Here is a 56,990-nt window from a genome sequence, read left to right as displayed (position 1 = left end):
GCGGCGGCCTCCTCCCCGCGCCCGACGAAGGCGGCGTGACCGCCTGCCCGGCCACCTCCTGAATCGTGCCTCCCGCCGACCAAGTCCGGCTCGGCACACCCCTCGCAGGTGCGATCCTTCGGGCACCCCCGGTCCCCGCAGCGCCTCCGAGGGGATCGCGCCCCGCGGACCGGTCAGCCCCAGGTCCCCGAATACGCCCGGCGATAGGCGTTCCGTTCCTGTTCCGACCGGATGTAGCGGGTGGCCACCAGGGCGATCAGACTGCCCGCGATGACCAGGAGACCCGGCCCGACGTTCCGTGGGTCGGTGAGCCGCGACAGGAACCCGTCCGCCGTCCCGGTGGTGCCCACCTCCTGGACCGCGCCCGGAGCCGCGGCGCCCGGAGCCGCCGACCCGGGCGCGATCGCCGCACCCTGTGGCGCCGGGACGGAGGGTGCGGGAGCGGTGGAGGTGCCGGCGCCCGCACCGTTCGACGCCTGTCCCTGCCCCGTCAGCTGGACCCCGAGTGCGGCCATCGCCTTCGTCACCGGCTGGAAGAAGGTCGTACCGCCCGCCTGGCAGTCCCCGCTGCCGCCCGAGGTCACCCCGAGCGCAATACCCTCGGAGAACAACGGGCCGCCGCTGTCGCCCGGTTCGGCGCACACCGTGGTCTGGATGAGACCGGTGACCGAGCCCTCCGGATAGTTGACCGTAGCGTTCAGCGCGGTGACCTCGCCGTCGTGCAGACCGCTGGTGCTGCCGCTGCGGAAGACCTTCTCACCCACCACCGGGTCGCCGGCGGCCGTGATCCGCACCCCGCGCCCGCCCCCGATGGCCACGAAGTTCACCCCGGGCGTCGCCTGCCCGTTCTCGTACCGGATGAGGGAGAAGTCGCCGTCGCCGGGGAACTGGGAGCTGACGGTCCGGCCCAGCTGCGTCCGGCCCGTGTTGTCGGAGAACCACAGCGTGCCCCCCGGCCCGCAGTGACCCGCGGTCAGGATGAACTCGCTCTGTCCGTTGGTCACGTTGAAGCCCGCGGAACAGCGACCGCTGGTCGAGAAGATCGGCAGGGCGCCGTTCACCCGGGTGGTGAACCGCCCCTGGGTGCGCTCCATCCGCACGAAGTCCCCGATGCCGTGGGCGAGTTTCGTCATCCGCGACCAGTCGGAGGCGGAGACCGTGCGATCGGCCTGCACCACGACCTGGTTGGTCCGGTAGTCCACGGACCAGGCGGTGCCCGCCACCCTGGGGGCGGAACCCAGCTCCTTCGTGGCCGACTTGAGCTGGTCCATACTGTGCCGCACCATCCTGGCCCGGGCTCCGGCGGCCGTCACCGCGTCCGCCGCGGTTCTGTCGGTCACGGCGACCACGGGCTTTCCGTCGTCGGCGACCCAGCTGCCCGCCGTCCGCGAGGTGCCGAGCCGGGACACCAGTTGAGAGCCCGTCTGCGAGGCGGTCATGGCGGACGTGCCGGTGCTGTAGGGGGTCTGCGCGCCGGACGGTTCACTCGCCAGGGCCTGGGTGACCATCAGACCGCCCAGGAGCAGTCCGCCGGCGGCCGCGATGCGTGCCCCCCGCCGGACGATCCGTCGTCGTGCATGCCTCATCCATGGCTCCCGAACCCGAACAGCACGGCGTCGTCACCGTGGGGCACTGCGGTCGTCGAGCGCCCTCACTCCATACGTGCGCGCGTGTCCGGGCGTTCACCGACACGTCGCGGAAGTCACACCGTCGGCGGAAGCGATTTCCCGGGCAGCAGCCCGGTGCCTGCCGGGGTGCTACGGGCGACGCAGCGAGGCACCGCTGCGTTCGTCGCCCCACAAGGAGTCCCCGTCCACGTACGGGCGCAACAGGGCGGTCAGCGCCGGGTCGCCGCGCCCGTTCAGCTCGTCGGAGGCGATCTTGCGCGCGCTTCCGGCGAGGAAGTCGGCGAGCTGCACCCGCGGACCGTACTCCCACGCTGCCGGCTCACCGTCTCGCCCCCTGCCGTCGTACCGCATGAGGATCATCCCGCACACGGCGCACGCCGAACCGTCCCACGCGGCGGGTGAACTCCGGCGAACCTCCGGGCTACTTGGAAGTAATCGTCTACCCGTCAGTAACTGTTCCGTGGTCTGATGTCCATCATTGGACGTGAACATGTCGAGCGCGGCCGTGGCGGAGGAGTCACCGCCGCACGGACGCGATGTGGACGCGAGGGAAGGACGGGCATGACAAGACGTGGTGCGGTGCGCCGGTTCGGCGCGGTGTCGGCGGTCGTGGCACTGGGCATCGGCGGCACGGTGAGCGCCGCGGGGACCGCCTCCGCGGCTCCCGCGGCAGCGGCCGTGAGCGTGACGGCGGCGCAGAACTCCGGCGTCGACTACGCCACCTGGCAGGCGGATGTGAAAACGGTCATCGACCAGGCGCTGCCGTACGTCCGGCAGCGCACCGCGAACGCGACCGGGCAGAAGCTCGCGATCGTCTTCGACATCGACAACACCACGCTCGAGACGTATTTCCACCCCTGGTACGAGCTGCCCACCCCGGCGGTCGAGCCGTCGCTGGAACTGGCGAGGTACGCCAAGTCCCGGGGCGTCTCCGTCTTCTTCGTCACCGCGCGCCCCGGCATCATCGAGTCCGAGACCAAGTGGAACCTCACGACGGTCGGGTATCCGGTCGACGGCCTCTTCGTGCGGGATCTGCGGGACCTGTTCGGCGAGGTGAGCACGTACAAGACGAGCAAGCGGGCGGAGATCGAGGCGCAGGGCTACACGATCATCGCCAACGTCGGCAACAACGACTCCGACCTGGTCGGCGGCCACGCCGAGCGCACGTTCAAACTGCCCGACTACAACGGCACGTTGTCCTGACGGTCGTTTCCGGTCGGGTGGGCGCCGGTACACCGTACCGGCGCCCACCCGTGTGAGGTGCCCGCCTGCGGGCCCGGGCGTGGAACGGATCGGCTCCGACGCGCTGCTCGCCGGGCGGGCGTCGCCTCCGGGCCCATCGGTTCGATCGCCGGTCCGGGTTCCCTGTTCAGGCCGCCCGCGGCGTTCGGCACGCCGGCGTTCGAGGTGCCGGCCGTGCTGTCCGCGAACGACCCGCTGCCGGTGACCGGCGCCGTGAAGAAGACGTTGACCTCATGACTTTTGCCTCATGTCCTTAGGTAGGCGCACAATCCCTTCGGGCCTACGAAGGAGGAGGCGATGGCGCGCGCAGGGCTGACCACGGAACGGCTCGTCCGGGCCGGGGCCGAACTGGCCGACGAGGTCGGCTTCGACCATGTCACCGTCTCCGCGCTCGCCAGGCGGTTCGATGTCAAGGTGGCGAGCCTGTACTCGCATCTGAAGAGCTCCCAGGAGCTCAGGACGCGTATCGCCCTGCTGGCCCTGGAAGAACTCGCCGACCGGGCCGCCGAGGCCCTGGCCGGGCGGGCCGGCAGGGACGCCCTGCTGGCCTTCGCGAACGTCTACCGCGACTACGCCCGCGAACACCCCGGCCGGTACACGGCGGCGCGGTTCCGGCTCGATCCTCGGACGGCGGCCGTCAGCGCCGGAGGCAGGCACGCCCGGTTCACCCGCGCGATCCTGCGCGGCTACGACCTGACGGAACCGGACCAGACGCACGCCGTCCGGCTGCTGGGCAGTGTCCTCCACGGCTACGTCAGTCTGGAGGCGGCCGGCGGCTTCGGTCACAGCGCTCCCGACTCCCAGGAGTCCTGGTCATGGATCCTGGACCGCCTCGACGCCCTCCTGCGCGACCGGCCCGCACACGCGGACACCGGAACCCCGTGATCACACCCACCGGATCACCACCCCCGCACCGCCGGCGAGACCGGGCACGAGCTTCCACTGCGCGTCCGTGTACGGGGCGAAGGGGTACTGGTCGAACGCCGCGGCGCTTCAGTGAGAGTGATGACCCTGGTGTGCCGCGGTGCGCTGCCCGTGCTCGGGCGCCCCGCCCATCATCCGCAGCATGGCCCGGCCGCCGGTACGCAGGAAGCGTACGAGCAGGATTGCGGCCAGCAGCAGGAAGGCGATGTTGAGCCAGGTGGTGTAGTTCCAGCTGACGCCCTCCTCGGGGATCCGTGCGCGGGTCTGGTCGGGGATCAGGCCGAGGCCGTCGAAGAGGAACTCGACGACGTATCCGGCGACCACCATCGCCGCGTAGAAGGTGGCGAGGAGGAACGCGGCGGTGCGCGCGCCGTAGTACTTCCGGTAGATGTTCAGGATCGGCAGGATCAGCAGGTCCGCGTAGATGAAGGCGATCACACCGCCGAAGCTGATGCCGCCCTTCCACAGCACCACCGCCAGCGGCACGTTCCCGATCGAGCACACGAACGTCGCGATCGCCACGAGCGGTCCGACCAGCGGTCCGACCACCTTGGCCGCCTCCGGGTGGTCGGCCACGAAGAACACGCGCCAGAACTCCTCCGGCACCCACGCGGCGATCGCCCCCGCGATCAGCAGTCCGGCCACCAGGTCGCGCAGGATCGCAGCCCACTCCATGACGAAGATGTGCGACACGGACGTGAAACCCGCCCGCGACATCAGCCGGCGCAGGAAGCCGCCCTCGCCCCCCACCGACATGTCCATCGCCGCGTGCCCCTCCATCGACCCCGTCAGTCCCCGCTCGGCCTGCTCCCGGGCCGAGCGCAGCAGCCGCTCCCGCAGCAGGACACGGAACAGCACGGCGAGCACCACGATCATCACCGGGCCGCCCACGAACTCCGCGACGGTGAACTGCCAGCCCATCAACAGCGCCAGGATCACACCCAGTTCGATGACGAGGTTGGTCGAGGCGATCTCGAACGCCATTGCCGCCGTGAAGTCGGCACCCTTGCGGAACAGTGACCGTGCGAGCGCCACGGCGGCGTACGAGCACGAGGAGGAGGCCGCGCCGAACCCGGAGGCCAGGGCGAGCGTACGCGGCCGGGCGTCACCCAGCAGCCGCACGACCGTCGAGCGGCGCACCACCGCCTGCACCACGGCGGACAGGGCGAAGCCGAGAATCAGCGCCCAGGTGATCTCCCAGGTCATCGACCCGGTGATGGCCAGCGCGTGGACGATCGCGTCCCACATGCGGTGCCCTCCTCCCATTTGAACCGACACCGGACTATACCCCTAGGGGGTATGTTGTGCGAGCACTGAGCTCAGCACGGGCCGCCCGGCGGCCCGCGTCGTCCCGGTGACCGTGGTTCCCGGTGAACCGGCCGGCATGCCCGCACGTATCTCTCCCCGGGAGACGGCGAGAGACCGCGGGCACGGAAGGAGAGCGGTGTGTCGACACCGACCGGGCAGGGCCGGCCACTGCGCCGGGTGCTGGAACCCACCTACGTCGTGCGCCGCCGCCGCACCGAGGCGCTGGCCGAACTGGTCAGAGAACTGCAGGAGGGAAAGGACCGCCCTGCACAGCCCGGCCCCGAGGCGACCGCCGTCCAGGTGGCGCCGGCGACCGACGGGGACGCGACGGAGGAACTGCCTGCCGTACCGCCTGCGCGGGGCGGGCGGGATCGGCCCGTCGACGACGGACTCACCCCGCGCCGCGCGGCGATCACGGTCGGCGTGACCGCGGCCGCCCTCATCGGCTTCGGCGCCGCACTCCTCCTGCCCGGCCCGCAGGGCCGCGGCACCGAGCAGCACGCGGCGGCCCCGCCACCCCGGTCGCCCGCCACCAGCGCCCCCGCCCGGCGGAGCGGCAGCGACCCCGACGGGCCCGGAACCCTGCGCGAGGGCGACAGCGGACCGCAGGTGACCGAACTGCAGAAACGCCTGCTGCGCATTCCCGACGTCTACGACCACGGCTCCACCGACGGCCGGTACGACGCCACGCTCGCCGCCGCCGTCGCCCGCTTCCAGCTCTGGTACGGCATCCGCGGCGACGAGATGGGCGTCTACGGCAACGACACCCGCCGGGACCTCGAGTCCCGCACCACGCTGTAGCGCGGTGCGGCAGCGGGCACGGGTCCGCGTACGGCGGCCGCTCACCCTCATCCGTACGCACCCGTGCCCGTCCAGCGGTACGGGCGTGTCGCGCACCCCTCGCGCGACACGCCCGTCACCGTCCAAGCGGCCGGCTACCGCTTCAGCAGCCGTACCGCCAGCCCCTCCGCCGTGTAGACGGGGACGGCCCGGTAGGTGTCCGGCACAACGTCGACGCGCCCGAACCGACCGCGCAGGGACCCGGTGGCGAGCACCGGGACGGTGGCGCCCGCCGCCGGCGGCCGGTCCTCGTCCAGGCGCAGCGTCAGCACGCTGTCGCGGTCGAGGACCACGCGCCGCTCGACCGTCAGCGCCGCCCTGTGCCCCGCGCGCAGCGCGACGTCGAGGGCCGCCCCGGCCGCCTGCGTGTAGGAGCCGCGCACCCTTGCGGCGCCGGCCACCTCCAGCGTTCCGCCCGTCACCCGCACATCACCGTGGCCCAGCGCGCTCCGCGAGGCGGCGACCAGGGTGCCGTCCTCGACCACTGTTGCGCCCGTGTACCGGTTCTCCCCGGTCAGGGTCAGGCTCCCGGTGCCGCGCTTGGTCAGGCCGCCGCAGCCGTCGATGTCGTTGCGCCAGCTGTCGTGCGCGGCGAAACCGCCCTCGGCCGCGTTCATCGTCACGCGCACGTCCGCGTCGAAGGAGCCGTAACCGTCCGCCGCCGCGAACAGGTTCAGCCGCCCCCACTGCTCGAAGCCGTCCAGCAGGACATAGCCGGAGGGCAGCGCGGTCGTGCGCAGCACCTCACGGCGTTGCACCGCGTCCAGGTACGGCAGTCGCGTCTCCAGCAGCACCTCGGCACCCTTGGGCACGGTCAGGTCGGTGTGGCGCCCGTGACGGGTCAGTACGTACGTCAGCCGGGGCCCGACCGCACGGGCGTTGGCGTCCCGGTCGGCGTACGGGTCGGTGTCCGTGCCCGCCGAATGCGCGTAGGCGTAGAGCGTGTCGGCCGTCGCGCCGGTCTTCTCCCGGTAGTAGGCGAGCGCCTGAGCACGGGCCGCTGCCTTGAGGCCGGCGTTGGCGGGGTCGGCGAGCGTGGCGGCGGCCAGGGCGGTGGCCATGACGCGCCCGCCGATCACGTCGACGGTGGAGTGCATGCCGGCCGTGATCCGGGTGTGGCTCAGCTCCAGGGCCCGGGTCACCAGTTCCTGGAACCGCTCCGGGACGGCGTACGCGTAGGCCAGCCCCGCCAGGTGGAAGGCGTTGGTGTGGCCACTGGGGAACCCGCCGTCGTCGGTCGGGGACGTGCTGCGCTGGCGCAGCAGCTGCGGTGCGACCACGACGTCGGACTCGTAGACCGGGTAGCCGAGCGCGTCGGTCCGCCCGGTGTCGACGACCTCGCTGTCCTCGTTCATGCGCCACGGACGTGGGTACTGGTAGGCGTACTTGGCCGGGTTGCCGGAGGCGTACGGGCCCCGCAGGGTGTCCACCAGCTCGGCCACCTTGCCGAGCGCGGAGTCGTGGGAACCGGCGCCGAGCGCGGAGCCCGCCGGGGCGCCGGCGGGCACCGCGTCGTCGATCTTGGCCGGCGGCGTGCCGTCGGGCGCGCTCGTGATCGACGTGACGGCCTTGGCGCCCTTCTTGTACAGGTCGGCCAGCGGGCCCAGGCCGGCGATCATCGCGTAGCTCTGGTGCTGCCGGTCGTAGAGGAACGCCTCCTTGGCCTGCGCGTCGGTGCGGGTGGAGGTGACGCGGGCGCAGTAGCGCATGTTGGCCCGCAGCACCTCGGGCATCAGCGGCGTGCCGGAGTTCCAGGCGCCGCCCGTCTTCCACGTCTCGGCCATACCGCCCAGGATCCGGACGACCGCGTTGGTCTCGGGGGTGAGGTTCGTCGGGACGTTCGTCCTGTAGTCGTCCACGAACGCGGCGGGACCGGTCGCGGCCTTCGCGTCCGCGGCTGCCTGCCACGTGGCGAAGGTGGGCGCGGCCAGCAGCCCCGCCGTGGCACCCAGCGAGGTCTTGAGGAAGCCTCGCCGGTTGACGGACGAGGTGCCGTGGTGCCCGGGGAGTGACGGCATGCGTTGAGCCTCTCTTCAGTTCTCCGGCCGTGCGGCCGTGGTGGGAGGGGGCGTGCGATCGCGTGCGACTCGTGGACGGCTCGTGAAGGCATCCAGGTCAACTGATGCGTACGAGCGAAGATCTACGGTCGGGCGGTGTCCCGTCGGTGCGAGTTCGGCGACCGGGACGTGTCCGGTGCATGAAGGGGGGCGGGTCGGTCAGGCTGAGCCGGCACGGTGACCGGCCATGCTGTCGTAGAAGGGCGTACCGGGAGACAGGTCCGAGGGTTTCACCGGGCGGTCGGTCGCCGCGGACGCGTAGATGGCGGCCACCAGCGAGAGGGTCCTCCGGGACTCGGCGAGCGGCACAGGCGGCGGAGTGCCGTCGCGAAGGCTGGACAGCACCCGCGCGAACTGGGCCCAGTGCCCGCTTCGGGAGTTCAGCGCGGCCGGGTCCTGCCCGGCGCCGGTCATGCCGGCCTTCCACGCGGCGAGCACGTCCTCGTGCCCGGGTACCGGTGTCACACGCCAGTCCTCGTCCCGGTATCCGTACAGGTGCGACACCTCGACGGTGGCGTACTCGAAGTCGTAACGCAGGTACGACTCCTGCCGCGGGGAGAGGGCGCTGTTCACCACGGAGGCCACGGCGCCGCCGGCGAACGTCACATGTGCCAGCGAGACGTCCTCGGTTTCCGTACGGCGCGCCTGCGTCCTGGTGACGGCCCGCACCTCCGTCCAGTCACCGAGCAGATCCAGCATCATGTCCATCTGGTGGATGCCGAGCCCCATCGTCGGTCCGCCGCCCTCGGTGTCCCACCGGCCGCGCCAGGGCACGTCGAAGTACGCCTGGTCGCGGAACCAGGTGGTGTGACAGACCGCCAGCAACGGGCGGCCCAGCAGTCCCGAGCGGGCCAGGGCCTTGAGTTCGGCCTGGCCCTGACCGAACCGGTGCTGGAACACCGTCGCGAACCACGGTGGGCCGCTCACGGCGGCGGCGATCTCGTCGAACTCCCGCAGCGACAGCGCGGGTGGCTTCTCCACCAGCACGCTGGCCCCGGAGCGCAGGCAGGCCAGGGCCTGGTCGCGGTGGAGGCCGGGTGGAGTGCACAGGTACACCAGGTCGGGCCGGGACCGGGCCAGCAGCTCGTCGATGTCCTCGTAGCCGGCCGAGGTCCGGTGCTCGGTCAGGAAGGTGTTCAGCCGTGTCCGGTCGGTGTCGGCCGCGGCCACGATTTCCGCGGGGACGGGGCCCGGGGCCGTGAGCGTGGCCGCGTGGTCCATGGCGACGTCACCGGTGCCCACGACCGCTATGCGTATCACTTCGTCCATGGCTCACGCTCCGTCCTGGTTCGGCTGGTGGGGGGAAGGCAGGGACGCCGCGCTGCCGGCGGCGTGCCTGCCCACTGGCGCCCAGGCGCTTCACACCGGCGCATCAAGCGAGGTAGGTCGCGGAACGAGCGTGTTCGATCGTCAGTGCGCTCACCCCGGTGATCGCCGCGTCGAAGCCGAGCTCGCTCACCGCGATCCGCGGTACCCAGGGGATCCGGCCGACGAGGCGCCTGGTCAGTTGCTCGGCGGACTCCTCGCTGTACTGTGCGAACGCGCCGGCCAGCACGATGACCTGGGGCGAGAGCACGACCGAGAGAGCGACGAGGGCGAGGGCGATCGAGTCGAAGAACTCGTCGCGGGCCCGCGCGGCCTCGCTGTCGCCCGCCCGGCAGCAGGCCATCATCGCGCGGAACGCGGGACCGATGCGCCTGCCGTGCAGGCCCTCCCGCGCGGCGAACGGAAGCACCTGTGCCGCCAGACTCGACTCGACATCGCCCTGTTCCGGGAAATACCGGGCGAACGACGCGGTGGAGTTCAGCAGGAAGCCGATCTCCCCCGCGGCCGACCGGTGCCCCCGGTAGAGATGTCCCTCGTTGATGATCCCCGCGCTGAGCCTGGCGCCGAGCACGAGGGCGACGGCACTGTGCGCGCCCGCGAGGGCACCGCTCGTCCACTCGCCGTAGGCCGTCGCGTTGGCGTCGTTCTCGACATGGATCGGAAGACCGCACCGAGCCGAGACGATGTCGGCGAGCGGCACTTCCCGCCAGTCGAGTTCGACGGCCCTGGACACCACCCCTGAGTGCACGATGCCGGGAACCGTGATGCCGATGGCGACGATCGGCGCTGTCACCCCCGTCTGCGGGGAGGTCAGCCGGTCGACGAGGTGGAGCAGCCCGTTCAAACGGACCGAACCTGCTTCTCCACCGTCGAGATCGAAGGTCTGGCTCTCCTCGTACAGCGTGGTTCCGCCCAGGTTCACCACGCGTCCTCGTGCCGTGTACTCGGTGACATCCACAGCGACGATGGCGCGGGCCGACGACGCGAAACGCAGCAGCGTCGAGGGCCGGCCGACCGAGGAGCGCACCTGGCCCGCGAGTTCGACCGCGCCTTCCTCTATGAGCGCCGAGCACAGCCGTTCGATGGTGGCCGAGCCGAGTCCGGTGCGCTCCTGGATGTCACGCCGGGACAGCGGCCCGTGCTCGCGCAGGACATCCAGGATCGCGGTCCGGTTGATCTCGGTGACGTGCCGTGTTGTCGCGGTGCGCGGCGCCCGTCGGTTCACAGCCCTCCCCAATAACCATCGGACTGAGGATAAGTCTCGTCCGCTCGTTTCGTGGCTGACCGGAGACTACCCAGCCCCCCGCTGCATGCCAAGGGCGTCAATGCGTAAAAGAGATGCCGCCGGCCCTTGTAGGTATTTAATCACAGTGATAAGAAACGGGGACCTGCTACTGCTGGCGGTCGGCGCCGTGCTCCGTCCGCTACGACGGAAAGGGATCCAAGATGACCTGTGTGGGTGTGCGGCGCTCGCGCCTGCTCGGCCGCGGCAGTATGCGTCGCGTGGCGCCCCTCGCCGCGGTGGCCACGGCGGCCGCCCTTCTCCTCTCCGCCTGCGGCTCCGGGTCCGGGTCCGGAGGCAACGAGAAGTCGCTGACGTTCTGGCTGTCCACGGTTCCGGGGCAGGATGCGGGCTGGAAGAAGCTGGTCGCGCAGTACAAGAAGGAAACCGGCGTCGACGTCAAGCTCGTCAACATCCCCTACGACGGCTACCCGACGAAGCTCCACAACGCCGCGCAGGCGAACGCTCTGCCCGACGTGGCGGACGTGCCCGCGCTGGACCCGATCTGGTCGAGCAGGCTGATCGACCTCAGCTCCATAGCCAACAACAAGAGCAACAACATCAACGGCAACTTCCTCGCCAAGGACTCGTCGGGGAAGGTGCTGTCCATCCCCTCGGACGTCACCGCGTCCGGCCTGTTCATCAACGAGACGCTGTTCAAGAAGGCCGGCGTCTCCTTCCCGACCTCGCCCCGGAAGACCTGGACCTGGACCGACTTCATCAAGGCGGCGGACAAGGTCCGGGAGAAGACCGGCGCCAAGTACTCCCTGACGTTCGACCAGTCGCCGTCCCGGCTTCGCGCCATGGTGTACGAGTTCGGCGGGAAGTACGTCCACGCGGACTCCTCCGGCAAGTTCTCGGTGGACGCCGCGACCAGGAACGCCGTGAAGTACTTCGTCGGGCTGAACGACGACAGGACCATGCCGAAGTCGGTGTGGACCAGTGGCGCCGACCCGTCGGCCATGTTCCAGAGCGGCGACGTGGTCGCCTACTGGTCCGGCGTGTGGCAGGTTCCCGCCTTCGCGGAGAGCGTCAAGAAGTTCGACTGGGCGAGTGTCCCGACTCCCGCCGAGCCGGTGCAGGCCAGCGACGTCAACAGCGGCGGCATGATGGTCGCCTTCAACAACAACGGCGCCGCGGCCGGCGCCGCGAAGAAGTTCATGTCGTGGGTGTACGAGCCGGACCACTACCGCGAACTGTGTGAGACGTCCGGGTTCCTGCCCGTCGAGAGCGGTCTGAACCCGAAGTACCCGTTCACTTCGGAGGCGGCGCAGGCGGCGTTCAAGCTGTACAACGAGGAGATCCCGCTCTACGCCCCGATCTCGGGCTACTTCAACAACGCGCAGACGAACTGGGTGCTGAAGGGCAAGAGCCTCACCACCGACCCGACCAAGACGGAGCTCGGCAAGGCGATCAACGGCCAGCAGTCGGCCGACAAGGCGTTGGACAACATCGTGGCCGGCTACAACCAGCAGGTCGGCGGCTGATCACAGGCCGGAGGGCCCGGGCGGCGGGGTCGAGACACCGCCGCCCGGCCCGGGCGCCCCCACGTTGCCGGCTCATGGCGTGGGCCCACAGGAATCCATTCCACCAGCACGGAGTCAGGAAGATGACAAAACGCGCCTCGGACGTGTCCGCGAGCCCGCCCAGGAGACGCAGTGGCCACACCATCGCGCCGCTCGTCCTCGTCGCGGCCAATGTCGTGCTGTTCGCGCTGTTCTTCGTCTGGCCGGCGGTGATCGGGCTCGTCTACTCCTTCACGAACTACACGGGCGTGGGGCCGTCCCAGTTCGTCGGACTGTCCAACTACCAGAACCTGGTGGGTGACTCCTCCTTCTACGACGCGCTGACCCGGACGCTGCTGTACACCGTGCTCTTCGTCCCGCTGAACTTCGTGCTCTCGCTGCTCATCGCCAACGTGCTGGTGAGCAAGCACGCCAAGGGCACGTCGGTCGCCCGCGTCATCTTCTTCATCCCGTGGCTCTTGTCGCCCATCGTCGTGGGTGTCCTGTGGCGGTGGCTCTTCGGTGAGAACTTCGGTCTGGTCAACTACGTCATCGAGAAACTCGGCGGTCACGCCATTCCATGGCAGTCCAACGCCAACCTGTCGCTGGCGGTTGTGGTGATGGCGGGGGCCTGGGCCTGGACGGGCTTCTCGATGCTGCTGTTCATCGCGGCGATCAAGAACGTACCGGTGTCGTACTACGAGGCGGCCTCGCTCGACGGCGCCGGTCCGTGGCGCCAGTTCATCAGCATCACGCTGCCGAGCATCGCGCCCACCTCGTTCATCGTCATCCTGCTGAACACGATCAACGCGATGAAGGAATACCCGCTCTTCGTCTCCCTCAACAACGGAGGACCCGGAACGTCGAACAACCTGCTTGTTCAGTACATCTATCAGACCGGCTTCAACCGGGGCCAGATCGGCTACGCGAGCGCCGCGTCATTCGTGCTCATGATCATCCTGATGGCCGTCGCGATCATCCAGCTGATCGCCAACCGGCGGATGGAGAACCGATGACCACCACAGACATGCCACGCCCGGTCGACGCCGACCCCGGACGCGCCGTTTCCAGAAAGCGGCCCCGCAGCGCGGGCGGCGGTGGTCTCCGGCGAGCTGTACCCGCGACGACACTGCTGTGGATCCTGGCGTGCCTCTACGGGTTGCCGGTGCTGTGGTTCATCCTCAGCTCCCTCAAACCTGCCGGGGATCTGTTCTCCTATCCGCTGACCCTGGTTCCGCACCACCCCACTCTGTCGGGTTACCTGCAGGCGTGGCGCAGTGCCAACTTCTCCCAGTACTTCATCAACACGACCATCGTGTGCGTGATCTCGACGATCCTCACGGTGGGAGCCAGCTGCTGCACCGGGTACGCGCTGGCCAAGTACGACAACAAGTGGCTCAAGGTGTTCTTCCTCTGCATCCTGGCCACCACGATGCTGCCGTCCGAGGTCATGCTCGCCCCGGAGTTCCTGGTGGTCCGCAACCTCGGCCTCTACAACTCGCTCGGCGGCATCATCCTCCCGGCCGTGCTCACCGCGACCGGATGCTTCATGTTCCGCCAGTTCTTCCTGACGGTCCCCGACGACCTGGTCGAGGCCGCCCGCATCGACGGCGCCCGCGAACTGTCGATCTTCCTGCGGATCATGGTGCCGCTGTCCCGGCCCATCATGCTGACACTCGCCATCCTGTCCTTCCAGTGGCGGTGGAACGACTACATCTGGCCGCTTCTGATGCTCAACGACCCCAACAGGTTCACCGTGCAGATCGGCATCCAGAGCATCGTCGGCGCACAGAACATCAACTGGTCGGTCCTGCTCGGCGCATCGGTCATCTCCATGATTCCTCTGATCGTCATCTTCCTGGTCTTCCAGCGCTACGTCATGGGCGCCGACATCAACGCCGGACTGAAGGACTGACCGTGCAGATCACGCTCGACCGCGAGTTCGTCCGCGAGGTGGCCTGCGCCGCCGACCGGCTGGCTGTCCCGCTGGCGGACCGCCCGGACGAAGAGCCGGCCGGTGTGCCTCATCGCGGTCTGGCGCACCGGGTGAAGACACTGCTCGCGGCGTACCGTTCGCGGGACTCGGCGCTGCACGGCCGCAGCCGGGCGATCGCCGCCGCGACCACCCACCTCGGCGCCCTCCGGGCGGTGCAGACCCCCTCCGGCCTCTTCGCCGGCGGGGACAACGTGCAGTCACCCCCGGATTCCGCGTTCACCGTCAATGACGTGTGCGACGCGCACGTCATGGCCGCGAGCGCGGGGCCGGAACTGAGCGAGGTCGCCGCGGCACTGGCCGAGATCGCCGGCGCGGCTTCCCAAAGCCTCCGCACAGGCGGGGTGCACACCCCGAACCACCGATGGGAGCTGTGCGCGGCGCTGGCCCGACTGCACCGGTCGTTCCCTGACGACCGGCTGCTCGACCGAATCGAAGCGTGGCTCGCCGAGGGCGTCGACATCGACGCGGAGGGCCTGTACTCGGAGCGGAGCGCCAACTACGCGGCCCACGTCTCCAACCCGTCGCTGCTGCTGCTGGCCGACGTCCTCGGCCGCGCCGACCTGCGGGATGCCGTCGAACGCAACCTCACCGCGACCCTGGACCTCATCAGACCGGACGGCACAGTGGAAACCGTCCACTCACGGCGGCAGGACCAGAACCATCGGTTCCCGCTGGCGCCCTACCTGCCGCACTACCGGCTGCTCGCGATCCGTACCGGCCGGGGCGACTTCAGCCGAGCGGCCCGGCTGGCGGCAGCCTGCGGCATCGACGACCCCAATCTGCTCGCGGAGACCCTCCTCACGCCCGACCTGTGCCGCACGCTGCCGGCACCGGCGCAGGAAACCCTTCCCCGCGACCGGTACGTCACCACGGCACGCCTTGCCTCACATGCCTCCGCGGCCGCGCACACCGTGGTCTACGGCGGCTCCGACGTGCCCGAGCACCGGCGCATCCGCTCGGGCCTCGCCAACAACCCGACCTTCCTGCGGCTGTTCGCGGGCGACGCCGTCCTCGACGCGGTCCGGCTCTCGCGCGGATTCTTCGACATGGGCCCGTTCCGTGCCACGGACATGCGACAGCTCTCCGACGGCCGGTACCGGCTCACCGAAACCCTGACGGCCGCCTACTACCAGCCGCTTCCGCCGGGCGAACGGCGATCCGACGGCGCCTACCGGGTGACGGACGAGGGACGCTTCTCGGCCGCGATGGCCTTCCCGGACCGGCCGCGGGACGAGCTGACGCTGACGACCGGCATCGACGTGGACCTCCGAGAAGACGGTGCCGACCTGCGGATCGACATCCGCGGCCCACGGGTGCCGTGGGCGCTCGAACTGACCTTCCGGCCGGGCGGCGAACTGCATGGCGCCGTACCCATCGGCGACGGGCACTGGTGTCTCAGTACCGGACCACTGACCTACCGGGCGGGCGACAGCGAGATCCGTGTCGAAGTCGGCGTCCACGCCGGGGAGCCGCTCGCGGGGCCGGACCGGAACGACATCCTGCGGTACGACCCGGGTCAGGACTACACCCTGCCCGGCGGAACCGACGCGATGACCGGGGAACGGGTCTACGTCGGTGGACACGGTCCGCACACGCTGGGCGTCGCACTGCGTGCTCGTCGACGGGAGCCGGTCGCGGCACTTCGGAACCGATGACGTGGCGGTCGCCCGGTGGTCCTGCGGATGGCCCACGACCGGCGGCCCGTCGGGCGACGCGAGCGGCGAGTAGGTGCCGGCGATGCACGCCTGACCCACGCGGGACGCTCAGCGTTTCGGGCGGGTGAGCGGCTCCTGGCCCGGCATGGCCGGGGGCGGCCCGTACGGTGCCGGCAGAGCCGTCCCCGGTACGATCAGGTCCGCCCGGTCCCGGGTCGCCGCGATCAGCTCCGCGTTGCGCTGGTCGGTGCCCAGCGCCCACGCCACCGCCGCGTCGTGGTCCTTGCCGAACTCCTCGTGCCGGGCCACCAGTCGCCGGACGCGCTCCTCCTCCGCGGTCTCGCAGAACCACACCTCGTCCAGGTGTGCGCGCACACGGGCCCACGCCCCCGTGCCGAGCAGCAGGTAGTTGCCCTCCGTCACGACCAGCCGGGCCGACGGCGGCACCGGGATCGCACCCGCGATCGGCTGCTCCAGGACCCGCTCGAAGCCGGGCGCGTACACGGTCTCGCCCTCCTGCTCCTCGTGCAGCCGCCGCAGCAGCGCGGCGTACCCCGCCGCGTCGAAGGTGTCGGCCGCGCCCTTGCGGTCGCGGAGCCCCAGCCGGTCCAGTTCGACGTCGGCCAGGTGGAAGCCGTCCATGGGGACGTGCGCCACCCATGCCGGCCCGTCCCCGTTCAGCTCGCGGACCAGGTGCTCGGCGAGCGTCGTCTTGCCCGCTCCCGGGCTGCCGGTGATGCCGAGGACCGCACGGCGGCCGGGGCCGGCGAGGGACACGGCACGGTCGAGGAGATCGTCGAAGGTCATGAGTACGTCGCTCGCTGCCGGGTGGGGGCGGTGGCCCGTGAGGGGCGGGCCGGGTCTCCGCCATTGCACCAGAGCTCGCGCCCGATCGCGAGGCCGGTGATCCCGCCAGACACCCATCGGACGTTATGTCCGGAAACGTCGCTGATGTGTGGGGTGATGGGTCGTGGACGCCCTCTCCACGCACGCACGCGGCCGCGCCCACACCGGCGGGCGGTCCACGCGGCCCCAGCCGCTCCTCGGGGCGCGCCCCGACACCCCCGGCCCCGGACCCGGCGTCCGCCGCGCCCTCACCCGAGCCGCCGCCCTCGGCGACCGGTTCCTCGGCAGCGGGAAGGGGCTCGCTCTGACGCCCCGTCCGTTCCTCCGTCGGCCGGGGGCCCTGCCGACGGAGTGTCGAGAAGACGCAATGTGGCACTCGCCACCCTCTGCCCGGCTTTCTTGAGGGAAGGTGGCTCCTATGACGAAGCTCGGTCTCCCGGACGGTATCCAGGCCTGCCTCTTCGACCTCGACGGGGTCATCACCAAGACCGCCGTCGTCCACGCGGCCGCGTGGAAAAGGACGTTCGACGACTTTCTGCACACGCGGGAAGGGGAGGACTTCCGCCCCTTCGACGACACCACCGACTACGACGAGTACGTGGACGGCCGTCCCCGCGCCGACGGCGTCCGCACCTTCCTCGCCTCCCGCGGCATCCAGCTGCCGGAGGGCGCCCCCGACGACCCCCCCGACCGGCAGACCGTGCACGGCCTCGGCAACCGGAAGAACGAACTGCTCCTGGAACTGATCCGCACCCGCGGCGTCGATTCCTACGACGGCACCATCCGGTACATCGGCGCCGTACGGGCCGCGGGGCTGCGCACGGCGGTGGTCTCCTCCAGTGCCAACTGCCGTGACGTGTTGCGGTCGATCGACGCCGAGCACCTCTTCGACGTACGCATCGACGGGGTCGTGGCCGCCGAACGGCACCTGCCCGGCAAACCGCGCCCGGACACCTTCCTCGCCGCCGCCCACGACCTCGGCGTGGAACCCAAGGCCGCCGCCGTCTTCGAGGACGCCCTCGCCGGCATGGACGCCGGGCGCTCCGGTCACTTCGGCTACGTCGTCGGCCTGGACCGCGTCGGGCAGGCGGACGCACTGCGCGCCCACGGTGCCGACGTGGTCGTACCCGACCTGGTGGACCTGGGGGAGTGGTCGTGATCACGCACAATTCGTACGCCGTCGAGCCGTGGACGCTGCGCGAACGCGGCCTGAACCTGGACGTCCTGCCGCAGAGCGAGTCGGTGTTCGCGTTGTCCAACGGGCACGTCGGCTGGCGTGGCAACCTCGACGAGGGAGAACCGCACGGACTGCCGGGCAGCTACCTCAACGGCGTCCACGAGACCCACCCACTGCCCTACGCCGAAGCGGGCTACGGCTACCCGGAGTCCGGGCAGACCGTCATCAACGTCACCAACGGCAAGATCATCCGACTGCTCGTGGACGACGAGCCCTTCGACCTGCGCTACGGCCGGCTGCGCTCCCACGAACGCGTCCTCGACCTGCGCACCGGACTGCTCACCCGGACCTGCGAGTGGACCTCGCCGGCCGGCTCCACGGTCCGCGTACGCTCCACCCGCCTCGTCTCCTTCACCCAGCGCGCCATCGCGGCCGTCGCCTACGAGATCGAGCCCGTCGGCGATCCCGCCCGGATCGTCGTCCAGTCGGAGCTGGTCGCCAACGAGCAACTGCCCGGTCGCGACCGGGACCCACGGGCGGCGATCGTGCTGGAGTCCCCGCTGGAGGCCGAGGAGAACTTCGCCAAGAGCACCCGGCTGCGGCTGGTGCACCGCACGCGCAGGAGCGGTCTGAGGGTCGGCGCCGCCGCCGACCACATCGTCACCGGACCCGACCCCACCACGACCGAGAGCGAGGCCACCGACGACCTCGCCCGTCTCACCATCGCCTCCGCGCTCGCCCCGGGCCAGAAGCTGCGGGTGGAGAAGTTCGTCTCCTACGGCTGGTCCGGCACCCGCTCCCTGCCCGCGATCAGCGACCAGGTGGACGCCGCGCTCGCCGCCGCCACCAGCGTCGGCTGGTCAGGTCTCGTCGCCGAACAACGCGCATATCTGGACGAGTTCTGGGCGCGCTCGGACGTCGAGATCGACGGGAACGAGCAGATCCAGCAGGCGGTGCGCTTCGCTCTCTTCCACGTCCTGCAGGCCGGGGCCCGCGCCGAGCAGCGGGCCATCCCCGCCAAGGGGCTGACCGGCTCCGGCTACGACGGGCACGCCTTCTGGGACACCGAGATGTTCGTGCTGCCCCCGCTCACCTACACCTCGCCCGACGCCGTCGCCGAGGCGCTGCGCTGGCGGCAGAACACACTGCCCGCCGCCCGTGAGCGCGCCCTCCAACTGGGCCTGCGCGGCGCCGCGTTCCCGTGGCGGACCATAGAGGGATCGGAGGGGTCGGCGTACTGGCCGGCCGGAACCGCCGCCTTCCATGTCAACGCCGACATAGCCGACGCCGTCGTCCGCTATGTCGCCGCCACCGGCGACGAGCGCTTCGAACGCGACACCGGGGTGGAACTCCTGGTGGAGACGGCCCGGTTGTGGCGGTCGCTCGGCCACCACGACCACCACGGCACCTTCCACATCGACGGGGTGACCGGCCCCGACGAGTACAGCGCGATCGCCGACGACAACACGTACACCAACCTGATGGCCCGTGCCAACCTGCTGGCCGCCGCCGACGTGGTCGAGCGTCATCCGCGCCGCGCCGAGGAGCTGGGCGTCGACGACGAGGAGGCCGCGGCCTGGCGGGACGCCGCCGAGGCGATGCGCATCCCGTACAACCAGGAACTCGGGGTGCACGAGCAGCATGCCGGGTTCACCCGCTACCAGCGCTGGGACTTCGCCTCGACCCGCGCCGACCAGTATCCGCTGATGCTGCACTTCCCGTACTTCGACCTGTACCGCAAGCAGGTCGTCAAGCAGGCCGATCTGGTGCTGGCGATGTACACGTGCAGCGCCTTCTTCGACGCGGAGCACAAGGCGCGCAACTTCGCCTACTACGAACCCCTCACCGTCCGCGACTCGTCGCTGTCCGCCTGCTGCCAGGCGGTCATGGCGGCCGAGACGGGCCATATGCGGCTCGCCTACGACTATCTGCACGAGGCAGCGCTGATGGACCTGCACGACCTGGAGCACAACACACGCGACGGTCTGCACATCGCGTCCCTCGCCGGCACCTGGATGGCGCTCGTCGCGGGTTTCGGCGGCATGCGCCACCACGGGCAGCGGATCGCGTTCGCCCCGCGCCTGCCGGAGCGGTTCGGCCGCCTCGCCTTCACGCTGCAACTGCGGGGCCGCCGACTGCGGGTGGAGATCGGCCGCACCGCGGCCACCTACACCCTGCAGAACGGCGACCCGCTGACCATCCACCACCACGGCGAGCCGCTCACCGTCGACGCGGACAAGCCGCAGACCCTGGAGATCCCGCCGCTCGGGCCCCGCCCGGCACCGGACCAGCCACCGCACCGGCGCCCGAACAGCCCTGACCTGAAGGCGGGTTGAGGCCGAAGGCCACGCGACGCCGCTCACCGTGCCGGACCGGCACGGTGAGCGGCGGCTCGACCCGACCTCAGCGCGAGGTCAGCTTCCACAGGTGGTCGGTCGTGCCGTTGTCGGACCACTGCAGAACCCGGGCGCCGGAGGACGTGCTCATGTTCGTCACGCCCAGCAGCAGCCCGCTGTTGTAGTTGGCGATCTTGTAGTAGCCGTCACCGGACGGGATGAGCTGCCAGAGGTGGTCGTCGGTGCCGTTGTCGCCCCAGATCAGGGCCGTGCCGCCGTTACCGGTGCTCATGTTCTGGATGCCGAGCAGCAGGCCGCTGGACTGCTGGACGATCTTGTACAGGCCGCGGCCTGCCGACACCAGCGTCCAGTTCTGGTCGCTGCCGCTGGTGGCGGTCGCCTGGACGACGGACGTGCCCTGAGCGGTGCCCGCGTTCTGGGTGTCCAGGGCCAGACCGCTGTTCCTGTTGGTGATCCGGTAGCGGCCGGCCAGCGAGTTGGAGGTGCCGGTGGGGGTGACGACGATGTGGTAGCCGTCGGAGGCGTTCATCGCCACCGGCACCGTGATCGAGCCGTTCGAGACCGTGTGGTCGGTGTCGGAGACGGTGACCGGGCCGGACACCGCCGTCGTGCGGTCCTTCGACGGCGTGTACTCCAGCTTCACGTGCACCGTGCTGCCGAACGCCGACAGGGAGTCCAGACCGTTGATCGTCACCGCGCAGGAGCCGGTGCAGCCGCCGGCGACGACGCTGATCCGGTTGCCGGAGCCGTTGAGGGAGGCCATGCCGTCGATGCCCGTCTGGGCCGGGGGAGTGGTGACGAGCATGTTCCCGGACATGTCGCCGTACCACCTGTACGCCCAGTACGCGCCGTTGGGTGAGCCGCCGGTGTCGGTGAGGGTGTCTCCGAGTGTGCCGTAGTGGTTCCAGAAGGCCAGCTCGGCGTCGTGCACTCCGGCCCGCTCGAACTTGGCGGCGTACCCGATCAGCGGCCCGGGCACGCCGACCTCTCCGGTGGTCCCGTACTCCTCGATGGCGATCGGGCGCGGGCCGATACCGAGGCTCGACTCCAGCGCGCGGTACGCCGACACGTGCGCGGCGATGTTGCCCGCCCCTTGCAGCTCGTGCCAGGAGATGATGTCGGGCACGGTGCCGGAGGCCTTGGCGTCGGTGAGGAACCGGCTCATCCAGCTCTGGTTCCAGACCGAGTAACTCGGGCCCTGTACGGGGGTTCTGGTGTCCTTGCCGCGGACCTCCTTGTACGTCCGCGCCCAGCCGGCGTCGAAGTCGCCCGCGTGGGTGGTGTCCCACGTCCAGTCGGGTTCGTTCCACAGCTCGTACCCGGCGATGTCGGTGGCCCCGGACCCCTGCACGGACGCGACCTGCTGGTCCACGGCCGACAGCCAGTCGCTCCAACTGACCCACTTGTACGGGAAGTTCGGGTACCAGTCCGGCATGCGGACGACGACCTTGGCGCCCGCCCGGGCGGCCTTGGCCGCCACGACCAGCGCGTCCCCGGCGGGCTTGGGCTCCCCGTTGGGGAGCTGGTGGCCGCCCGGGGCCATCTGCACGAAGGTGTTCGGCTTCAGCGGGGTGACCAGGCTGTCGGCCGGGGTGCTGTCGTCGGCGAGGCCGTAGAGGCTGCCGGTCGCGACATGGGTGACCGGGCGGAGGATCTGGTCGGCGTTCACCACCAGGGTGGTCGAGGACGTCGGGGACGCCTGGACGGGTGAGGCGGTGGCGAGGCCGGAGGCGAGGACTGCGGTGGCGACGGTGGCGGTCAGGCCGACGCGTCTGTGAGTGCGGCTCATGAAGGGCCTCCCGAGCAGGGGGAACAGGGGGAACAGGGGGAATGCCGGTTTTGGTCCGTCCTGGACGGACTCAGTCCTTGACGGCGCCGGCGGTCACACCGGCGGCCACATAGCGCTGTGCGAGGACCAGCAGAACGGCTGCGGGGATCGACGCGACGACGGCGGTGGCCATGATCGCGTTCCATTCCTGGTTGTTGTTGCCGATGTAGTGGTAGATGCCGAGGGTGATCGGGCGCAGGTCGCCGCCGCCGTCGAGGGTGTTGGCGAAGACGAAGTCGGACCAGGCCCACAGGAAGCCGAAGAGTGAGACGGTGACCACGGCGTTGCGGCTCACGGGGAGCACGACGGACCGGAAGGTGCGCCAGGTGCCCGCGCCGTCGATGCGGGCCGCGGCGATGAGTTCGCCGGGGATGCCCGACATGAACGCCGTGAAGATCATGACGCCGAAGGGCACGGCGATGGTCGAGTCCGCGATGATCAGCCCCCACCAGGAGTTGAGCAGGTGGAGGTCGAGGAAGATCCCGTAGAAGCCCATCGCCATGACGATGCCGGGGATCATCTGGGCGACCAGCAGGGCGAGGCCGAGGAGTCCGCCGCCCCGGGGCCGCAGCCTGGCCAGCGCGAAGCCGGCCGGGGCGGCGAGGACCAGGGTGAGGACGACCGTGCCCAGGCCGATCAGCAGGCTCGTGCCGAGGTACGGCATCTGGTCGTCGAGAACGGCCCGGTAGCCCTCGAAGGTGGGGTGCAGCGGGAGGAGGTCGGGCGGGCTCTTGCGCATGTCCTGCTGTGGGGTGAGGGACACGTTCAGCATCCAGTACACCGGGAACAGCATCACGGCGGTGAGCAGGACGCCGATGACGGTGTGGAGGCGCGAGCGCCGGGCGGAGCCACGGTGGGCGGTCATGCTTCCTGCCTCCTCTGGACACGGATGTACAGCAGACCGAAGACGAGGGCCATGAGGATGAGGATGTTGCCGACGGCGGCCCCGGGCCCGAACTTCGGCAGCAGCGTGCCGAAGCCGAGTTGGTAGGACCAGGTGGCCAGGGTGGACGAGGCGTCGCCCGGGCCTCCCTTCGTCGTGATCCAGATCAGGTCGAACACCTTGAGGGTGTAGACGAGGCCGAGCAGCAGGGTGATCGCCGAGACCGGGCGCAGCAGCGGGAAGGTGACGCGCCGGAACTGCTGCCAGGCGCTCGCCCCGTCCAGCGACGCCGCCTCGTACAGCTCCGCGGGGATGTTCTGCAGACCGCTGTGGAGGATGACCAGGTTGAAGGGGATGCCGATCCAGATGTTGGCGATGATGACGGAGGTCAGGGCCCAGTCGGGGGAGGTGAGCCAGTCCACCGGTGCCACGCCGACGAGGTGGAGGGCGTAGTCGATGACGCCGGATTCGCTGTTGAACATCCATGACCAGGTCGAGGCCGACACGATCAGTGGCAGCAGCCAGGGGATCAGGAACAGGGCCCGGAGTGTGCCGGCCAGGCGGAAGCGCCGGTTGAAGAAGACCGCGAGGGCGAGCCCGGCCGTGTACTGGAACGCGATCGACACGAAGGTGAAGATCAAGGTGTGGCGCATCGCCGGGCCGAACGTCGGATCGTCGAGGACGGTCCTGAAGTTGTCCAGCCCGGAGAACGGCGCGTCGCCCGACACGAACGAGCGGACGGTGTAGTCGCGCAGGCTCAGGTCGAGGTTGCGGTAGAGCGGGTAGAGGTAGAAGGCGGCGAGGTACACGACCAGAGGAGCGAGGAAGGCCAGTGCGGTCAGCCGGCTCCTGCGGCGCTGGCGGCGCCGCAGTGCCGACGAGTCCTTGCCGTGAGCGGCGCCGGTCGCCCCGGACCTGGCCGGGGACCGCCGGGAGCGGCGGTCGACGCGGGCGAGGGTCATGCGAACTCCTGGATGCGGGTGGCGTGTCCGGGGCGGGCGCGTGGCGGTGTCAGCTCTTGCCCTTGGCGGCAGCCGTCTGCGCGGTGCCGAGCGCGTCCTGCGGGCTCTTGCTGCCGGACAGGGCGGCCTGCACGGCGGTCCACAGCGGCTGGGAGATGGTTGGGTACTTGGTGCCCAGGCCGTTGCTGGTGCGACCGCGCGCCGCGGCCACCGCGGCCACCCACGGCTTCAGCTCGGGGTTCGCCTTCACCTGCTCGGCCTGTACCTCCTGGGTGGGGGCGACGTACATCAGGGTGTTGTCCGTCGACAGCAGGTTGGCGGAGTTGGTCAGACACGTGACGATCTTCTTGCTGGCGTCGTAGCGGGAGCTGTCCTTCTGCACCGGGACGGTGACGAACTCGCCGCCGGTCGGAACGGGTGCGGGACCGCCGTTCTGCCCCGGGATGCCGATGACCCCGTACGGGAACCCGGCCTTCGCCGCGTTTCCGAGCTGCCAGGTGCCGTTCTCGCCGAACGCGTAGTCACCGGTGGCGAACTCCTGCCAGCTGGTGGTCTGCGTGTTCTGCAGGACGTCCTTGGGCGCGTAGCCCCCGTCGACCCACTGCTTCCACAGCGTCAGGGCGGCCGCGCCCTTGGCCGAGTCGAGCTTGGTCAGGTCGGCGCCGGCGCCCCAGAACCACGGCAGGAACTGGAAGCTGCCCTCTTCCGTGTTGATGGCGGAGAAGGTGATGCCCTTCTTGCCGGCCGCCTTGACCTTTCTCAGGGCCGCCGTCAGGGACGCCCAGTCCTTGACGGCGGCGGGGTCGACGTGGGCGGCGGCCAGGACTTTCTTGTTGTAGTAGAGGGCGAGCGTGTTGGCGCCGATCGGGACGCCGTAGGCGGAGCCGTCGATCACGCCCGCGCCGATGATGTTCTTCTGCATCGACGACGTGTCCAGGCCCAGGTCGCTGGTCTTGTTGAGGATCCCCGCCTCCACGAGCGTGGAGACGACAGGGTTGTCCACGAGCATCACGTCCGGCGCGTTGCCCTGCTGGGCGGCCAGCAGCGCCTTGTTGCCCAGGTCCGTGGTGTCCATGCCGGTGCGCTCGACCTTGACGCCGGCGTCCGTGCCGCACTTGCTGACGAGCTTGCCCCACGCCGAGGAGGCGTCGAACTGCGGGTACGGGTCCCAGAAGGTGTACGTCGCCCCCGACTTGCCGGACGAGGAGGAGGGAGAGGAGCCCGAACCGCCGCCGCAGGCGGTGGCGGAGGCAAGGGTGCCGATGACGGCGACGGCGGCGAGCAGGGCGGGACGGGTGTGTCTCACGGTTGACCTCGTTGTCTCGGGGTGTGGCGGGGCTTGGCTGGGGCGGGGAGGAGGAGCGCGTCAGGAGGTCGGCAGCCAGACGCGCATGCTGCCGTCCTGGCGGTTGGCCCAGGCGTAGTAGGGGATCGCGGTCAGCTCGAGAGGCTCGCCGGCCGAGGGGTCCTCGGTGGTCTCCGCGATCCGGTACGGCCACCAGCCGGCGTCTCGGACGCGCCGGCGGTGTCCGGCGGCCACGACGGTGGTGACACCGTCGAGCAGGTCCGGGCGGTGTTTCACGGCGAGCGGGCGGGTGGTGTCGATGACGACGTCGTCCAGACCGCCGCCGGGGTGGTCGACCTGCTCCAGGCAGTACACGAGCGGCCCGCGTTCGATCGCCACACAGCCCCGTACGGCGTCCACGCGCGGGTCGGCCGCGGTGAGGCGGGGATCGAGGACGAGTTCGAGGACGGCCTGGTCACCGGGTGCCCAGGTGCGCTCCAGCCGCAGCCAGCCGTCGGTGAGGGGCGCGTCGGTCCGGTCGTACGCCGTGTCCCCGACCCGGAGGCGGTACTCGCGGCACCACTGCGGAACACGCAGCGAGAGCGTCCACGGCCGGTCCTCGGGGGTCTCCTCGACGATGAGGGCGATCGCGCCGTGCCAGGGGTAGTCCGTCACGGCGCTCACGGCGACCGGGGCCCCGTCGATGTCGCCCTCGTAGCGTCCGGTGACGTACTGGTGGATCTGCAGACCGCCTGCGTCGGCCGAGGCGAGATAGTGCTCCAGGGAGGCCAGCAGCCGCATGACGTTCGGCGGGCAGCAGGCGCAGCGGAACCAGCGGGTGCGGCGGGCCGACTGGTCGCCGCCGGTGTCGGTGTGGCCGTCGCGCACCTGGAGCGGGTTGACGTACAGCCAGCGCTCGCCGTCCAGGGAGACACCGGCGAGGAAACCGTTGTACAGGGTGCGTTCGATCAGGTCGGAGTAGCGGGCCTCGCCGGTGAGCAGCGCCATGCGCCAGCTCCACTGCACGGAGGCGATGGCGGCGCAGGTCTCGCAGTAGGCGCGTTCGTTGGGCAGCTCGTACGGGTCGCCGAAGTCCTCCTCGTCGTGGTGGGCGCCGAGCCCGCCGGTCAGATGGGTCTTGGTGGCGGTCATCGCCTGCCACAACCGCTCGGCGGCGGCGCGCAGACCGGCGTCCCCGGTCTCGGTCGCCAGGTCGGCCGCGGCGGCCAGCAGGTAGAGCTGGCGTACGGCGTGTCCCTCGACGTTCGTGGCCTCGCGCAGCGGCACGCGGTCCTGGCAGTACGCCTCGCCGCCGAGCAGGCCGTGGCCGTGGCGGTCGACGAAGTATTCGGCGAGGTCCAGGTAGCGGCGTTCGCCGGTCTCCCGGAACAGCTCGACCAGGGCGGTCTCCACCTCGGGGTGGCCGTCGATGCCGTCGATGGGCCTGCCGCTGCCGGGCGGGCCGAAGACCGAGTCGATGTGGTCGGCGAAACGGCGGGCCACGTCGAGCAGTTCGGTGCGTCCGGTGGCCCGGTGATGGGCCACCGCGGCCTGGATCAGATGGCCGGCGCAGTACAGCTCGTGGCCCCAGCGCAGGTCCTCGTAGCGCTTGCCACCCTCGCGGAGCTGGAACCAGGTGTTGAGGTAGCCGTCGGGCTGCTGGGCGTGCGCGACCAGCGCGACGATCCGGTCCACCACGTCGGTGAGTTCAGCGTCGTCCTCGGGTGCCGTCCGCTGGGCGAGCTGCCAGGAGGCGGCCTCGAGCCACTTGTAGACGTCGGAGTCCACGAACGGGTAGGCGCCCTGGAACTCGCCCTCGGCGGTGCCCGCAACCGCCCGCAGGTTGTGCAGGTTTCCCGCCGACTCCAGTAGGTGGGGCCCCTGCGGGATGGAGGTGCGTGCGTTGACCTCGCGGCGGGTGTGCCAGAAGCCCTCGCGGATGCCGACGGCGGCGGGGCGCAGCACGGTGTGGGCCCCGGGACCGGGGTGGACCGGGCCCGGGGAGGGCGGGGCGGTGCGTGTGCGGGGCATGGTTCTCCGGAGTGCGTCGCGGGACGGGAGCAGCCGGCGCGGTCGCTTGGGCCGCCTGGAGACAAGGAGTCGAGGAGACAAGGAGACGGAGAAGCGAAGCGGTGCATGTTTGAGCAACCGTTTTTCTGCGGTGAACGTAGTGGACGGAAGCGGGTCGCGGTCAAGGGGAGCGACACGATATTTTTCCGCTTGCTCACGGGCTGGCGCTCAGGCCCGCGCTGCTGCCAGGATGGGTCGCACCGTCACCCCCGAGGAAAAGGTTTGCCCGTGACCTCTGCTGCAGGCGCCCCGTCCGCCGGCCGGGCCAAGCTCGCCGATGTCGCCGCCCTGGCGGGCGTGAGCGTCGGCACGGCGTCGAAGGCGCTGAACGGCGGCGGCAGGATGCGTCCCGAGACCCGGCAGCGGGTGCTCGACGCGGTGGAAGCACTGGATTTCCGGCCCAACCAGCACGCCCAGAGCCTGCACACCGGCCGCAGTTGGACGGTCGGCCTCATGACGACGGACGGCATCGGCCGGTTCAGCACCCCGGTCCTGCTCGGCGCCGAGGACGCGCTCGGCGCCGGAAAGATCTCCGTACTGCTGTGCGACACGCGCGGCGACGCCATCCGGGAGCAGCACCACCTGCGCAACCTGATGGACCGGCGGGTGGACGGCATCATCGTCACCGGCCGCCGCACGGACCCGCGCCCTCCGCTGACCGGCATCGACTCGGTCCCCATCGTCTACGCGCTCTCGCCCTCGACCGACCCGGCCGACACCTCGGTGGTCTCCGACGACCGGGGCGGGGCACACCTCGCCGTCGACCATCTGCTGGGCATCGGCCGCACCCGGGTCGCGCACGTCACCGGCCCGGAGCACCACGCGGCGGCTCGCGACCGCGCCCGCCACACGATCGGGCACCTGGAGCGCTCCTCGCTGGAACTCGCCACCGGGCGGGTCCACTTCGGGGAGTGGAGCGAGGCATGGGGCCGTCGCGCCGCCGACGCCGTCCTGCGCACGGCCCCCGACACGGACGCCTTCTTCTGCGGCAACGACCAGATCGCCCGGGGCGTCACCGACACGCTGCGCGAACGCGGTGTGAGCGTGCCCGGCGACATCGCCGTCGTGGGCTACGACAACTGGGACACCATGGCCCTGGCCAGCCGCCCGCCCCTGACCACCATCGACATGAACCTCGCCGAGATCGGCAGGATCGCCGCCCTGCGCCTGCTGGAGGCCATCGACGCCGAACCGGCGCCCGGGGTGCACACCGTGCCGTGCCGGCTGGTGGTGCGGGAGTCCAGCTGACAGTTCCGCGGGCGCGCGCGGGCTTTCACGCCGACGCGGCCGCCCTGGGCCCGGGTACCGGGCTGCCGGTGCGGCGGGCACGGCCGGCCGCACCGGCACACCGTCAGTCGCGGGTCAGGGCGGGCGCGATGTCCTCGTGGCGATCAGCCGGAAGGGCGCCTCGCTGCACGGTGGCCCCGGTGGCCCGTCAGTCGGACGACGTGCCGCCCTCGCGCCAGGGTTCCCGTGCCGCTGGCGCGGCCCGCATCGAACGCAGCGCCAGCAGCAGGACGCCGATGTCGTCCAGGTACACGGGATCCGGCAGCAGGTCGGTCGGGAGCACCAGATAGACGACCGCGCCCCAGAACAGCCAGCGTGGGCCGGTGGGCAGTCCGGCGCGGCGCAGGTCGCGGCGCGTACGCACCAGCCGCCGCAGCAGCGCGAGGGCCACACCGAGCAGGGCCGCCGCGAGGACCGCGGCCACGGCGAGTACGGCCCAGGTCGTGGAATCCATGTACAGCTCCGGGCATCCGTAGGAGTCGTCCACTCCTACGGATGCCCGGCTTCACGGTGGACCGTGCCGGCCGAACGCCCTTTGCGGGGTGCGTCAGTGACCGGGGCGGGTGAGGTTGCTCTCCACCAATGCCTGGCTGACGGCGCGTACGCTGCGCGCGATGTGCTGCAGCTGCATGACCTCGGCGGCGTACATCCTGATGGTGTGCTCGATCACCGACTCCGGCAGGCCGAGCGCGGGCAGCTCCGCGCGGGCCGTCTGCAGGGCGGTACGAGCCACCCGCACCTCGTTCTGCACCTGGATCTGGGCGTGCCGGGCGAGCAGGACCGGGTGGCGGAGCAGGGCCGGATAGCTGGCGTAGCGTGCGGGCACCAGTTCGCGCAGCCACTTGACCGCCGACCGCTCCCAGTCGTAGCTGCCGGGGGTTTTGACCTGGCACGGCCAGTCCGAGCTGATCGGCGAGTACGTCGTCAAGGCCATGATGTTCGCTTCCGGGTCACGTCGGCTCAGGGTGCTGCGGCGACTTCGGGGGCGGCTCCGGTCTAGGGGAGGGCCGGAGCCGCCGCCGAGGATGCCCGCGCAGCGGGGCCCGTCCGGACACCCGGAACCCGTGGGTAGGAGCGGACGGCCCCGGTTGTCCGTACGGCGCGTCCCGGTTGTCCCGGGTCGCGATCCGCGAGCAGTATTTATATATACCTGCGGATACGCAAGGACATGAAAAAATTCAACACCGGTTTGGTGTGAGAGATCCCGTTTGACGAGATCATCCGTCCGAGGCCGGGACGGATTCGGACGGGCCGGGCGGATCAGTCCTTGAGGAAGAACTGGTGCTGGTCCGCGATCTGCTCGTACTCCTCCAACCGCGCCTGCGTCCGCTCCGGATCGGCGTCCGTCATCGCCTGCAGCAGCGCTGCCGCCATCAGTCCGGGAGCCGCGTAGGAGTCGAACACGAGGCGGGAACCGGTGCCGGTGGCGAACACGACGTCGGCCTCGTCCGCGAGCGGACCCAGCCCCAGATCCGTGATCAGGGCGACCTTGAGCCCCGCACTGCGCGCCACCCGCACCGCGGTCAGGCTCTCCTGGGCGTGCCGGGGCATCCCGAAGGCCAGTACCCAGGTGCCGCCGGCCTCCCGCGACTGCAACAGCGCGTCGTAGGCGACGGTCCCGCCGCGCGTCACCAGCCGCACGTCGGGATGGATGCGCCGGGCCCCGTAGGCGAAGTACTCGGCGAGGGAGGCGGAGATCCTCAGGCCCATCACGGTCAGGGGCGTCGACTCCGACAGCGCGCGCCCGATCCGGATCACCTGGTCCGGATCGGCGAAGTCCCGCCGCAGGTTCTCCAGATTCTCGATCTCGGCGTCCACGGCCGCCTGCAGCTCGTTGGCCGGCTGCTCCGCGGGGGTGCCCGGGCTGCCCAGGGTGCTCAGGGTGCTCAGGGCGATGGACTGCAACTTCTCCCGCAGCGCCGGGTAGCCGCTGAAGCCCACGGCCGCGGCGAAACGGGTCACCGAAGGCTGGCTGACCCCCACCCGCTCGGCCAGATCCGTGATCGACAGGAACGCGGCCTCGGTGATGTGCTCGATCAGGTACTGGGCGATCCGGCGATGGCCCGGGGACAGCCGGGGACCGTCGAACAACTCCCTGAGCTGGGACGTCGGGCTGGCACCCACTTCCGGGGCCGACTTGCCAGCAGTGATCGCAGACGCCTGCGCGCGTGACTGCTGCGGCGATGGCACCGGACCTCCTCCGTTGTGTCCCGAGGCCTTCAACATAGCTCACGGACAGCGCTGACCAGGGGGCTTACCGCCCACATCGCGGACGGCTCCCCGACAGGCGGGCCGGGAACACGCGCCGTACCGTCGTGCATGGGCCCCCTGGGGCGGGGTACCCGCGTCGGCCGTCCGGGGTCGGCCATCGGTCTGCCATCGCGAGGAGAGGAGCGGCCGTGAACGCGTCCGAAACGCACGCACTTCAGGTCGAGGTAGTGGTCAGCGACTGCTCGGCGACGGACGCCGGGAACCTGTTCGCAGAACTGTGCCGCCACTTCGGCTCGGACCGCGCCGCGGAGGAGGCGCCCCACGAGGCGCACACGTCCCGGCCCACGATGTGGACGGGGACGTTCGACACGTCGGCCACGCACGGGGCCGACGAGCACACGTCGCCGCCACCGCCGCTGTCCGGCCCGGTCAAGGCCGAGTTGCAGGGCGAGCCCAGGGCGGTGGAGCGGCTGCGCCGAGCCCTGGACGAGCTGTACGCCGTTCACCAGCTCGGCGTGGTCGCCGGGGACCAGGAGATCGACGTCGAGCTGCGGCTGGAGAGCCGGACGCGGCCCTGAGCGTCACATCCGGGCGCTCCGCCGGCGCCGCTGCGGGACCGGTGAGGCGGCCGCGGCGGGAGAAGACCGCCCGGCCGCGCGTCCCGGTCAGCGGGGTCGCCTCCGTGTCCCGCACCGACGTGCCGCTCCAGGTGCCGTCCGGGTTGCGGGACCGCCCGCTGAGTTCCGCAGACGGAGGCGGTCGCGGATCCCGGGGCGGACGGTGTGCCGGCAGGGACCATGGGTGCGGCGGCGAGGCGGCCGCCGCCCATATCGGCGTCTCCGCCGACGGCCTCGCCGCCCGAGGTGTCCGCTCTTCTCGGTACTCCCGCGTCTGCTCGGTACTCCCGCGGCGACCCTGGCTCCGGGGCGCGCGATGCCGGGGACCCCGGGAGGCCGGCCCGCCGTTCGGCGGGGGATTCCCGCCGAACGGCGCGTGCCGCGGCGGCGGGGCGGCGTGCACCATGAACGCACTGGCCACGGGCGTGGCCACGACGTGAGGAGCAGCCATGACCGCCGAGCCGACGACCACCCCGGCAGACGAGCAGCGAGGCGTCGGGCCCGTTTTTCCGCCCCCGCCCTTCGACCCGGAGCTGGCGGCCGCGCTCGAACTGATCGGCGAGCAGTTGCCCCCGGGTTTTCCGCCCGAGGCCATCCCCGAGGTACGCGCCGGCATGCTCTTCCCGCCGCCCTCCGACGACGAGCTGCGCCGCGGCGGCGCCTTCGAGGTGGAGGAGCGGGCGGTGCCGGGGCCGGCCGGCGCGCCCGACGTCTCGCTGCTCGTCTGCCGGCCCACGGGTGCGACCGGCCCGCTCCCGGCGATCTACCACGCGCACGGGGGCGGGATGATCGTCGGCACCAACCGGTTCGGCGTGGACGAGGCGCTCGACTGGGCCGAGGAGCTGGGCCTGGTCGTGGTCTCCGTCGAGTACCGGCTGGCTCCCGAGCATCCGCACCCGGCCCCGGTCGAGGACTGCTACGCGGGCCTGAAGTGGACCGCCGAGAACGCCGAGGAACTCGGCATCGACCCCGAGCGCGTCATCGTCGCCGGCGGCAGCGCGGGCGGCGGCCTCACCGCGGCTCTGGCCCTGCTCGCACGGGACCGCGGCGGCCCCGCCCTGCTGGGACAGATGCTGATGTGCCCCATGCTGGACGACCGCAACGACTCGGTCTCCGCCCGCCAGATGGCCGGGCGCGGCGTATGGGACCGCACAGCGAACGCCACCGGCTGGGGCGCGCTCCTCGGTGAGGCGCGCGGCGGCCCGGACGTCTCCCCGTACGCCGCCCCGGCCCGTGCCACAGACCTGTCCGGCCTGCCGCCCGCCTTCATCGACGTCGGTTCCGCGGAGACCTTCCGCGACGAGGACATCACCTACGCCACCCGGATCTGGCAGTCGGGCGGACGCGCCGAACTCCATGTGTGGCCCGGCGGGTTCCACGGCTTCGACGGCTTCGCCCCGCAGGCCCCGCTGTCCCAGGAGGCCCGTGCGGCCCGGTTGCGCTGGCTGCGGCGGCTGTTGAGCGCCTGACCGGGGTCGGGGGGACGCCTGGTGGATCAGCCCCTCGGTCCACAAGGCGCCCCCTGGGGCGCGTGTCGAGTCGTGATCGGTCTGCCGGTTCGCCCCCGGTGACACCTGGACCGCAAGTCTCCTTCCATGACGCGAGCCGCGTAACTTGGCAGACGCCGTGCGCACCCGCAGGATGGTGCCCGTGAGAGAGCTGGCAGGACGGCTCGCGGCGCTCGATCCCGACGCGGGCGCCGCGTTGCGCGTCATCGCGTACTTCGACCGTCTGACGGAGGAGCGTGCGGGCCTGGAGGCCCTGGTGCGCGGCGCCGCGGTCCTGTCCGGCAGCCCGGCCCGGCTGATCGACGAACGGCGCGGCGTCCGCGTCCGGGTCGAACCCGACGGGCGCCGCCACGACGCGGCGGACCCGCCCGATCCCGCCTGGCCGTGGGCTTCCCTCGCGACGGGCCCGGACGTCCGTACCCGCGACCTGGGGGACGCCGGGCTGTGGCTGGAGCACCCCGGCCCACCCGACGGTGTCCACGCCATGATCCTCGAACGGGCCGTCGCGGCGGTCCGCCTGGTCCTGGACCGCACCCGCGGCCGGGCACCCGCCGACGACCCGGCGCTCCTGGAGACTGTGCTGGACGCCGCCGCTCCGCCCACGGTACGGCTGAGCGCGGCGGCCCGGCTGGGACTCCGCGCCGAGCAGCGGGTACGAGCCGTCGCGCTGTACGGCGGCGGCGCCCGCGTCGAGCCCGCCGACACGGTGCGACAGCCGGCGAAGGAGGAGCCGCGCTCCGGCATAGGACCCGCCGTGGAGCCCGTACGGCTGCCCGAGTCATGGGCGGCGGCCCGCACCGCGCTCCGCTTCACCGCCGAGGGCACCGCGCACGACCCCGGACCGCGCACCGTCCACGCGGACGACCTGGGCGCACTCGCCCTGCTCGCCGGGGCCGTCGGCCCCCGCACCCCGCCGATCCCGGACCTGCTCGCGGTGGAGCGCGCTGTCGCCGAGGCCCCGTGGGCCGCCGCGACCCTGCACGCCGTGGCGTCCTCGCCCAGCCTGCGGTCCGCCGCCGCGGAGCTGACGGTGCACCACTCCACGCTCCAGGAGCGTGTGGCCCAACTCCAGCACGTGATCGGCTGGGACGTGCACGCACCGCACGGCCGGCTGCGCCTCCAACTCGCCCTCGCGGTACGGAGGCTGCGGCGCTCAGCGCCCGGGACCACCGGCTGAACGCCTCAGGGGAACAGCCGGTCCAGGAAGGCGTTGGCGAACACGCGATGCGGGTCGAGTCGGCCCAGGAGCGCGGAGGTTTGGGCCCAGGAGGGCCCGTCGCTGAAGGAGTCCGGTACGGCGTTGTGCAGCACGCCGGGGTCCGACCACGCCGCCTCGTCCGTGTACGCCCACCCCTTGGACCACTCCACGCGGACGAGGCCCGTTCCGCCGTCGTACGTGGCGAGCAGGAACTGCTCCAGCTCCCGGTAGAACTCCTCCGCGTACGGCGTACCCGGCAGGGTGAGCACGTCGAGCCAGACCGCCGTGTCCCACTCGGGGTGATCGGCGCGCGGCCGCAACGCCGACAGCGACGGGGCGTGGGCGCCGGTGAACCCGACGTCGGCGGGATCGTCGAGGCCCGTCACGCGGATCTCGACCTGGCCGTTGACCGGGAAGCGCCCGCGCGCGGCGTGGGCGGTCAGCCGATCCCGGTAGAAGGAGGTGAACTCGTGGACGACGCGCTGCACCCCGTCGCGCGAGGTGAGAACCGCATAGCCGTTCGCGGTGACCCGCAGGGTCGTGGGTCTGATGTACAGCAGCGTGTTCTTGGACGGCCCCCACAGATCCGCGGAGAGCGTGGCCCTCAGCCCCAGGACGGCGGCTGCCAGCTGCGCGTTGCCCAGCTCGGGCGCGAGGTACCAGGCAGCGTCGGACACCATACGCCCCGCGAGGTCCGCCACGGGTGTGGGCACGTGGTCGGAGAACGGATAGTTGTACGGCGACGTCACCGGCCGGGAGGTGAGCGGGCGCCGCGGGGCGACGCTCCACACCTTCAGCCAGGGGAACTCCGTGAAGGCGAACCAGATCGCCTCCGCCCGGCCGGTCTGGTCCAGGAACCGCGCGAACGTCCGGCCGTCGCTGCCGGGTGCCGCGAAGAGCTCGGCGGCCGGGACGTCGGTGCGGCTGACACAGCGGAGGTCGGTGTTGACACCCACGCGCAGCACCACCTCGGTGACCAGGGCGCGCCCGAGATGGGTGAGCAGCGCGGCACCCTCCGCCTCGTCGCGCCGGTACGTCCGCAGGACATAGGCGTCGTCGGCCTCGTCCCACACCACCGCGGTCAGGGACAGCACGAGATTGCTGAGCGAACCGTAGGTGTGCCCGGGCAACCGGCTCTCGCCGAGGGCCGGGACGGCGGTGCCGTGCGCGTCGATGGCCAGGGCCCCGCCGAGGGTCAGGTCGCCGGGCGCCGGTGTCGCCGTCAGGCCCAGGCCGTGGTCCTCCAGGAAGCCGAGCAGGGCCTCGAGGGTGACGCCGGTGCCGACCCGGACGGCGGCCGGATCGGTGGATTCCAGTGACAGCCCCGTGAGATGGGCGGCGGTGTCCATGAGCAGAACGGATGACCCGGGCCCGGTGCCGGCGGGGATCGTCAGGGGCGACCAGCCGTGGGAGCAGCCACGGGCGCGGACCGCCCAGCCCTGCCTCCGGGCCCAGTTGACCACGTCCACGGCCTCACGTGCGTCCCTCGGCGCACAGGCCCACAGTCCCTCGGCGGTGATCTCCCCGACCCAGTTGCGGTACGCCGTGCGGTACAGATCGACGTCCGGCGGGAATCCGGGGAGTTCGTCGGCGGCGGCGGTGACCTGCGTCAGGGCCGGGGAGACGGCGGCCAGCGAGGCGGCGGTGAGCAGGAATCCCCGGCGCGTCCAGGAGGCGTCCCCGCCGCCTATGACGGGAGAGGGACCCGCTGGTGGTTCGGTCATGTCGCCACCGTAGACACCGATTGACACGTGTCCCCCTTCCGTCACATCGATTCACCCGTATGAGTGATGGAGAGGTGTCCGGTGCAGGTGGGGCGTCCTGCGTCCGGACGGGCCCGGATGACAGACTGACCGCATGGAAGAGCGAGAATTCCGCAGGTCGGGGCAGCACGCGTCGGTGATCGGCCTCGGCACCTGGCAACTGGGCGCCGACTGGGGCGACGTCGACGACAAGGACGCCCACGAGGTGCTGGAGGCGGCGGCCGAGTCCGGGGTGACCTTCTTCGACACCGCCGATGTCTACGGCGACGGGCGCAGCGAACAGACCATCGCCGCCTTCCTGCTCGGCAGGCCCGACCTGCACGTGCTGGTGGCGACCAAGATGGGCCGGCGCGTCGACCAGATCCCCGAGAACTACGTCCTCGACAACTTCCGGGTCTGGAACGACCGCTCCCGCCGCAACCTCGGCGTCGACCGCATCGACCTGGTGCAGCTGCACTGTCCGCCCACGCCCGTCTACTCCTCCGACGAGGTGTACGACGCCCTGGACACCCTGGTCGAGGAGGGCCGCGTCGCCGCGTACGGGGTGAGCGTCGAGACCTGCGCGCAGGCGCTGACCGCGATCGCGCGCCCGAACGTGGCGAGCGTGCAGATCATCCTCAACCCGTTCCGCATGAAGCCGCTGCGCGAGGTCCTCCCGGCGGCGCGGGAGGCCGGCGTGGGCATCATCGCCAGGGTGCCGCTCGCCTCCGGTCTGCTGTCGGGGAAGTACACCAGGGACACGGTCTTCGCCCCGAACGACCACCGCTCCTTCAACCGGCACGGTGAGGCCTTCGACCAGGGCGAGACCTTCTCCGGTGTCGACTTCGCCGCCGGTGTCGAGGCGGCGGCCGAGTTCGCCGCGCTCGCGCCGGAGGGCTGCACCCCGGCCCAGCTGGCGCTCGCCTGGATCGTCCAGCAGCCCGGCGTGACCTCGGTGATCCCCGGGGCCCGCTCGGCCGACCAGGCCCGCGCCAACGCGGCGGTCGCGAAGCTGCCCCCGCTGTCGCGGGAGACGCTCGACGCGATCCGGGACCTGTACGACCGGCGCATCAAGGAGCAGGTCGAGGAGCGCTGGTAGGGCCACGCCCTCACGCCGTCAGGGCGGAACGGGGCGCGCGGGATGTGCCGCGTGCGGCGGCCCGGACTCGGTAGACGGTCTTCGACCGGTCGACCACCGGGTCGCCGAGCACGATCCGCCCGGCCGCGTACAACGCGTCGCACTCGTCGGTCGGCAGGGCCACGGGGCGGCCGTCGGCCTGCCAGTAGCCGTACCGGCGGCGCCCGTTGGCATGCACGGTCAGGAAGACCGCCCGGCGCTGGTCCATGATCAGGCGCAGCACTTCGGCAGCACGGGAACTGAGCCGAGGGCGCGTCATGGTGGGTCGGCCTTTCCTGGGCGGGCGGACGATCGTCCCGCCCGGGGCGAGACTGCTTCGAGATGATCTTTACCCCGCATTGTCGCCGAGGGCACTGACAGTGCGCATCCCGCTTGCCGGGACGCCCCGTGACGTCAAGCGGTTGCCTCTCGGGTATGTGACGACCTTCACCCCGATGTGTCGGAAAGTGATGAATTCCTTACGGGGGGAAGACGTAAAGATTTGGGAAGTGGCAACCCAAGACCGTGGAGGTTTCACGTGCGACCGTTCACCCTCAACTACGCCGTCCCCAAGGGGGTTCAGGTCATGGTGACGCCGTACCGCTTCGATCCCTCGCGGCAGCTGAACGTGCTCCCGGACGGGCGTCCCGCCGTCAGCGACCGTGCACTGCTGCTGGCGGTCGGCACGACCACGTCGACGGCCGGTTCCCAGACCCATTTCGACGACTGACGGCACGGACCGGATGACGGTTCTCATCCTCACGTCGGACGAGGACGTGACGGCCGACATGGTGGTGGCCGAGCTGCACGAGCGGGCCGTGCCCGTGATGCGTCTCGACCCCGCCGACCTCCCCGGCAGGGCGGTGCTGTCGGCCGACTACGCCCACGGCGACTTCGACGGCCATCTGTCGGTGGGCGGGCACGTCCTGAGCATGGGGGGCCTGCGCTCGGTGTGGGTGCGCCGGCCCGGCGAACCGGCCGCCCACGCCGCGGAGCCCTCGCCCTGGCTGACCGCGGAGACCCGCCAGGCCCTGTACGGCATGCTCTACTCGGCCTCGACACGGTGGATGAACCACCCCCGCAGTGCCGAGCAGGCACGTTACAAGCCGTGGCAGCTGCGGATCGCCCACCTCAGCGACTTCGCCGTGCCGCCGACCGTCGTCACCACCGCTCCGCGCGTGGCGCAGCAGTTCGCCGAGGAGTACCGGGACGTGGTGGTGAAGTCCGCGTCCGGGCCGCCGCAGGACGACCCCGGGCTGGCCCTGCCGACGACCCTGATCGGGCCGGACGCCGACTTCTCCGCCGTCGCGGCCGGCCCCGCCCTGCTGCAGCGCTACGTCCCCAAGCGTGCCGACATCCGGCTGACATGCGTCGGCGCGCGGCTGTTCGGCGCCCGCAAGACAGCGGCGCCCGGGCAGGTGGACGGCCGGTTCGGTGACTCCGAGCACTCCTGGGAACCCACCGCGGTACCCGACCGCATCGTGAAGTCGGTCCACGAGTACCTGCGCCTGTCCGGCCTCGCGTACGCCGCCTTCGACTTCGCCGAGGACGAGGAGGGCGTGTGGTGGTTCCTGGAGTGCAACCAGGGCGGCCAGTTCGGCTTCGTCGAACTGGAAACCGGCCAGCCCATAGCCGAGTCGATCGCCCGGTGGCTGGCCGGACGCGTACCCGAACGCCGGCCCCCGGAATGCCGCTGAGAACCGTGGAGCCGGCGCGGCGGAACGGATCCGCACGGGTCGGCGGCGCCGCCCGGTCCTCCTGCGGGGCCCCGGCAGCAGATGCGGGGCACGGTCGGCGAGCGTGCGCCACGGCTGCCGCATCGACGGGTCCACCGAGGAGCGGACGCGCCGCAGCTTCCTGCGGTACGTGCGCAACGGCCGCCAGTGGGCGACCGATTTCGTCCCGAGCCCCCCTCACCGCTTCCCCCGCTCGGCTCGACGCCGGATGCAGACCCTTCTCATGCCGCCGGCGGCCGGAACGTTCTCAGGAACACGTCCAGTGCCTGCTTGTTCGCGGTGCTCTGCGCGTCCGCCGCCGGGGTCGTCCAGCGCAGGGAGCAGCCGCGGCCGTCGCCGAGGAGGAAGCCCCGGCCGAAGGTGCTCACCCGGACGCCGTTCACCGTGGACAGCCACACCATGTCGGCACCCTGGTGGCCCTGGTAGGTCACGGCGCGGATGTCGCCCACCCGTTCGTAGCCGGCGTACGCGCTCTTCAGCGACGGCTCCAGTTTCCGCCACACGGCGACGGGATCCGTACCGAGCCGCACGCTGTAGGTGACCGCGAGCGTGCGAGGGTCCCCGCTCGCGCCGAACGTGACCCGGTAGGTGCCCTCGGCTGCGTCGTAGGTCTGAACGGGCTTCCAGCCCTGCGGCAGGTCGATGGAGAAGCCCTCCGGCGCGTCGTAGCGGCGGAAGGTCGTCGCCGGGTTCTCGGTGGCGGGCGGCGACGGCGGCACGGACGGTCTCGGTGGCGTACTCGCCGCGGAAGGCAGGGTCGTGCCGCCGGTGCCGTTCCCGGACGCCGTGGCCGACCGCGAGGGAGCGAGGGAGCGCGACGGCTCCGCCCCGGTCGCCGACGCACCGCCCCGTTCCGAGCCGCCCGCCGCGACGAGGATGGCGACCGAGGAGGCTACGACCACCAGCCCCGCCCCCACCAGCACCGACCGGCGCACGGCCGGTCTGCTCCAGGCCCGGCCCGCCCCGTGGGCGACCAGCCACGCCCCCCTCAGGCGCGGCACCAGTGTCTCCTGGGTGGGCTCGTCGAGGTCGTCGCGCACGATGCGCACCAGGGAGGTACGCACCGCGGACTCAGGTACCCGCTCCAGGGCGTCCCGGCGCAGCAGCCCCGTGATGGCCGGGGCCAGTGGCCCGGCGCTCAGCGGGGGGCGCAGCGGCAGCCGGTCCACGGCGCGCAGGGTCGCCTCGGCCGGGCCGCGGTCCCGGACCGGCGGACGGCCCTCGACCATCGCGTACAGCAGCGCACCGAGCGCCCACTGGTCCGCCGCCGGACCGGCGCTCGAGCCGCGGGCCTGTTCGGGGGAGGCGTACGACGGGGCGGTGACCCGCTGGGTGACGGACGAACCGATCAGTCCGAACCCGGCCACCACGACCTGTCCTCCCTCCTGCACGAACACCTGCCCGGGGCTCAGGTCCCCGTGGGTGACGCCCCGGCGGTGGGCGGCCTCCAGGACGTCGAGGATCCCGAGGCCGATACGGGCGGCACGCACGTGGTTCAGCGGCCCGCGATCCAGGATCTCCCCCAGAGGCGTGCCGTCGACCCGTCCCGTCACGGTCCACAGGACACCGTTGTCGTCGACCGCGTCGAGGACGGTGGCGATCCGGCCGGGGCACAGCAGCTCCATGGCCTCCGACTCGCGCAGGACCCGGGCGATCGTGCGGCGCGAGGTGACCTCGGGACGCAGCGGCGCCAGCCGCGACTCGGTGAGGGTGACCGGCCGCCCGAGTTCCACGTCCTGGCCGAGCCAGACGGTGCGCCCCTCCTCACGGTGGACCACTTCGAGCGTCCGGTACCGTCCGGCGACCAACTCCTGTGCCGAGACCTGCCCGTGGTCCATCGTCATCCCTCGCAGCGCACCGGACTCTCCCTTTCCCGGATGTACGGTGGGCGTGACGGTGGGTGTTCAAAGAAAGGCGATTTTCTGCGAACCGGATTTCGCCGGACCGTCCGGCACCGCTCACACGTGCGAAAACAACGCCCCGTCGCTACTGGTCGGTAGTTTACCGTCGGTTACCGCGACGGCCGAACCGATGTACGACTCCGCGAACGCGGCCGCCGCGGCAGGGGAGTCGAACAGCCGCCGCAGCCGGGCGACGGCGCTGCCCGCGCGGAACGGATCGCCCGACGACGGCCCGTGCAGCAGCTCCGCGAACCACTCGGAGAACTCCTGGTACTGCCACACCCGCCGCAGGCAGGCCGCCGAATAGCCCCGCAGGCGGCCGGTGTCGCCCGTGCGGTGGTGGGCGATGAGCGCCTCCGCGAGCAGCAACGCGTCGTACAGGGCGAGGTTCATGCCCTTCGCCGCGATCGGGGCGACCAGGTGTGCGGCGTCGCCCGCGAGGAACAGCCGCCCGTACGCCATCGGCTGGACCACGTAGTTGTGCATGTCCAGCACGCGCTTCTCGATCAGCCGTCCCTCGGCCGGTGGGGGCGCCCCCGCCACGGACAGCCGTGCGCGCAGCTCGGACCAGACACGGTCGTGCGACCAGTTCTCCGGGTCGTCACCGGGCGGAACCTCGAGGTAGTAGCGGGTGACCTGCGGGCTGCGCGCCATGTGGGCGGCGAAACCGCGCGGATGGACCCCGAAGACCACGCAGTCCGACGACGGCGGCGCCTCGGCGAGCAGCGCCAGCCACCCGACCCCGTAGTCGAGCCGCGCGAGGCGCGCGCGCTCCGGCGGCAGGGCGCCCCGGGTGACACCGCGGGCGCCGTCGCAGCCGGCGATCACCTCGCAGGCGATCCGCCGCTGCTCACCGGAGACCGGATCCGTGTACGACACGGACGGATTCTCCGAGTCGATGCCGTGGACCTCCACGTCCCGCACACCGAACCGTATGTCTCCCCCCTTGACATCCGCGTACGCGCGCACGAGATCGGTGACGAGCAGCGGTTGGGGGTAGACGAAGTGGTGGTGGCCGGAAATCTCCGTGTACGGGAACCGCAGCCGCTCCCCGTCGACGCGGAACTCGCACGCGCTGTGCGTCTGCGCCGTCTCCAGCAGCCGTCCGGCCAGCCCGTGCCGCTCGAGCGCCCGTACGGCCCGCTCCTCGAGGAACCCCGCCCGGGGCTGCTGTTCGATGAACTCCCTGCTCTCCGCCTCCAGGACGACACAGTCGACGGAGGCGTCCCGCAGGATGTTGGCGAGCGTCAGCCCGGCGGGACCGGCGCCGACGATGACGACGGGAACGCGCGGCTCGGACGGGGGAACGAGGGCGGGAGAGGAGTCGATCACCCGGCCATTATGGCGGCGTACCGTCAACCCCGCCCCGGGCAGGCGCCGTTACGCGTGACCGCCCCCGTGGTCACGGCCTCGGCCGAGGGCCTCCCGCAGGGCCGGCAGAAGCTCCTTGCTCGACCAGTCGATGTACTCCGGCTGGGACTCGCCGCCGATCTGCACCAGCGCGATCTCCGTGAACCCGGCCTCGGCATAGGGCCGTACGGCCTCCACGAAGTCCGCCGGGTCGTCGCCGCACGGAATGGCGGAAGCCACGTCGTCGGGCGTGACGAACTGGGTGGCCGAGGCGAACGAATCCGGATGCGGCAGCTCGGAGTTGACCTTCCAGCCGGAGCCGAACCAGCGGAACTGCTCGTGTGCCCGCTGGATCGCCGCGTCCCGGTCCCGGTCGTAGCAGACCGGCAACTGCCCGACCCGCGGCTTGCCCTCGCCGCCGTGCCGGTCGAACGCGGTCAGCAGCTCCTGCTTCGGCTCCGTGGAGATGACCAGATCGGCGAGCCGGCCCGCGAGCGCGCACGACCGCTCGCCGGAGACGGCGACACCGATCTGCACCGGCTCGTCCGGCAGGTCCCACAGCCGCGCCGAGTCCACGCTGAAGTGATCGCCCCGGCGGCTGACATGGCCTCCGCCGAACAGCTCGCGGATGATGCCGATCGCCTCTTCCAGCATCTCGTGCCGCACCTCGACCGAGGGCCAGCCCCGGCCCACCACGTGCTCGTTGAGGTTCTCCCCGGCGCCGAGCCCCAGCCGGAAGCGGCCCCGCGACAGCAACTGCATCGTCGCCGCCTTCTGGGCCACCACCGCCGGGTGGTAGCGGACGGTCGGACAGGTCACGTACGTCATCAGCGGGATGTGCGAGGTGGCCTGGGCAGCGGCGCCCAGCACGCTCCACGCGTACGGGGCGTGCCCCTGCTCCCGAAGCCACGGGAAGTAGTGGTCGGAGCTCACGGAGAAGTCGAACCCGGCCTCCTCGGCCCGCACCACATGGTCGACGAGTTCCCGCGGGCCCGCCTGTTCGGTCATCATCGTGTATCCGATTCGCACCATAAAGCGCGGGTTCCCGGTTGGCAGGGACGAAAACTGGCCGACCAGACCCGTCCGACGACACCGTGGACACCCACCGCGCGGAGGCGGAAGGATGGCACATGCAGCGATCAGCCGTCCGGTCGGCGGCCGTCACCGGGAGCCCGGCCGGCTGCCGACCGACCAGCCGCCGACACCGTGCAGGAGGCCGTCCGATGAGTGTCCGCCCGTTGCCCCTCAGCACACCCGCGGAACAGGGGGTCGACGCCCTCGGCATCCAGGCGTTCCTCGACGCGCTGGAGACCGCTCCGGACATCGAGCCGCACAGCCTGATGATCCTGCGCCACGGCCGTGTCGTCGCCTCCGGCTGGTGGGCGCCGTACACCGCCGACCGCCCCCACCTGCTGTACTCGCTCAGCAAGAGCTTCACCTCGACCGCCGCCGGGCTGGCCGCCGCCGAGGGCCTTCTCGACCTCGACGCGCCCGTGATCTCGTACTTCCCCGAGTTCGAGGCGGACATCACCGACCCGCGCAGCCGCGCCATGCTGGTCCGCCACGTGGCGTCCATGGCGAGCGGCCACCTCGCCGAGACCTGGACCGAGGCACTGGCACTCGACCGTGCGGAGCCCGTGCGCGGCTTCCTGCTGATCCCGCCGGACCGGGACCCCGGCACGGTCTTCGCCTACAACCAGCCCGCGACGTACACGCTCGCCGCGATCGTGCAGCGGCAGTGCGGCCAGTCACTGACCGAGTACCTGCGCCCGAGGCTCCTCGACCCGCTCGGCGTCGGGGAGGCCGCCTGGGTGCAGTATCCGCGCGGCCGCGACATGGGATTCACCGGTCTGCACGCCGCCACGGACGCGATCGCCCGCCTCGGCCTGCTGTACCTCCAGGACGGCGTCTGGGAGGGCAGGCGCCTGCTGCCGTCCTCCTGGGTCGCGGAGGCGACGCGCCCGCACATCGCCACCGCCGGTTTCAGAGCCGGGGACCCCGTGCCGGACTGGGAGCAGGGATACGGCTTCCAGTTCTGGAGGGCGCGGCACGGGTACCGGGGCGACGGGGCGTACGGCCAGTTCTGTGTCGTCCTGCCCGAGTACGACGCGGTGATCGCCACGACGGCGGCGACCGAGCAGATGCAGCGGCTGCTGGACGCGATGTGGAGCCATCTGCTGCCCGCCTTCGGCCCCGCCCCGCTCACCGACCGCGACGACGAGGACAAGGCACTCCGGTACCGCCTCGACCGCCTCGCCCTGCCCCCGGCCGTTGCGGACGCCGAACCCACGGCCCGGTCGGGTGTCCGCCTGACCCCCGAGGGCGGGCACTGCCCGGCGCAGCCGACGCTGACGGCGGTCGAGGTCGCTTCGCAGGACGGCACCTGGAGACTCTCCCTGGTCGAGGGCGAGGACCGCCTGGTACTCCGTCTCCCGGGCTCCACCTGGGCCGTCGAGGAGAACCCGCTTCCGACCGCGACGACCGGCGGCTGGACGACCCCGGACACCCTGATCGCCGACGTACTGTTCCTGGAGACCCCGCACCGCCTGACGATCACGGGCACGCCGGCCACGGGCACGTTCACCGCCCACTGGCACACCACACCGCTGCACGCGGGGCCGCTGCGCCGCCACCGGGCGCCCCGCACGGGACGGCTCGGCTAGCGGAGGGTCTCCATCCAGTCGGCCGGGACCCTTCCCCGCGGTCCCGGTGCGGGCTGATCCTCGGGATGAGAGAGCGGGGGAGCCAGCTCGGGCCCGGCCTCGTACAACTCGGACGTCTCGTAGTTCCAGAACCAGTCCTCACCCGGCTCGAAACTGCGGATCACCGGATGCCCGGTGGCATGGAAGTGCGCGGTCGCGTGCTTCGCGGGCGAGTCGTCGCAGCACCCGACGTGCCCGCACTGCGCGCACCGTCGCAGATGGAACCACCATCCGCCCGCCGCATCGCACTCCACGCACCCGGTGCCGCTCGGCGGGACACTCGGGTCGATGCCCTGCACCGCGCTCATGACGACGCCTCCGGACCTGTCTCGGAATCCACGGCATCCACGGCGGTGAGCGGCAGCCGCACCTGGAACCGCGTGTCGCCCGGTCCGGACCGCACGCTCAGACTGCCGTGGTGCTTGTTGACGACGATGCGCCAGGAGATGTCCAGGCCGAGCCCGGTTCCCTGGCCGACCGGCTTCGTCGTGAAGAACGGATCGAAGATGCGGTCGCGGATCTCCTCCGGCACGCCCGGCCCCGTGTCGCGGAACTCCACGAGCAGCCGGTCATGGTCGAGGGCCGTCCGCACGGTCAGCGTGCCCTCCCCGCCCGCGTCGTTCATGGCCGACGCCGCGTTGTCGATGAGGTTGGTCCACACCTGGTTCAACTCGGCGGGATAGGCGGGGATGTCCGGCAGGGACCGGTCGTAGTCCTTGACGACGGTGATCCGTCCGCCGATCTTCCCCGACAGCATCATCAGGGTGCTGTCGAGGAGTTCGTGCACATCGGCCGTCCGGTACGGCGCCCGGTCGAGCTGGGAGTACTGCCGGGCCGCGTTGACGAGTGTGGAGACCCGGGTGGTGGAGTCCTCGATCTCGTTCATCAGCAACTCGGTCTCGACCGTGTAGTTGAGCCAGCGGACCGCGCCCTCCAGCGTCCGCTCGTCGACGGCCGCCGCCACCTGGTCCAGCCAGTCGGTGTCCAGGCCGGCCTGCACGAACGTCGGCGCGAGCTGCCAGCCGCCGTCGATCCCGTGGTCGTCCAGCCAGTCGCTGATCGCGTCCTCCCGGTCGGCCGCCTCCAGCGGGCTGACCGGCGCGGCCTTGGCGACCTGTTCCGCCGTCCGCTCCTGGATGTCGACCAGGGTGAGCAGCGTGTCCGGCTCGTAGCGTCCGGCGGCGATCACGCCCAGCTTGTGCCGCATCCCGGCGACCCGCTCGCGCAGCGCCGAGGTGGCGCGCACGGCCGCCGCGGCCGGGTTGTTCAGTTCATGGGTGAGACCCGCGGACAGCGAGCCGAGCGCCAGCAGCCGCTCCCGCTGGTTGATGACCTGCTGGGTGTTCCTGGTACCGAAGAACAGCCCCTCCAGCAGGTGCACCGCCATCGGGAACCAGTCCCGCATGATCGAGGCGAACGTGTCCGCGGGCAGGACGAAGAACCGCGAGGGTTCGGTGACCCGCATCGACCCGCTGTACGAAGCCGCGGCCCGGTCGCCCAGATACGCCTGGAAGGCGCCCGCGTACACACCGCGCTGCGAAGTCCGGTTGACCTCCACGTCGTCGGAGCCGACCCGCCGCGACAGCACGACCGTCCCTTGGAGGAGGACGAAGAAGCAGGTGGCGGGCTCGCCCTCGGTGTAGACCGGGCCGGGGTCGAACTCCTCCACTCGCCCTTCCCGGCACAGTCGCGCCAGCTGCTCGTCGTCCAGCTTCTCGAACAGGAAGAGCGTCTTCAGCTCTGCCCGGTCGCACGCCATCGGCCGGCCGCTCATCGCCGCTCCCCGCGTCGTGGGTTCATGACTGCTCCAGATACCGGTGGACGAGCATCACGGCCATCGCTCCCTCGCCCACCGCGGAGGCGACCCGCTTCGCGGACTCGGCGCGCGCGTCGCCCGCCACGAACACACCCGGGACGTTGGTCTCCAGGTGGTACGGGGGCCGGTCCAGCTCCCAGCCCTTCGGCGGCTGCCCGTCGCTCGTCATGTCGGGTCCGGTCGGGATGAACCCACTCTCGTCCCGCAGCACCGTCCCTTCCAGCCAGTCGGTCAGCGGCGCCGCCCCGATGAACACGAAGAGCCACTGCGCGTCGACGAGTTCGGTCTGCCCACTCGCCACGTCCCGCAGCGTCAGCTTCTCCAGATGGTCCGAGCCGTGCGCCGCGTCCACCACGGTGCGGGTGCGGACGTGGATGTTCGGAGCCTCCTCGATCTGCTGGATCAGGTAGTGCGACATCGACGCCGACAGCGACTCGCCCCGTACCAGCAGGGTGACCGACTTGCAGCCCCGCGAGAGGTACATCGCCGCCTGGCCCGCCGAGTTGGCACCACCCACGATGTACACGTCGAACCCGGAACAGGCCGGCGCCTCCGTCAGCGCCGAACCGTAGAACACCCCACAGCCCGTCAACTGGGCGAGCCCCGGCGCCTCGAGCTGCCGGTAGGACACGCCGGTCGCCAGGATGACGCTGTGCGCGCCGATCGCGGACCCGTCCGAGAACCGCACGATACGCGCGGCACCGTTGACCTCGAGGGCGGACACCTGGCGCGCGGTGAGGATCTCCGCGCCGAACTTCTTCGCCTGCCGGCGCGCCCGGTCCGTCAGCTGTGCGCCCGACACTCCGTCGGGGAAGCCGAGGTAGTTCTCGATCCGGGAACTCTGCCCGGCCTGGCCGCCGGTCGCGGACCGCTCCACGAGCAGTGTCCGCAGCCCCTCCGACGCCCCGTACACCGCCGCACCCAGCCCGGCGGGCCCGCCGCCGATCACGACCAGGTCGTAGAACTCCGAGGTCGGCGTCGTCGCCAGGCCCACGTGCGCGGCCAGTTCCGGGTCCTCCGGCTCGAGCAGCGGCGTGCCGTCCGGGGTGACGACGAGCGGCAGCCGCTCCCCGTCCTGCCCGGCCGCCGCCAGCAGCCGCTGGCCCTCCGGGGTCCCGACCGAGTACCAGCGGTAGGGCACCTGGTTGCGGGCGAGGAACTCCCGCACGTCCGACGAGCGCGCCGACCAGCGGTGCCCGACCACCTTCGTGACGGGGACCGGCCGGTGGTCGGAAGTCCGCCACGCCTCCAGCAGATCGTCCAGGACCGGGTAGAGCTTTTCCTCCGGCGGATCCCACGGCTTGAGCAGATAGTGGTCCAGATCGATCACGTTGATCGCGTCGATGGCCGCGTTGGTGTCCGCGTACGCGGTCAGCAGCACCCGCCGTGCGCCCGGGTAGACGTCCAGGGCCTGTTCCAGGAACTCGATGCCGTTCATCTGCGGCATCCGGTAATCGGCCAGGATCACGGCCACCAGGTCGCCGCGCAGCTTCAGCTCCCGCAGCGTCTCCAGACCGCTCTCACCGGACTCGGCGCGCACGACGCGGTACGACTCGCCGTACCTGCGGCGCAGGTCACGCGCCACGGCACGCGACACTCCGGGGTCGTCGTCCACGGTCAGGATGACGGTCCGTGCAGCTGCCCCCGCAGCCTGTGCCATAAGGTCTCCCACCCCGAGCTCATCCGCGTCCCGCCCATCGTATGTTCGATGGTCCGGTTTCGCTTCCGAACCCGGTGAGCAGCCGGTCGGTGGCAGGATCACCTTCGTCGGAGCAGCGAGAGGAAGGCCGCGGATGACCCGCCCGATCACCGTGGGAGTGGACGGATCGCCGGAGAGCACCGCCGCGGCGGCCTGGGCGGGCCGGGAGGCCGTGCGCCGGGGCCTGCCGCTCAGGATCGTCCACGCCTGGCAGTGGCAGGCGCCGGACGTCGCCCTGGCGGCCGATGAGGACGCCCGGGCCCGATGGGCCCGTCAGGTCGTGGACGCCGCCCGGGCCACGCTCACCGGGCGGCACCCGGAGCTGACCGTGACCGCCGAGGCGCTCCAGGGCGCGCCCGTGGCGACACTGGTCGCCGAGGCGGCCACGGCCGAACTGCTGGCGCTGGGGTCCCGCGGGCACGGCGCGGTCGTCGGGTTCCTGATCGGCTCCGTCGGCCGGCAGGTGATCGCCGAGTCCAACCGGCCCGTGGTGCTGGTACGCGCCGCCGACCGGCCCGCGGCCGAGGCGGCGGGCCGCGACATCGTGGTGGGACAGCACGGAGGGCCGGACGACAGTGCGCCCACGCTCGCCTTCGCGTTCGCCACGGCCGCCGCCCGGGGCGCCACCCTCCGCGTCGTACGCGCCTGGAGCCTGCCACCGGTGTTCGCCTACAGTCCCGGCTCGCTCGAGCTTCTCGACGAGGCCGGGGGACTTGAACCGCTCGAGCGGAGGGCGCTCGACGAGGCGCTGCGCCCCTGGCGGGGCCGCTACCCCGACGTGCCGGTGACCGAGCACGTGGAGATGGGCAGCGCGGCCCAGGTACTGCTCTCCGCGGCCGGCGACGCCCAGCTCGTGGTGGCGGGACGCCGTGCCGCCCGGGCGGTGGGGCCCCGCATCGGCTCGGTGGCGCACGCGCTGCTGCACCACGCGCCCTGCCCGGTGGCGGTCGTACCGCCCGCCTGAGAGCCCGTGTCACAGGGCGCGGCCGGGCGATGTCGCCCGGCCGGGGCTGTGACACGGGCTGCGGCTCACAGGGCGCGGTCGAAGAGGGCCAGCAGCTCCCGCCAGTGCCGTTCCGCCGCGTCGGCGTCGTAGCTGGAGGTGTCCGCCTGGGTGTAGCCGTGCGGTGCGCCCGGGTAGACCTCGCAGCGGTGCCGCACGCCCGCCTCGGTGAGTGCCTTCTCCAGCCGCTCGATCTGCTCGGGCGGCAGGGAGTGGTCCCGGTCGGCGTGTCCGAAGTACGCCTCGGCGGTGATGCGGTCGGCCACCAGATGCGGGCTCTCCGGCGAGTCCGTCGCCAGCTGCCCGCCGTGGAAGCCCGCCACGGCCGCGACGCGCTCCGGATGCGTGCCGGCCGTGCGCAGAGCCAGGCGGGCGCCCATGCAGTAGCCCGCGACACCGACCGGGCCGTCGGCGGCCTGCGGGCAGTCGGCGAGCCAGCCCAGATACGAGCCGGCGTCACGCTCGACCCGCTCGGGCGTCACCGACCCGATGAGCGGCATGACCTTCCGGAACAGCTCGGGGCGGGCGTCCGTGTCGATGAACTCGGGGAGCTCGACCACGGGCGACCGCCCGTGACGGTAGAAGACGTTCGGCACCAGGACCGTGTAGCCGTGCCCGGCGAGGCGGTCCGCCATCTTCCTCAGGTTCGGGCGCAGTCCGAAGGCGTCCATGTAGAGCAGGACCGCGGGGTGGGGGCTGCCGTCGTCCGGGTGAGCCAGGTACGCGTCTGCGGTCCCGTCCTCGGTGGGGATGTCCACGGACGTTCCACGGGTGGCGGTCATGTGTGGTTCTCCTGCCTGTCGACGTGCGGCCGGCGACGACCCGGCCGGGCCCTGCGGATCATCATCGCAACGCCGGCCGCGGGCCGCTCACGAAGGTCGAACGGGACCGTCCGCCTCTTCGTCCTGCGCTTCGTCCTGAGGATCGGCCGGCGTCTCGTGGACCTTGTGCAGGATGTTCTCCACGTAATCCTTCACGGCGGTGTCCAGACCGATGTCGTGCTGGGCCCGCTCCGACAGATACCACCGGTGTTCCAGCACCTCGTGGTACAGCTCCGCCGGATCCATCGACCTCCGAAGCTCCGGCGGCACCGCCCGCACGGCGGGCCGGAACACGTCCCGCACCCAGCGGTGGGCGAGCACCTCGGGCCGGGCGGCGAGGGGGTCGCCGGGCGCGTAGTCGTCCTGGGTGGCCATCCAGCTCTCCAGGTCGTTCAGCAGCCGCCGTGCCTGGTTCTCCTCGGTGTCGAGCCCCGTCAGCCGGAGCAGTTGGCGCTGGTGGTGCCCGGCGTCGACGACCTTCGGCACGAAGCTGACGGTGTCGCCGTGGGAGGAGTGCGAGATCTGCATCTCGGCCACGTCGAATCCGAGGTCGTTCAGGCGTCGGACACGGCGGTCGATGTAGTGGTGCTTGCCCGCCGGGTACACCGAGGTGCGGGTCAGCTCGTCCCACAGACTCGAGTACCGCGCGCAGATCTCCGTGCCGAACTCGATCGGATCGACGGACGGGTGCAGTGCCCCGGAAGCCTCCAGGTCGAGCAGCTCGCCGCTGATGTTGACGCGCGCCAGATCGAGGTCGTACTCGCGCTGCCCGGGGCTCAGCCGGGGGTGCAGGTCGCCGGTCTCGGCGTCCACCAGGTACGCGGCGAAGGCGCCCGCGTCGCGCCGGAACAGCGTGTTGGACAGCGAGCAGTCCCCCCAGGCGAACCCCGCCAGATGCAGCCGGACCAGCAGCACGGCGAGCGCGTCCATCAGCCGGTACATGGTGGCGGGCCGCATGGTCGTCTCGAACATCGAGCGGTACGGCATCGACCCGCGCAGATGCCGGGTGATCAGCACCGGCTCCAGGGGCTCGCCGTCCTTGCCGGTACGGCCGGTGACCACGGCGAGCGGGTCAACGGCCGGGATGCCGAGCCGGTCGAGGTTCCGCAGCAGCTCGAACTCCCGCACCGCGGGCCGCTCGGCGAGTTCCTTGACGGCCACGACCTCCGTGCCGGCGCGCGCATAGCGCACCACGTGCCGGGAGATACCGCGGGGCAGCGGTACGAGGTGATGCTCCGGCCACTCCTCCAGGGGGAGCTGCCAGGGCAGTTCGAGCAGGAGCGCGGGGTGCTCCGGATTGGTCGCGCTGATCTGCAGAGCCATCGATGGACTGTCCTCGCCTCACGGTGTGCCGACGTACCAAGGAGCATCACCGCACCGGCACGGCACCGGAGTCAACAGCAGGCCCGGATCCTGGACGGGCCGGTGCGGTGGCGGGGGGCGAAACCGACCCGCCCTACCCACCCTCGTCCCCGCCCCGTCGTGCCACCAGCAGCAGCGCGATGTCGTCCGGCCGGTCCGCGGCGCGCCGCGCCCGGTCCGTGAGCCGGTCCCCGAGCTCCGCCAGGGTGAGCCCGGCCCGTCGGCCGGACGCCTTCCACTCCTGCGAGAGCGCCGCGCGCAGTTCGCCGATCCCCTCGTCGATGTCCGCCCCCGGCCGCTCGACCAATCCGTCCGTGTACAGCGCCAGCACGGCCTCCGGCTCCAGCCGCAGCCACGTCACCGGGTACCGGGCCTCCGGATCCACCCCGAGCACCACCCCACCGGGCAGGTCGAGGACCTCCGTACGCCCGTCCGGACGGCACAGCAACGGCTGCGGATGCCCGGCCCGCACGGCGCACGCGGTCCCCGTCACCGGGTCGAGACGGATGTAGCAGCAGCTCGCGAACTGACCCGGGTCGAGTCCGATGAGCAACCGGTTCGTCCCGCTCATCACCTGGTCCGGGGGATGGTCGCCGAGCGCGAACGCCCTCACCGCACTGCGCAGTTGACCCATGGTGGCCGCCGCCTGCACCCCGTGCCCCTGCACATCGCCGATGACCAGGGCAAGACCGTCCCCGGCCTCCACCACGTCGTACCAGTCGCCGCCCACGTCCATCCCCTGCGTGCCCGGCAGGTAGCGGCCCGCGGTCTCCACCCGGGGATGCGTGGACAGCCGCTGCGGCAGCAGGGCCTCCTGCAGACCCCGTGCCAGGGCAGCCTCGGAGTCGTAGCGGCGGGCCCGCTCCAGGGCCTGCGCGATGAGCCCGGCGAGCGCGGTGAGCACCGTGCGCTCCTCGGAGCTGAAGCTCCGCGGCCGCTCGAAACCGAGGATGCAGGAGCCGACCGGCCGACCGGAGGCGATCAGCGGCAGAAAGGCCCGCGAGCCGACATCGGCGTCCAGCGGGATGCCCGGATAGTCGGCCTCCAGCTGCTCCATCGACTCGAAGAACAGGGGGCGGCCCGTGGTGAGGGTCTCGACGCCCGGCAGCTTGGCGTCCAGCCCCACCCCTTCGAACTGCCCGAGGAACCTCGGTGGGAAGCCGGTCTCCCAGGCCAGGTACAGATGCCGCTCGTGCAGCAGGTAGATCGCGAGATGGCGCCCCCCGAACGCGGGCAGCAGCTCCCGCATCACCACCTCGGAGACCTGACGGGCCGTCAATGCCTCGGAGAGCGCGATCGCGAGCACGATCGGGCGGTACACGGGGGCCAGGGCACCCTGCGCGCCGAGCGTTCCCGCGGCCGTCGCCGCCGTCTCGCCCACCGAGGCCGCCTCCGCGGTGTGCCCGAGTGGCACCACCCGGCAGGTCACCACGTCGGGGCCGGGATAGACGGACAGCGTGAGCCAGTCGCTGTCCCGCTCTCCGTGCGGCTCGGTCGTGGGGCGCTCGACCTGGAAGTGCACCGGCTCCGACGACAGCAGGGCCGCTCGCAGATGGTCCTCGTAGGCGGGCCGGTCGAGCCACGGCACGGCCTCCAGGAGCGGCCGGCCGACCAGATCCGCCGGCGGTCGACGCAGCAGGCCGGCGGCCCGCGGATTGACGTAGGTGATCAGGCCCAGCCGGTCGAACGCGAACACGCCGTCCGGGAGCAGGTCCGTGGCGCCCTCCGCCGCCGGGCCGGGACCCGGGTCGATGACAAGACCGCCCACCCGGTGCGGCCCGTGTTCGGGTCCCTCCGTCCAGAACTCCAGCAGCCGCTCCCCGCCGTCCTCGGCCCGCACCCGCAGCGGCCGCGCCGGCGAGCCGCCGGCGGCCGTCTCACGCAGGGCCGACAGCACCAGGTGCGCGTCGTCGGGGGAGACCACCCGGGCGAGCGCCTCCGGAGACCGCAGGACATCGGCCGCGGAGCGCGCGGTCAACCCCCGGAAGGTGTCGTCCGCGGTGACCGTCCCGTCCACCGGGTTCCACACGAAGTGCCCGATGCGGCCCTGCGGCCGGGCGGCCACCGGGGGCCGCGCACACAGCGGCGGCCCGTCCCACACCACCGGATCCCCGCCCTTCTCCAGGGCGGCCAGGGCGTGACCCAGCCGGTTCGCGATCTCGGTCAGCCGGCCGCGGTCGGGCAGTGCCCCGGTCGCATACGGCGCCGCGGGCCGCAGTACGGTCAGCACACCGTACGTCGTCACCCCGGACCGCACGGGCACGTACACCGAGCCGAAGCGGAAGGGGAGCCCGGCGGAGAGCTGCGGATAGCGCCGCATCGTCTCCGTGGCGTCGGTGAGCACCACCTGCACGCCCAGCCGGAAGGCGTCCGCGACGGGGAACGGCCGGTCCTGGTGCAGCCGCGACCACGGTCGGAAGAGTTTGGCGGGCAGTCCGGAGAGCACGGCCAGGCGCAGCACGCCCGGTGATTCGGAGCGCAGGTACACGCCGCCCGCAAGACCGCCCACGGCACGCAGAGCGTCCGCCACCGCGCGCGTCAACGCGGCGGCCGGCGTGCCCGGTGCGCTGCCCGCGTCGTCGATGCTCCCTCGCATCGCTCTGCCCTCGTCCCCGGCCGTCGGGTCGGTAACCACAGTCAGCATGCGCTGCCCCGCCGTGCGCGCGCATCCCCAGAAGACGGCGCGCCGGGGAAGGGGTTACCGCACGCGGCGGAACACGTCGTCGGAGTCGTCCCAGGCGGGCAGGTCCTCCGTCCGCCGCTCCCGTGGAACGCGCGACGCCGACTGGTACATGGCGTCGATCTCGACCGCGTACCGGCGGGCTATGGCGTCCCGGCGCAGCTTCATCGACGGCGTCAGCAGACCGCTCGCGACGTCGAACGGCTCTGGCAGGACCCGGAAGACCCGAATCGACTCGGACCGCGAAACCGTGCTGTTGGCGGCGGCCACGGCACGCGCGATCTCCTGCCGCAGCGCGTTCTCCTCCCGGGCGTCCCGGCCCGGAGCGTCGCCGTGGGTGAACAGGACGCCGCGCCAGTGCGCGACGAACTCCGGGTCCAGCGTGATCAGGGCGCCCACGCAGGGCCGGTTGTCGCCCACGACCACCGCCTGGTGAATGAGCGGGTGCACCCGCAGCCGCTCCTCCAGCGCCGCCGGGGCCACGCTCTTGCCGCCGCTCGTGACGATGATGTCCTTCTTGCGGCCCGTGATGGACAGATACCCCTCGGAGTCCAGGTGGCCGATGTCGCCCGTGGCCAGCCAGCCGTCGCGCAGCGCCGCACGGGTGCTGTGGGCGTCACCCACATACCCCTGGAACACCGACGGGCCGCGCACCAGGATCTCCCCGTCCTCGGCCACCCGTACCTCCACACCCGGAAGCGGGCGCCCCACGGTGCCGGTCTTCTCCCGCCCGATCGGCTGGGCGGTGATGCCGCCACTCGTCTCGGTGAGTCCGTACCCGTCGTGGACGAAGATGCCGATACCCGCGTAGAAGAGCGCCAGTTCGCGGTTGAGCGGCGACCCCCCGGACACCGCCCCGCACACCCGTCCGCCCAGCGCGGCGCGCAGCTTGCGGTACACGGCCTTGTCGTACAGGGCGTGCTGCAGTCTCAGGTCGATGCCGGGCCCGGGCCCGGTGCCCAGCCGCTGCCGCTCGGCCGCCAGCGCGTAGTCCTGCGCGGTGCGAACGGCCCGCTCGAACAGTGCGCCCCGGCCGGCCTGCTGGGAGGTGCGGAGGAAGGTCTTGTACATCTTCTCGAAGACGTACGGCACCGCGTACAGGTAGGTGGGCCGGAACGTCAGCAACGACGCGGCCAGGGCTTCCGCGTCCAGCTCGGGTTCATGGCCCATCAGCAGTCCGCCGCGCAGACACAGCCCCTGCAACATCAGCCCGTACACGTGCGAGAAGGGCAGGAAGACCAGGATGGAGGGCTGCTCACCGGGCGGTGCCGCGGTGTGACCCCAGCCGGCCAGCAGCGTGTCGCAGGGGCTCGCCAGGTTGCGGTGGCTGAGCGCGCACCCGCGAGGGCGTCCGCCGGTGCCCGAGGTGTAGGCGAGGACCGCGGTCGAGTCCGGCAGCACGATCCGGCGCAGCGAGTCGACGGTCGTGGCCGGGACCGGGCGCCCACGCCGCACGAGGTCGTCCAGCGCGCCGGCGTCCAGTTGCCAGACGTGGCGCAGCCGGGGCAGTGAGCCGCACACCGAGCCGACGGTCATCACGCCCTGCTCGTCCTCGACGGCCACCGCGACGCAGCCGGCGTCGCTCAGGATCCACTCGACCTGTTCGTGCGAGGACGTCGGGTAGATCGGCACCACCTCCGCGCCGATCGCCCACAGCGCGCAGCTGAGGCGAGTCCACTCGTAGCGGGTGCGCGCCATGATGGCCACGCGGTTGCCGGGGCGGATGCCGGAGGCGACGAGTCCCCTGGCCAGATCGGCCACTTCGTCCCGTAGCCCGGCCGCCGACAGGGGTGTCCAGGATCCGTCGTCGCTACGGCGTGCCACCAGGGGAAGCCCCGGGTCCCCACGCGCCGTGTCGAAGACGCTGTCGGCGAGGCCGCCCGTCATGGCGCGCCCTGACACCGGGTCCGGGGCGGCCGGACGGGCGTTCCCGAAGTCGCGCATGCGCCGTCCCCCGAGCCTTCCTGCTCCGTCGCCGATGGATGCGGCATCGGCGGTGCTCGAATGTAGCCCAGGTTGCCGCCGGACGTGCCGGAAACGGCGATTACCCGCCGGTCCCGCTCTGGCGGTCCCGGGTGGACGGGCGGACGGCGCATCCGCATGGACGACGGGGCCGAGGAGGAGGTCGGACCCGGCGACGTCTTCGTGTGCTCGGCCGGGCACGACGCGTGGGTCGAGGGCGACGAGCCCGTCGTGGTCCTGGACTTCGCGGGTCCCATGGCGCAGGACTACGCGCGGGCCGACCGTGGATGACGAGGTGGTGCGGAGACCCGCCGCGTCCGGGGCGGGTCCCCGTCGGCTGTCGCCGCCCCCGTCTCCGGTGGGTGCCCCGCTCGGGGAAGTCCGACGGTGAGGCGCTGCCGCGCCCGGCCTGGACGTCGAGCTCGGCGAACCGCCGGGCGAGGGTGATGTGCGCCGCGCGGTCCGGTTCCTGATTCCGGGAGAACGCCACCTTCCAGCGGAGCCGCCGACCTGCGGACACCGCCGCGTCCGGCAGGCCGTCGGCCGGATTGCCCCGGGTGATCGCGGCGCCGACGTGGCCTGTGTCGGACCTGACCTCGATCCCGCGGACCGTGGATGAATCGACATCCCTCGCCGTGCCGGTGCTTTTGCCGTTCCATTACCTTCTCATGGTCAATCGATGACGCGGCGGCCGTCATGATGGTTCGACGTTAGTAAGGTATGCCTTCGCTAACCTGCGCGATCGGCGGCGGGGGGCGTGCCGGGGAGGGCCGCATGTGGGATGACGCGTTTCCGAGCTTTCTCATCGGACTGAGGGAAGGGCTCGAAGGCGGACTCATCGTCTCCATCCTCGTCGCGACCCTTGTCAGAGCAGGTGCGAAGTCCCGGCTGCCGCAGGTGTGGACCGGCGTCCTCGCCGCGATCGCCCTCGCCATGAGCTTCGGCGCGGTCCTGACCTTCACCGCGGCCTCCCTGTCCACGACGGCCCAGGAGGCGTTCGGCGGCACCCTCAGCGTGATCGCCGTCGCGTTCGTCACCGCCATGGTGTTCTGGATGCGCCGCTCGGCCCGCAGTCTCTCCGGCGAGATCAAGGAGAAGGTCACCGGC

At 71.5% G+C, this 56,990-nt stretch carries 47 protein-coding genes and 1 pseudogene (2 of these 48 only partly in view); 21 read left to right on the top strand and 27 right to left on the bottom strand.

The window, feature by feature from the left end; translation table 11 throughout:
- Positions 1-39 carry the 3' end of a hypothetical protein gene (locus AC5WS8_RS01065; protein ID WP_496101321.1) on the top strand. The gene continues 150 nt to the left of window position 1, outside the view, so the window shows 39 of its 189 coding nt (coding positions 151-189); its start codon lies off the left edge, out of view; its stop codon occupies positions 37-39.
- Between the two features lie 134 nt (positions 40-173).
- Here AC5WS8_RS01065 and AC5WS8_RS01060 read toward each other — a convergent pair whose 3' ends face one another.
- Positions 174-1,586: a S1 family peptidase gene (locus AC5WS8_RS01060; protein WP_496101320.1), complete on the bottom strand. Its 1,413-nt coding sequence runs from the start codon at positions 1,584-1,586 to the stop codon at positions 174-176.
- 171 nt (positions 1,587-1,757) lie between these two features.
- On the bottom strand, positions 1,758-1,919 hold the full coding sequence (locus tag AC5WS8_RS01055) for a hypothetical protein (RefSeq protein ID WP_496101952.1): 162 nt from the start codon (positions 1,917-1,919) through the stop codon (positions 1,758-1,760).
- Between the two features lie 270 nt (positions 1,920-2,189).
- Between AC5WS8_RS01055 and AC5WS8_RS01050 the strand changes: the two genes are divergently transcribed.
- A complete protein-coding gene (locus AC5WS8_RS01050; protein ID WP_496101319.1) occupies positions 2,190-2,831 on the top strand; it encodes an HAD family acid phosphatase in 642 nt (213 codons plus the stop codon).
- Between the two features lie 336 nt (positions 2,832-3,167).
- Positions 3,168-3,755, top strand: coding sequence for a TetR/AcrR family transcriptional regulator (locus AC5WS8_RS01045; RefSeq protein WP_496101318.1), 588 nt, complete (start codon positions 3,168-3,170; stop codon positions 3,753-3,755).
- Between the two features lie 108 nt (positions 3,756-3,863).
- Here the strand turns inward: AC5WS8_RS01045 and AC5WS8_RS01040 are convergent, their stop codons facing one another.
- The gene (locus AC5WS8_RS01040; protein ID WP_496101317.1) at positions 3,864-5,042 is read right to left on the bottom strand and encodes a permease; all 1,179 of its coding nucleotides are present in this window, start codon (positions 5,040-5,042) and stop codon (positions 3,864-3,866) included.
- 198 nt (positions 5,043-5,240) lie between these two features.
- On the opposite strand from AC5WS8_RS01040, the gene AC5WS8_RS01035 reads away from it, so the two are divergent.
- Positions 5,241-5,903, top strand: coding sequence for a peptidoglycan-binding domain-containing protein (locus tag AC5WS8_RS01035; protein ID WP_496101316.1), 663 nt, complete (start codon positions 5,241-5,243; stop codon positions 5,901-5,903).
- A gap of 134 nt (positions 5,904-6,037) precedes the next feature.
- Here the strand turns inward: AC5WS8_RS01035 and AC5WS8_RS01030 are convergent, their stop codons facing one another.
- From AC5WS8_RS01030 to AC5WS8_RS01020, 3 genes are all read right to left on the bottom strand, one after another.
- Positions 6,038-7,960, bottom strand: a complete 1,923-nt coding sequence (locus tag AC5WS8_RS01030; RefSeq protein ID WP_496101315.1) for a phosphatase PAP2 family protein — start codon at positions 7,958-7,960, stop codon at positions 6,038-6,040.
- A gap of 198 nt (positions 7,961-8,158) precedes the next feature.
- Entirely contained in the window at positions 8,159-9,268 is a 1,110-nt protein-coding gene (locus AC5WS8_RS01025) for a Gfo/Idh/MocA family protein (protein ID WP_496101314.1), read from the bottom strand.
- 103 nt (positions 9,269-9,371) lie between these two features.
- A complete protein-coding gene (locus AC5WS8_RS01020; protein WP_496101313.1) occupies positions 9,372-10,550 on the bottom strand; it encodes an ROK family protein in 1,179 nt (392 codons plus the stop codon).
- 221 nt (positions 10,551-10,771) lie between these two features.
- Here AC5WS8_RS01020 and AC5WS8_RS01015 point away from each other — a divergent pair, with 221 nt between their 5' ends.
- The 4 genes from AC5WS8_RS01015 (at position 10,772) to AC5WS8_RS01000 (ending at position 15,763) form a co-directional block, all read left to right on the top strand.
- Positions 10,772-12,094, top strand: coding sequence for an extracellular solute-binding protein (locus AC5WS8_RS01015; protein ID WP_496101312.1), 1,323 nt, complete (start codon positions 10,772-10,774; stop codon positions 12,092-12,094).
- Positions 12,095-12,216: 122 nt separating this feature from the next.
- Positions 12,217-13,128 carry a carbohydrate ABC transporter permease gene (locus AC5WS8_RS01010; protein ID WP_496101311.1) on the top strand — a complete coding sequence of 304 codons (912 nt, stop codon included), beginning with the start codon at positions 12,217-12,219 and terminating at the stop codon, positions 13,126-13,128.
- Positions 13,125-14,027: a carbohydrate ABC transporter permease gene (locus AC5WS8_RS01005; RefSeq protein WP_496101310.1), complete on the top strand. Its 903-nt coding sequence runs from the start codon at positions 13,125-13,127 to the stop codon at positions 14,025-14,027. Before AC5WS8_RS01010 ends, AC5WS8_RS01005 begins: the two co-directional genes overlap by 4 nt.
- Positions 14,028-14,029: 2 nt before the next feature.
- Entirely contained in the window at positions 14,030-15,763 is a 1,734-nt protein-coding gene (locus tag AC5WS8_RS01000; protein WP_496101309.1) for a hypothetical protein, read from the top strand.
- 108 nt (positions 15,764-15,871) lie between these two features.
- On the opposite strand, the gene AC5WS8_RS00995 is transcribed toward AC5WS8_RS01000, so the two are convergent.
- Entirely contained in the window at positions 15,872-16,570 is a 699-nt protein-coding gene (locus AC5WS8_RS00995) for a nucleoside/nucleotide kinase family protein (RefSeq protein ID WP_496101308.1), read from the bottom strand.
- A gap of 457 nt (positions 16,571-17,027) precedes the next feature.
- On the opposite strand from AC5WS8_RS00995, the gene AC5WS8_RS00990 reads away from it, so the two are divergent.
- Both AC5WS8_RS00990 and AC5WS8_RS00985 read left to right on the top strand, forming a co-directional pair.
- Complete coding sequence (locus tag AC5WS8_RS00990) at positions 17,028-17,768, top strand: HAD family hydrolase (protein WP_496101307.1); 741 nt, start codon at positions 17,028-17,030, stop codon at positions 17,766-17,768.
- Positions 17,765-20,122, top strand: a complete 2,358-nt coding sequence (locus tag AC5WS8_RS00985; RefSeq protein ID WP_496101306.1) for a glycoside hydrolase family 65 protein — start codon at positions 17,765-17,767, stop codon at positions 20,120-20,122. The genes AC5WS8_RS00990 and AC5WS8_RS00985 overlap by 4 nt, the downstream gene beginning before the upstream one ends.
- A gap of 67 nt (positions 20,123-20,189) precedes the next feature.
- Here the strand turns inward: AC5WS8_RS00985 and AC5WS8_RS00980 are convergent, their stop codons facing one another.
- The 5 genes from AC5WS8_RS00980 to AC5WS8_RS00960 all read right to left on the bottom strand — a co-directional run bounded on the left by AC5WS8_RS00980 (position 20,190) and on the right by AC5WS8_RS00960 (position 27,132).
- The gene (locus AC5WS8_RS00980) at positions 20,190-21,932 is read right to left on the bottom strand and encodes an RICIN domain-containing protein (RefSeq protein WP_496101305.1); all 1,743 of its coding nucleotides are present in this window, start codon (positions 21,930-21,932) and stop codon (positions 20,190-20,192) included.
- A 70-nt stretch (positions 21,933-22,002) separates the two neighbouring features.
- Positions 22,003-22,836 (bottom strand): carbohydrate ABC transporter permease, encoded by an 834-nt coding sequence (locus AC5WS8_RS00975; protein ID WP_496101304.1) that lies wholly within the window; start codon positions 22,834-22,836, stop codon positions 22,003-22,005.
- A complete protein-coding gene (locus AC5WS8_RS00970) occupies positions 22,833-23,816 on the bottom strand; it encodes a carbohydrate ABC transporter permease (protein WP_496101303.1) in 984 nt (327 codons plus the stop codon). The genes AC5WS8_RS00975 and AC5WS8_RS00970 overlap by 4 nt, the downstream gene beginning before the upstream one ends.
- A 49-nt stretch (positions 23,817-23,865) precedes the next feature.
- Entirely contained in the window at positions 23,866-25,122 is a 1,257-nt protein-coding gene (locus AC5WS8_RS00965) for a sugar ABC transporter substrate-binding protein (protein WP_496101302.1), read from the bottom strand.
- Positions 25,123-25,182: 60 nt separating this feature from the next.
- A complete protein-coding gene (locus AC5WS8_RS00960) occupies positions 25,183-27,132 on the bottom strand; it encodes a glycoside hydrolase family 127 protein (protein WP_496101301.1) in 1,950 nt (649 codons plus the stop codon).
- 267 nt (positions 27,133-27,399) lie between these two features.
- On the opposite strand from AC5WS8_RS00960, the gene AC5WS8_RS00955 reads away from it, so the two are divergent.
- Positions 27,400-28,419 (top strand): LacI family DNA-binding transcriptional regulator, encoded by a 1,020-nt coding sequence (locus AC5WS8_RS00955; protein ID WP_496101300.1) that lies wholly within the window; start codon positions 27,400-27,402, stop codon positions 28,417-28,419.
- Positions 28,420-28,606: 187 nt separating this feature from the next.
- Here AC5WS8_RS00955 and AC5WS8_RS00950 read toward each other — a convergent pair whose 3' ends face one another.
- The 3 genes from AC5WS8_RS00950 to AC5WS8_RS00940 form a co-directional block, all read right to left on the bottom strand.
- Entirely contained in the window at positions 28,607-28,912 is a 306-nt protein-coding gene (locus AC5WS8_RS00950) for a YkvA family protein (protein WP_496101299.1), read from the bottom strand.
- A 93-nt stretch (positions 28,913-29,005) separates the two neighbouring features.
- Entirely contained in the window at positions 29,006-29,392 is a 387-nt protein-coding gene (locus tag AC5WS8_RS00945) for a hypothetical protein (protein WP_496101298.1), read from the bottom strand.
- 326 nt (positions 29,393-29,718) lie between these two features.
- A complete protein-coding gene (locus AC5WS8_RS00940) occupies positions 29,719-30,648 on the bottom strand; it encodes a MurR/RpiR family transcriptional regulator (protein WP_496101297.1) in 930 nt (309 codons plus the stop codon).
- A 209-nt stretch (positions 30,649-30,857) separates the two neighbouring features.
- Here AC5WS8_RS00940 and AC5WS8_RS00935 point away from each other — a divergent pair, with 209 nt between their 5' ends.
- From AC5WS8_RS00935 to AC5WS8_RS00925, 3 genes are all read left to right on the top strand, one after another.
- Positions 30,858-31,247: a hypothetical protein gene (locus AC5WS8_RS00935; RefSeq protein ID WP_496101296.1), complete on the top strand. Its 390-nt coding sequence runs from the start codon at positions 30,858-30,860 to the stop codon at positions 31,245-31,247.
- Positions 31,248-31,735: 488 nt separating this feature from the next.
- Positions 31,736-32,755 (top strand): alpha/beta hydrolase, encoded by a 1,020-nt coding sequence (locus AC5WS8_RS00930; RefSeq protein ID WP_496101295.1) that lies wholly within the window; start codon positions 31,736-31,738, stop codon positions 32,753-32,755.
- 181 nt (positions 32,756-32,936) lie between these two features.
- A complete protein-coding gene (locus AC5WS8_RS00925) occupies positions 32,937-33,971 on the top strand; it encodes a helix-turn-helix domain-containing protein (RefSeq protein WP_496101294.1) in 1,035 nt (344 codons plus the stop codon).
- Between the two features lie 5 nt (positions 33,972-33,976).
- On the opposite strand, the gene AC5WS8_RS00920 is transcribed toward AC5WS8_RS00925, so the two are convergent.
- Positions 33,977-35,716: a cholesterol oxidase substrate-binding domain-containing protein gene (locus tag AC5WS8_RS00920; RefSeq protein ID WP_496101293.1), complete on the bottom strand. Its 1,740-nt coding sequence runs from the start codon at positions 35,714-35,716 to the stop codon at positions 33,977-33,979.
- A 133-nt stretch (positions 35,717-35,849) separates the two neighbouring features.
- Between AC5WS8_RS00920 and AC5WS8_RS00915 the strand changes: the two genes are divergently transcribed.
- A complete protein-coding gene (locus tag AC5WS8_RS00915) occupies positions 35,850-36,833 on the top strand; it encodes an aldo/keto reductase (protein ID WP_496101292.1) in 984 nt (327 codons plus the stop codon).
- Between the two features lie 10 nt (positions 36,834-36,843).
- Here the strand turns inward: AC5WS8_RS00915 and AC5WS8_RS00910 are convergent, their stop codons facing one another.
- Positions 36,844-37,131: a hypothetical protein gene (locus tag AC5WS8_RS00910; protein ID WP_496101291.1), complete on the bottom strand. Its 288-nt coding sequence runs from the start codon at positions 37,129-37,131 to the stop codon at positions 36,844-36,846.
- Between the two features lie 258 nt (positions 37,132-37,389).
- On the opposite strand from AC5WS8_RS00910, the gene tgmA reads away from it, so the two are divergent.
- Together tgmA and tgmB are read left to right on the top strand one after the other, a co-directional pair.
- Entirely contained in the window at positions 37,390-37,581 is a 192-nt protein-coding gene (gene tgmA, locus AC5WS8_RS00905; RefSeq protein ID WP_496101290.1) for a putative ATP-grasp-modified RiPP, read from the top strand.
- Positions 37,582-37,594: 13 nt separating this feature from the next.
- Positions 37,595-38,548 (top strand): ATP-grasp ribosomal peptide maturase, encoded by a 954-nt coding sequence (gene tgmB, locus AC5WS8_RS00900; RefSeq protein ID WP_496101289.1) that lies wholly within the window; start codon positions 37,595-37,597, stop codon positions 38,546-38,548.
- Positions 38,549-38,808: 260 nt separating this feature from the next.
- Here tgmB and AC5WS8_RS00895 read toward each other — a convergent pair whose 3' ends face one another.
- From AC5WS8_RS00895 to AC5WS8_RS00885, 3 genes are all read right to left on the bottom strand, one after another.
- Positions 38,809-40,431, bottom strand: coding sequence for a serine/threonine-protein kinase (locus tag AC5WS8_RS00895; RefSeq protein WP_496101288.1), 1,623 nt, complete (start codon positions 40,429-40,431; stop codon positions 38,809-38,811).
- A 114-nt stretch (positions 40,432-40,545) separates the two neighbouring features.
- Complete coding sequence (locus AC5WS8_RS00890) at positions 40,546-41,820, bottom strand: 4-hydroxybenzoate 3-monooxygenase (protein WP_496101287.1); 1,275 nt, start codon at positions 41,818-41,820, stop codon at positions 40,546-40,548.
- Positions 41,821-41,868: 48 nt separating this feature from the next.
- Positions 41,869-42,870, bottom strand: a complete 1,002-nt coding sequence (locus AC5WS8_RS00885) for an LLM class F420-dependent oxidoreductase (protein WP_496101286.1) — start codon at positions 42,868-42,870, stop codon at positions 41,869-41,871.
- A gap of 191 nt (positions 42,871-43,061) precedes the next feature.
- On the opposite strand from AC5WS8_RS00885, the gene AC5WS8_RS00880 reads away from it, so the two are divergent.
- Positions 43,062-44,501 (top strand): serine hydrolase domain-containing protein, encoded by a 1,440-nt coding sequence (locus AC5WS8_RS00880; RefSeq protein WP_496101285.1) that lies wholly within the window; start codon positions 43,062-43,064, stop codon positions 44,499-44,501.
- On the opposite strand, the gene AC5WS8_RS00875 is transcribed toward AC5WS8_RS00880, so the two are convergent.
- Genes AC5WS8_RS00875 through AC5WS8_RS00865 form a run of 3 tightly spaced genes read right to left on the bottom strand, consistent with a single transcriptional unit; the run spans position 44,498 to position 48,016 of the window.
- The gene (locus AC5WS8_RS00875; RefSeq protein ID WP_496101284.1) at positions 44,498-44,848 is read right to left on the bottom strand and encodes a UBP-type zinc finger domain-containing protein; all 351 of its coding nucleotides are present in this window, start codon (positions 44,846-44,848) and stop codon (positions 44,498-44,500) included. The two genes, AC5WS8_RS00880 and AC5WS8_RS00875, sit on opposite strands and share 4 nt — an antisense overlap.
- On the bottom strand, positions 44,845-46,314 hold the full coding sequence (locus AC5WS8_RS00870) for an ATP-binding protein (protein ID WP_496101283.1): 1,470 nt from the start codon (positions 46,312-46,314) through the stop codon (positions 44,845-44,847). Before AC5WS8_RS00870 ends, AC5WS8_RS00875 begins: the two co-directional genes overlap by 4 nt.
- A gap of 22 nt (positions 46,315-46,336) precedes the next feature.
- Positions 46,337-48,016, bottom strand: a complete 1,680-nt coding sequence (locus AC5WS8_RS00865; RefSeq protein WP_496101282.1) for an NAD(P)/FAD-dependent oxidoreductase — start codon at positions 48,014-48,016, stop codon at positions 46,337-46,339.
- 133 nt (positions 48,017-48,149) lie between these two features.
- Between AC5WS8_RS00865 and AC5WS8_RS00860 the strand changes: the two genes are divergently transcribed.
- Positions 48,150-49,019 carry a universal stress protein gene (locus AC5WS8_RS00860; protein ID WP_496101281.1) on the top strand — a complete coding sequence of 290 codons (870 nt, stop codon included), beginning with the start codon at positions 48,150-48,152 and terminating at the stop codon, positions 49,017-49,019.
- A gap of 65 nt (positions 49,020-49,084) precedes the next feature.
- Here AC5WS8_RS00860 and AC5WS8_RS00855 read toward each other — a convergent pair whose 3' ends face one another.
- The 4 genes from AC5WS8_RS00855 to AC5WS8_RS00840 form a co-directional block, all read right to left on the bottom strand.
- On the bottom strand, positions 49,085-49,840 hold the full coding sequence (locus AC5WS8_RS00855; RefSeq protein ID WP_496101280.1) for a dienelactone hydrolase family protein: 756 nt from the start codon (positions 49,838-49,840) through the stop codon (positions 49,085-49,087).
- Positions 49,841-49,927: 87 nt separating this feature from the next.
- The gene (locus AC5WS8_RS00850; RefSeq protein WP_496101279.1) at positions 49,928-51,202 is read right to left on the bottom strand and encodes a DUF4032 domain-containing protein; all 1,275 of its coding nucleotides are present in this window, start codon (positions 51,200-51,202) and stop codon (positions 49,928-49,930) included.
- A gap of 133 nt (positions 51,203-51,335) precedes the next feature.
- Positions 51,336-53,837, bottom strand: coding sequence for a SpoIIE family protein phosphatase (locus tag AC5WS8_RS00845; RefSeq protein WP_496101909.1), 2,502 nt, complete (start codon positions 53,835-53,837; stop codon positions 51,336-51,338).
- A 102-nt stretch (positions 53,838-53,939) separates the two neighbouring features.
- A complete protein-coding gene (locus AC5WS8_RS00840) occupies positions 53,940-55,865 on the bottom strand; it encodes an AMP-dependent synthetase/ligase (RefSeq protein WP_496101278.1) in 1,926 nt (641 codons plus the stop codon).
- Positions 55,866-56,003: 138 nt separating this feature from the next.
- Between AC5WS8_RS00840 and AC5WS8_RS00835 the strand changes: the two are divergent.
- Both AC5WS8_RS00835 and efeU read left to right on the top strand, forming a co-directional pair.
- Positions 56,004-56,174: pseudogene (locus AC5WS8_RS00835) on the top strand (cupin domain-containing protein); the annotation flags it as partial.
- A 483-nt stretch (positions 56,175-56,657) separates the two neighbouring features.
- Positions 56,658-56,990 carry the start of an iron uptake transporter permease EfeU gene (gene efeU / locus AC5WS8_RS00830; RefSeq protein ID WP_496101277.1) on the top strand. Its footprint extends 1,776 nt past the window's final position, so 333 of the gene's 2,109 nt are visible here — the first part of the coding sequence; its start codon is at positions 56,658-56,660; its stop codon lies off the right edge, out of view.

It is taken from the genome of Streptomyces sp. PTL18 (genome assembly GCF_059510295.1).
Note: the sequence above shows the minus strand (reverse complement) of the source record. Positions and strands in the feature narration are given on the sequence as shown.

Coding starts and splice junctions, on each gene's coding strand:
- AC5WS8_RS00950 (WP_496101299.1), bottom strand. CDS start 28,912: ATGGATTCCACGACCTGGGCCGTACTCGCCGTGGCCGCGGTCCTCGCG.
- AC5WS8_RS00980 (WP_496101305.1), bottom strand. CDS start 21,932: ATGAGCCGCACTCACAGACGCGTCGGCCTGACCGCCACCGTCGCCACC.
- AC5WS8_RS00970 (WP_496101303.1), bottom strand. CDS start 23,816: ATGACCCTCGCCCGCGTCGACCGCCGCTCCCGGCGGTCCCCGGCCAGG.
- AC5WS8_RS00875 (WP_496101284.1), bottom strand. CDS start 44,848: ATGAGCGCGGTGCAGGGCATCGACCCGAGTGTCCCGCCGAGCGGCACC.
- AC5WS8_RS01010 (WP_496101311.1), top strand. CDS start 12,217: ATGACAAAACGCGCCTCGGACGTGTCCGCGAGCCCGCCCAGGAGACGC.
- AC5WS8_RS01040 (WP_496101317.1), bottom strand. CDS start 5,042: ATGTGGGACGCGATCGTCCACGCGCTGGCCATCACCGGGTCGATGACC.
- AC5WS8_RS01015 (WP_496101312.1), top strand. CDS start 10,772: ATGACCTGTGTGGGTGTGCGGCGCTCGCGCCTGCTCGGCCGCGGCAGT.
- AC5WS8_RS00840 (WP_496101278.1), bottom strand. CDS start 55,865: ATGCGCGACTTCGGGAACGCCCGTCCGGCCGCCCCGGACCCGGTGTCA.
- AC5WS8_RS01060 (WP_496101320.1), bottom strand. CDS start 1,586: ATGAGGCATGCACGACGACGGATCGTCCGGCGGGGGGCACGCATCGCG.
- AC5WS8_RS00850 (WP_496101279.1), bottom strand. CDS start 51,202: ATGGCTCTGCAGATCAGCGCGACCAATCCGGAGCACCCCGCGCTCCTG.
- AC5WS8_RS00845 (WP_496101909.1), bottom strand. CDS start 53,837: ATGCGAGGGAGCATCGACGACGCGGGCAGCGCACCGGGCACGCCGGCC.
- AC5WS8_RS01050 (WP_496101319.1), top strand. CDS start 2,190: ATGACAAGACGTGGTGCGGTGCGCCGGTTCGGCGCGGTGTCGGCGGTC.
- AC5WS8_RS00990 (WP_496101307.1), top strand. CDS start 17,028: ATGACGAAGCTCGGTCTCCCGGACGGTATCCAGGCCTGCCTCTTCGAC.
- AC5WS8_RS00895 (WP_496101288.1), bottom strand. CDS start 40,431: ATGACGATGGACCACGGGCAGGTCTCGGCACAGGAGTTGGTCGCCGGA.
- AC5WS8_RS00870 (WP_496101283.1), bottom strand. CDS start 46,314: ATGAGCGGCCGGCCGATGGCGTGCGACCGGGCAGAGCTGAAGACGCTC.
- AC5WS8_RS00920 (WP_496101293.1), bottom strand. CDS start 35,716: ATGACCGAACCACCAGCGGGTCCCTCTCCCGTCATAGGCGGCGGGGAC.
- AC5WS8_RS00945 (WP_496101298.1), bottom strand. CDS start 29,392: ATGGCCTTGACGACGTACTCGCCGATCAGCTCGGACTGGCCGTGCCAG.
- tgmB (WP_496101289.1), top strand. CDS start 37,595: ATGACGGTTCTCATCCTCACGTCGGACGAGGACGTGACGGCCGACATG.
- AC5WS8_RS01005 (WP_496101310.1), top strand. CDS start 13,125: ATGACCACCACAGACATGCCACGCCCGGTCGACGCCGACCCCGGACGC.
- AC5WS8_RS01030 (WP_496101315.1), bottom strand. CDS start 7,960: ATGCCGTCACTCCCCGGGCACCACGGCACCTCGTCCGTCAACCGGCGA.
- AC5WS8_RS00880 (WP_496101285.1), top strand. CDS start 43,062: ATGAGTGTCCGCCCGTTGCCCCTCAGCACACCCGCGGAACAGGGGGTC.
- AC5WS8_RS00995 (WP_496101308.1), bottom strand. CDS start 16,570: ATGACCTTCGACGATCTCCTCGACCGTGCCGTGTCCCTCGCCGGCCCC.
- AC5WS8_RS00855 (WP_496101280.1), bottom strand. CDS start 49,840: ATGACCGCCACCCGTGGAACGTCCGTGGACATCCCCACCGAGGACGGG.
- AC5WS8_RS00885 (WP_496101286.1), bottom strand. CDS start 42,870: ATGGTGCGAATCGGATACACGATGATGACCGAACAGGCGGGCCCGCGG.
- AC5WS8_RS00960 (WP_496101301.1), bottom strand. CDS start 27,132: ATGCCCCGCACACGCACCGCCCCGCCCTCCCCGGGCCCGGTCCACCCC.
- AC5WS8_RS00915 (WP_496101292.1), top strand. CDS start 35,850: ATGGAAGAGCGAGAATTCCGCAGGTCGGGGCAGCACGCGTCGGTGATC.
- AC5WS8_RS01025 (WP_496101314.1), bottom strand. CDS start 9,268: ATGGACGAAGTGATACGCATAGCGGTCGTGGGCACCGGTGACGTCGCC.
- AC5WS8_RS00860 (WP_496101281.1), top strand. CDS start 48,150: ATGACCCGCCCGATCACCGTGGGAGTGGACGGATCGCCGGAGAGCACC.
- AC5WS8_RS00865 (WP_496101282.1), bottom strand. CDS start 48,016: ATGGCACAGGCTGCGGGGGCAGCTGCACGGACCGTCATCCTGACCGTG.
- AC5WS8_RS00975 (WP_496101304.1), bottom strand. CDS start 22,836: ATGACCGCCCACCGTGGCTCCGCCCGGCGCTCGCGCCTCCACACCGTC.
- AC5WS8_RS00910 (WP_496101291.1), bottom strand. CDS start 37,131: ATGACGCGCCCTCGGCTCAGTTCCCGTGCTGCCGAAGTGCTGCGCCTG.
- AC5WS8_RS00930 (WP_496101295.1), top strand. CDS start 31,736: ATGACCGCCGAGCCGACGACCACCCCGGCAGACGAGCAGCGAGGCGTC.
- AC5WS8_RS01045 (WP_496101318.1), top strand. CDS start 3,168: ATGGCGCGCGCAGGGCTGACCACGGAACGGCTCGTCCGGGCCGGGGCC.